A 56,071-nucleotide genomic window follows, 5' to 3' on the forward strand; every position below is an offset into this window, starting at 1 on the left:
ACATCGGATACCTGCCCGAGCACTACGCAGAGTACTGGGTGGACCGGAACCGGCTCCGTCCGATCCTGCCGGCGTCGTTCGGCTATCAGGCGCCGTTCTCGCTGATCTACCGGCGGGGCCGGGCCCGCGAACCGATGGTCCTCACGTTCCGCGAATTCGTCCGGACCAGCATGGGCAGCTGACCGCCGCTCACCGGGTCGGGGAGCCCAGTTCGGTCGACAGCGCACGGCAACGCTCGACGAGAACGAGACCGTGCTGCGCGCAGAGTGCGTCGTCGAGACGGAACGTCGGCCCGATGATGCTGAGCGCGCCCACGATCCGCCCCACCGCGTCGTAGATCGGGGCCGCCACACCCGTCGACTGGTCCTCGATGGTGTCGTGGGCGATCGCGTATCCCTCACTCTGCAGGTCACCCCGCAGCGCGGCGCCGACGGCCGTGCCCTCGAGCGGCACCGTCTGCCCCACCCATCCCATGTGCCGGATCGCGTGGGTGCCCTCGATCTGCGCGAGATACAGGGCGGTGCCCTTCGGGCCGTGGGTCGACAGGTACGTGGATTCGCGGGTTCCCTCCGCGATCGCGACCATCGCGGGCCGGGCCCGGGACAGCAGCTGGTTGTCGCTGATCGCCCGGGCGCCGATCTGGAGAAGTCGCGGCCCGGCCCGGTAGACGTTGTCGTCGCCGCGGACCAGGAACTCACTCTGCTCCATGCTGCGGATCAGGCGCAGCGCGGTACTCGTGGCGAGGCCTGCGGCTTTCGCGGCGTCGCCGAGCGTCAAGCCGCCCTGCTCGGTGATTGCGCCGAGCAGTTCGAAGGTGCGGCTCGCGCTGCGGGTCACATCTCCGGGGGCCATGGGTTCTCTCCTGACGGTCGCGGGTGTCGGCGTGAATCTACCGCGACGCGATCTCGGACAGCAGGGGCTGCCGGTGTTCGTCGAGCAGCGGGCTGCGGCGAACCCCGGGGCGCGCGCTGTCGCCGAACACGACCGGCTGCCGGACGTAGTCGATCGTTCCCGCGACCGGATGATCGAACGACTCCACGAGTCCCCGGTGCCTGCTCTGCTCGGACGACAACGCCTGTTCCACGTTCCAGATCTCGGAGCTCGCCAGTCCGGCCGCGCCGAGGACCGCGACCACCTCGGCGACCGTCTTGTCCTTCGCCCAGATCTCGATCTCCGCGCGCAGCGCCGGTTCGTGATCGGTGCGGGACGTGTCGTCGGCGAAACGGTTGTCGCCGAGAAGGTCTGCGCGATCCATGGTGTGGGCGAGCTTCTCGAATCCGGACTGGCTGGCGACGGCCAGGACGAACAGGCCGTCCGACGCCCGGTACGTGTCGAACGGGGTCGAGACGGGATGGCGATTGCCCACTCCCGCCGGCGCGACCCCCGATGCCTGCAACTGGCTGTGCGCGGTGGGGAGCATGGCCAGCATGCTGTCGAACATGGCGACGTCGAGGTGTTGTCCCACACCCGATTCCCGGGTGCCGACCAGGGCGGAGCTGATGCCCCACGCCGCGAACAGTCCCGCGACGAGGTCGCCGAACGATTCGCCGAGCCGGGTCGGCCCGGATTCGGGGGAACCGGTGATGCTCATGATCCCCGACAGCGCCTGCACGACGAGGTCGTAGGCGGCCGAACCCGCGAGCGGCCCGTCCTGCCCGAAACCGGAGATGGACGCGTAGACGAGCCGGGGATTGCGGGCGTGGACGGTGTCGTAGTCGATGCCGAGGCGGGCGGTCACGCCGGGCCGAAAATTCTCGACGAGAACATCCGCCGTGTCGAGCAGGTCGAACAGCACCTTCCGGTCCGCGTCGTCCTTGAGATTCAGTGCCAGCGAGCGTTTTCCGCGGTTCAGCACGTTGAAATAGATGCTCTCGCCGTCGCGGAACGGGCCCAGGTGCCGCGAATCCTCGCCGGCAGCGGGCTCGATCTTGACGACGTCGGCGCCGGCGTCTGCGAGCAGCGCCGTGCAATACGGTCCGGCCAGGACGCGCGAGAGATCGACGACGCGGATGCCGTCCAGGGGAGGAAGGGTAGGCATGACGGGCCCTCTCAGAATTCGGTCGAGTGCGGGGACGGGGCGTTGGAGGCGATGGTGAGCAGCTGGATCTGCGAGGTGCCCTCGAAGATCCGGAGGATCCGGCAGTCGCGGTAGAGGCGTTCGATCTCGGATTCGCGCATGAAACCGGCGCCGCCGTGAATCTGCACGGTCTGGTCGACGATCGAGAAGCAGGCCTCCGTGGCCACGTACTTCGACACGGACGCGGCGCGGCGCAGGTCGGCCCCGGCATCCTTCACGTCCGCCGCCCAGTCCGCGGTGACGCGGGAGGCGACGAGCTGCGCGTCGCACGCGCCCAGCAGCAGCTGAATCGCCTGGAATTCGGCGATGGGGTGTCCGAACTGTTTGCGCTCGGCCGCGTAGGAGCGTCCCAGTTCCCACGCGCGCAGGGCGATTCCGTTGGCCATCGCCGCCACGTCGACGCGGGCGCGGTTGAGGGCGGTGAGCGCGATGTTGCCGCCGCGGCCCTCCGTTCCCACCACGGCGTCGTGGGGAAGCACCACGTCGTCGAGGTACACGGTGTAGGTGGGCGCGGACCGGATGCCCAGCTTGTCCTGGGGCTCCGAGTAACTCACGCCGGGAGTGCCCTGGGGGAGGACGAACGCGGTGATGCCGCGGAAGCCTGCGGACGGATCGGTCTTGGCGAAGACGACGACCAGGTCGGCCTCCTTGGCATTGGAGATGTACGTCTTCGAACCGGACAGGTGCCACCCGTCGTCCTCGCGCCGCGCCGTCGTGCGCATCGAGGCGATGTCGGAGCCGGCGTCCGGTTCGGTGAGGGCGAACCCGGCGAGCAGTTCACCGGACGCGAGCCGGGGCAGCCACCGGCTCTTCTGCTCCTCGGTTCCGCCGACGAGGATCGGCTCGAGCCCCAGGTAGTGCGCGGTATAGATCGAGGCGAGGGCGGCGTCGGTGCGGGCCACCTCCTCGATCGCGATCAGCTGTGTCCTGGTGGACAGGCCCAGTCCGCCGAACTCCTCGGGCACCGAGATGCCCATCAGGTCCTGTTCGCCCAGTCGCTTCACCAACTCCGCCGGGAACTCCCGCGTCTCGTCACGGAACGCCGCGCCGGGGTGGATCTCACGGTTGGCGAATGCACGCACTGCGCCGCGGAACTCGGCGGCGTCGAGCAGCTGATCGGTCACGGAAACTCCTGTCGAAAGATCGAAATTGCCACCTAGTGAAATGACAATGCCACTTGGTGGCATATCGACTATGAAGGAGACCGGCGAATTTGTCCAGGGGTGCCGGTGTCCACGGACACGGGAGCGGGTACTCGACCACGGACGCACAGCGCACACTCCGTGCGGCATTGCAGAGGGAGGCTTCATGCGCACGATCACACGAGGGATCGTCACCGCGGGAACGATGATCGGCGCGGTTCTCGCCGGCGCGGGGACGGGCGTGGCGGAACCCGCCGTGCCGTCCGGCACCTATCAGGGAACGACCACCGCGCCGGCGGGTGAGTTGATCTGGAAGGGCAAGACGTTCCAGGGCGGCACGGTCGTCAACAACTTCGCGTTCGGTCTGACCGGGCTCGCGGGCACGACCTCGCAGGACGGGAACGGAAACACTGTCATCGACTACAGCCCATCGGGTCTGGGGTTCCTGACCGACAGGATGACCCCCAACGCAGACGGGACCTACACCGGGGCCGTGTACGTGGGCGGCAACCAGGTGGGAAGCTTCGGCCTCGCGAGATAGCTGTCCCGGGGCCTACTACGACGATGACGAGGCCGCACCGCTCGGGTGCGACCTCGTCGTCACAGTGTCATCGGGGCGTCGGTCAGACGGCCCGGACATTCTGGGCCTGCGGGCCCTTCTGGCCCTGTCCGACCTCGAATTCCACCCGCTGGTTCTCCTCCAGCGACTTGTAGCCGCTGCCCGAGATCTCGGAGTAGTGAACGAACACGTCCGCGCTGCCGTCGTCCGGCGCTATGAATCCGAAGCCCTTCTCGCTGTTGAACCACTTCACAACACCCTGCGCCATACCGTTCACTCCCTGCAGTTGCCGCCCGGGACCTCACATCGAGATCCCGTTCGCGTGGATATCATCCTGTCATCAAGGCGCGCGTCCTTCCAGTGGTACGCCCACGATTCCTGCGAATCCTGGGCGCTGTACCAGGTCTGCGGAAGAAATTTCCCCCCTCGACCGATGATTCTGCCCCTCGGGCGCGGTCCTACCTGCGACCGAGAATTACCACCTCGAACGAGGAGAACCGATGAATTCCACATCGACCGCCACCGCCGACGCCCGGATCCTCGACGTTCCCGGTGCCAGGCTGTACTACGAGGTGCAGGGCGCGGGTCCCGTCGTGGTGCTCGTCGGCGCCCCCATGGACGCCGACTCCTTCGCGCCGGCGGCGGATCTGCTCTCGTCCGACTACACCGTGCTCACGACGGACCCGCGGGGCATCCACCGCAGTCCGGTCGACGACCGGGATCGCGATTCGACCCCGGAGATGCGCGCCGACGACCTCGCCCGGCTCCTGATGCACCTCGACGCGGGCCCTGCCGTGGTGTTCGGCTCCAGCGGCGGCGCCGTCAGTGCGCTCGCGCTGGTGCAGGCGCACCCCGAGCTGGTCCACACCGTGATCGCTCACGAGCCGCCGCTGGACGAGTTACTCGACGACCGCGAGCAACTGCGCGTGAAGACCGACGAGATCATCGACACCCACCTGACCGGGGATGTCGTGGGGGCGTGGAGGAAGTTCCTGGCCCTGGCGAACATCCACCTGCCCGAGGAAGCGTTCCAGCAGATGTTCGCGGGCGAACGGGATGCGCAGACCGAGGCGGACGACTACTTCCAGCACGCGCACATGCTGCGCCCGACCACCCGCTGGTGCCCGGACGTCACCGCCCTGCGCTCGGCGCCCAGCCGCGTCGTGGTCGGGATCGGCGAGGAGTCGGGTGGGCAACTCTGCGACCGTACGTCGCGGGCGCTCGCCGCCGAACTGGGCGTCGAGCCCACTATGTTCCCCGGCGACCACATCGGCTTCGCCCACGACCCCGCCGCGTTCGTCACCCGGCTGCGCGCAGTGCTGCGGGAGGTCTGAGCGGACGCTCCCGACTGACCTCACACCGCGATCGGGATGCGTTTCGTGACGATCCGATGGATCAACCGGGCGGCGGTGCGGGCCGTGCGGTTGTCGATGTCGAACGACGGATTGAGCTCGGCCACATCGCACACCGCGAGTTTTCCGCTGGCGGCGACGGCGTCGCACACGAATTGGATCGTCTCCGCCGGAACGCCGTACGCGGCGGGAGCGCTCACTCCCGGCGCGACCGCGGCGGGAAGGACGTCGAGGTCGATGGTGAGGTACACGAGATCGACGTCCGACAGGAACTCGCTGACGAAGACGGCCACCCGGTGCCGGTCGGAGACCGAGCAGTCGTCGTCCAGGAGGTAGCGGACGTCGTATCCGCGTGCGGTGTCGAACAGTGCGGTGGTGTTGCTCGGCTGGCTGATGCCGAGCACGGAGTACTGCAAGGCGGTGCCTGACGCATGCTCCTGTTCGAGGATCTGCCGGAACGGTGTGCCCGAACTCGGGACCGGATCGGACCGCAGGTCGAAGTGGGCGTCCAGGTTCAGGATCCCGATCCGACGCCTGGGTGTGCGGACGGCTGCCTGTGCCAGACCGAGGTACGTCCCGTAGGCCACCTCGTGGCCGCCGCCGAGGACCACCGGGAACTGGCCGGCGTCGAGCGTCGCGGCGACCACGGAGCCGAGCGCCATCTGCCCGGCCTCGAGACGATTGTCGGTGACCGCGACGGTGCCGGCGTCGTAGACGCGGAGCGGCTCGGCGAGCGCCATCGACGACAGCGCGCCCCGCAGCGCGTCCGGGCCGCGCGCCGCCCCGCGGCGTCCCTTGTTCCGCTCCACGCCCTCGTCGCTCGAGAAGCCGATCAGCACGCAGGCGCCGGGCTCGGCGCCGTCGTGCAGAGGCGTCACGGCCTGGTGCCAGCGGAGGTGGTGACTCGACGTGCCGTCCACCCTGCCGACCCAGGGGGGCGGGGGAATCAACAGGTTCTCCATCATCGCAGGGCCCTCGCTTTCTCGTGACCGGTGTGCGCGGACCAGGCGAGTTCGCCGCCCCGCCACACATCGCTGACCAGGGGGACGCCGGGCCGGTAGGCCAAGTGTAGGTACGACGGCGCGTCCAGCGCGAGGGCATCGGCCCGCGCGCCGGGACGCAGGACCCCGACGTCGGCACGTTGCAGCGCGCGGGCACCGCCCGCCGTGGCCGCCCAGATGGCTTCGTCCGGGGTCATGTGCATGTCCCGCACCGCGATCGCGATGCAGAACGGCAGGCTGGTGGTGTAGCTGGTGCCGGGGTTGCAATCCGCACCGAGCGCCACCGTGACACCTGCGTCGAGCAGGGCCCGGGCGTCCGGGTACTTGTTCCGGGTCGAGAAGTCCGCGCCGGGCAGGAGCGTGGCCACCGTCGAACTCTGCGCCAGCGCATCGATGTCGGCCTGCGTGGTGTAGCAGACGTGGTCGACGGACGCGGCCCCCAGTTCGACGGCGAGCTGGACTCCGGGTCCCTCGCGGAGTTGGTTGCCGTGGACGCGGGGGATCAGCCCCTTCGCCATCCCGGCGGTGAGAACGGCATGTGCCTGATCGCGGTCGAACGCGCCGGTCTCACAGAACACGTCGATCCACTTCGCTTGCGGTGCACAGGCGTCGATCATCTCGGAGCACACCATGGCGACGTAGTCGTCGGCCCGCCCCGCGTATTCCGGCGGCGGAACGTGAGCGGCGAGCAGCGTCACCTCGTCGGTGAGGGACGCCGCGATCCTCGTGCTGCGCAGTTCGTGCGCGACCGTCTGCCCGTACCCGGTCTTGCACTCCACGGTGGTGCTGCCCGACCGCAGGGACTCGTCCAGCAGTCGCCGCGTGTTCGCCTGCAGTTGTTCGTCGGTCGCGTTCCGTGTCGCCTCGATCGTGTTGCGGATGCCACCCGCCGCGTACGGCTGTCCCGCCATGCGCGCCGCGAATTCCTCCGCCCGTTCCCCACCGAACACCAGGTGCGAGTGGCTCTCCACGAAGCCCGGCAGCACCGCCCGGCCGTCGAGATCGTGCCCGACGTCCCCGGCCGGCGCCGAGTCGGCGCGGCCGACCCAGGCCACCACGCCGCCGTCGAAGACGACGGCGGCGTCGCGGATCAGCCCGAGCGGACCTTCCCCCACTGTCGGGTCGTTGGTCACCAGGGTGCCGATGCCGGTCAGCACTGTGGAGCGGGAGGTGTTCGCTGTCACTGCTGTTCCTTCCAGTGGTTCGAAAATGCGGTCGCTCGGGCCTGCGGTCATCCTTCGGACATCGGCACGCGGACGCCGCGCTCCTTGGCGACGTCGATCGCGTGGTCGTATCCGGCGTCGACGTGCCGGATGACGCCCATGCCGGGATCGTTGGTCAGGACCCGCTCCAGCTTCTCGGCGGCCAGGTCGGTGCCGTCCGCGATGCACACCTGACCGGCGTGGATGGACCGTCCCATGCCGACGCCGCCGCCCTGGTGGATGGACACCCACGACGCCCCCGACGCGGTGTTGACGAGTGCGTTGAGCAGCGGCCAGTCGGCGATCGCGTCGGAGCCGTCGAGCATCGACTCGGTCTCGCGGTACGGGGAGGCGACGGAGCCGGAATCGAGGTGGTCGCGGCCGATGGCGACGGGCGCGGACAGTTCGCCGGACGCCACCATCTCGTTGAACTTCAGGCCGGCCTTGTGCCGTTCGCCGTAGCCGAGCCAGCAGATCCGGGCGGGGAGACCCTCGAACGCCACCTTCTCGCCGGCCATCGTGATCCAGCGCTTGAGGTGCTCGTTCTCGGGGAACAGTTCGAGGATCGCCTTGTCGGTGGCGGCGATGTCCTTCGGGTCACCCGACAGCGCGGCCCAGCGGAACGGGCCGAGGCCCTCCTCGAACAGCGGACGGATGTAGGCGGGCACGAATCCGGGGAAGTCGAACGCGCGGTAGTAGCCGGCCTTGCGGGCCTCGTCACGGATGGAGTTGCCGTAGTCGAACACCTCGGCGCCCTTGTCGAGGAAGCCGACCATCGCGGCGACGTGCCGTGCCATCGACGCGCGGGAGTCCTCGGTGAACTTCACCGGGTCCTTGTCGGCCATCGCCTTCATGTCGGCGAATTCGATCCCGAGCGGCAGGTACGACAGCGGGTCGTGTGCCGACGTCTGGTCGGTGACGATGTCGATGGGGGCGTTCATGGCGAGCAGTTCGGGGAAGATCTCCGCGGCGTTGCCTTCGAGGCCGATCGACAGCGGGCGCTTCGCGTCGCGGGCCTCGATCGCGAGACGCAGGGCGTCGTGGATGTCGGTGGCCTTGGTGTCGAGGTACTTGTGCGCGATCCGGCGGTCGATGCGGGTGACGTCGCAGTCGACGCAGATCGCGACGCCGTCGTTCATCGTCACGGCGAGGGGCTGGGCGCCGCCCATGCCGCCGAGTCCGGCCGTCAGCGTGATGGTGCCGGCGAGCGAACCGCCGAAGCGCTTCCGGCCCACGGCGCCGAACGTCTCGTACGTGCCCTGCAGGATGCCCTGCGTGCCGATGTAGATCCACGACCCGGCCGTCATCTGCCCGTACATGATCAGGCCGAGGGCGTCGAGCTTGCGGAACTCCTCCCAGTTGGCCCAGTCACCCACCAGGTTCGAGTTCGCGAGGAGGACGCGGGGCGCCCACTCGCTGGTGCGGAACACGCCGACCGGCTTGCCGGACTGCACCAGCATCGTCTCGTCCGACTTCAGGGTCTTCAACGTCCGGACCATCGCGTCGAACGCCTCCCAGCTGCGCGCGGCCTTGCCGGTGCCGCCGTAGACGACGAGGGAGTCGGGATGCTCGGCGACCTCGGGGTCGAGGTTGTTCATCAGCATGCGCAGGGCGCCTTCTTGCTGCCAGCCGAGTGTCGTCAGTTCGGTGCCGCGGGGCGCCGACACGTGGCGGGGTCCGGAAACCGGAGGCGTCGTGGTGGTCATGTCGTGTACTCCTTGATGGTCGAACGAGGAAGAGGGAAAAGTCTGGGTGTCAGCGTGATTCACAGTCGCGAATCCGCCATGGCGGTGTGTGCGGGGTAGATCATGGCCGCGGGTGGGTTGCTGTTGCGCCGCGCGAGCGGGTAGTAGATGGCGCCGGTGAAGACGATGCCGACGATCCACGAGATGTCCGCGCCGCCCAGCATGTCCGTGACCGGTCCCGTGTAGAGCTTCTGGGCGAGGAACGGGATCTGCGCGAGAACGCCGACGGTGTAACAGATCATCGCCGTCTTGTTCCAGCGGCCGTAGCGGGCCTCCGGGTCGTACAGCGCCGGGATGTCCACGCGCTCCTTGGAGATGAGGTAGTAGTCGATCAGGTTGATGGCACTCCACGGGGTGAACACCATCAGCAGGACGAGGACGAAGTTCTTGAAGTTGTTGAGGAAGTCGGCGCTGGCACCGATCGCGATCAGCATCGACACGGCGACGAACCCGATGATGTACAGGGTGCGGGCCCGCGACGAGATGCGGGACTGCCCGTTGAACGCCGTCACCGTGGTGAGGATCGACATGAATCCGCCGTAGGCGTTGAGGCAGTTGATCGTGAGCTTCCCGACCAGGATCACCAGGTAGATCATCAGGGCGATCACAGCCGGTCCGGCGAGGCCTCCGATCCACCCGACCTGGTCGCTGAGGAACGCGTCGCCGGCGACGGCGGCGACGAGTGCACCGAACGTCATCGACCACTGCGAGCCGATCACGCTGCCCGCGAACGTCGACCAGAAGGTCGTCCGCTCGCTCGTCGAGCGCGGCAGATAGCGGGAGTAGTCCGCGACGTACGGGCCGAACGTGAGCTGCCAGCCGGCGCCGAGCGAGATCGCGAGGAGGAACGTGACGATGTCGAAGCCCTTGATCCCGACGAACGAGGCCACGTCGTACTCGGCGAACAACCGGATCGCGAGGTAGGTGAAGCCGAGGATGCCGACAACGGTCGCGATCTTGCCGACGACGTGGATGAGTTTGTATCCGGTCACCGCGACGAATGCGGTCATCGCGCCGAAGATCAGGATTCCGACGGTGGGGTTGTCGATGTGGAGGATCTCGTTCACGGCCTGACCTGCGAGGACGCTGCCGGTCGCGGCGAAACCGAGGTACATCAGGACGACGAGGACCAACGGGAGCACGGCACCCAGAACACCGAACTGCGCTCGGCTCGAGATCATCTGCGGCAGTCCGAGGCGCGGTCCCTGAGCGGAGTGCAGCGCCATCACGGCGCCGCCGAAGAGATTGCCGATCAGCAGGCCCACGATGGCCCACAGCGCGTCGGCGCCGAAGACGACCGCGAGGGCGCCGTCGACGATCGCGGTGATCTGCATGTTGGCGCCGAACCAGAGTGTGAACTGGCTGCGCGGAGATCCGTGGCGCTCGTCGTCCGGGACGACGTCGATGGTGCGACGCTCCGGCGCGAGGCTGATCTCGGGAGGTCCCTCGTGTGTCATAGGCCTTGTCTCTCTGTGACGAGTCCGGCAGCTGGTCGGTCCCGGGTGCTCTGTCCCATGTCCTGAATCCAGTGTGCTCTGACTCACGTTTTTTATCGCCTTAGATGTATAGTCCTGTATAGACAACCCCCTGTCAAGCGTTCTCCAAGGACCCAGCCGAGAGGCGTGCCGGCCCACCACTGCACCAGTCGGGAGTGTCGATGCTTCCGACGGAAGGTACTGACATGAGAGTAATTTCGACGTCCTCACATTCGCTCGACCGCGATGAACAGCAGTTTTCCGCTCCGGAAGCGCCCGAGCGTTTCCGCGACCTCTACCTCCGCACCGCCGGTCATCCCTCCGCCGACGGCGCAGATCCGCAGGCGCGTGATCGCATCGCGAACACGCATCTCGAGACCGGGTGGAACCGGAACCCCGGGACCGCGGTGGTGCGCGGAATCGACGCCGCAGACCCCAGCGGGATCGGGCCCGCGGTGCAGATCGTCACCGACGACATGGCCCTGCTCGTCGAATCGGTACTGCTGACCGCGGCCAGGGTCGGCGCCCCGATCGAGGAGGTTCTGCATCCGGTCCTCGTCGCCCGCCGCTCGGAGTCGGGCACCCTCACCGACCTTCTGCCGATCTCCGACTCCGGGACGGCGGAGTCGTGGATTCACGTGGGTCTGCGCTCCGACACCGCGAACTCCGTCGTCGCCGCACTTGTCGCGGCGCTGCACACCGTTCTCGCCGACGTGCGCCGGGTGGACCGGGATCTGGCGCGCATGCGCGAACTGCAGATCCAGGTCTCCGACCAACTCGACTCGCAGACCGGGCAGGACTCGCTGTCCGAAGAACTCCGCGAGGCCGCCGACTTCCTGCGCTGGTGCGAGGCGGGCAACTTCACCGTCCTCGGATACGCGCGGTACGGCGACGACGGTGCACCCGAGGAGAGTCTCGGCGTGCTCCACGACCGGGAGGGCGATCGGGCGCCGGCCGCGGAACCCGGCCCCGTCCTGGCGATCGGGCAGGCGGCGCTTCCGGTGTCCGTGCACCGGTCGTCGTACCCGTCGGTGGTCGGAGTTAGGGCCGGAGGAGTGGAGCACCGCTTCGTCGGCGCGTTCACCCCCGCGGGCAGGCACGAGAACGTCCTGGACATCCCGGGTGCGGGACGCCGGGTGCGGGCCCTGCTCGACCGTGCCGGTTTCGACATCGACTCCTTCTCCGGGCAGGCCGTCCTGCAGGTCGTGCAGGCGCTGCCGCTGACCGAGTTGTTCGCGGCGAGCCCGGATTCGCTGCATTCGGCCCTCACCGAGGTCGCCGGCATCACCGCGCGCGAGCACATTCACCTCTTCCTGCGCACGGACGTCCCGGGCGAGAGCATGTCGGCGCTGGTGTTCATTCCCCGCGATCGGTACAACACGCGGACGCGCCTGGCGGCCCAGCGCGTCCTGCTGGACGAACTGGACGGCACCGCAGTCGAATACACCACGAACGTGTCCGAGTACCCGCTCGCGATGGTGCACTTCACGATGCGGGTCCCGGCGGACACCGAGGTGACGGACACCCGGCGACTGGAGATTCAGCGTCGAATCTCCCGGTCCTGCCGGACCTGGGACGACCGGTTCCGCGACGAACTCGACACAGCCGAACGCGAACTCCTCGCCCATTATTCGGAGCATTTCCCGGAGGTGTACAAGCACGATTTCGACGCCCGGCGCGCCCACGCCGATCTGGTGGTGTTCGAGAGACTGACGGACGGCGCGATCGATACCCGGCTCGACGCGAACGCGGCGGACTGGCGCTTCACCTTCTTCGTCGGCGGTGCATCCGCCTCCCTCAGCGATGTTCTCCCGATCCTGCAGAGCATGGGCGTCGCGGTCCTCGACGAGCGCCCGTACACGGTCGCGAACAGTCGCGGAACGGTGTGCTGGATGTACGAGTTCGGGATCCGCTACGCGTCACCGGGGCCGGTGGACGACGCGCTGCCGCGCCGCTTCACGGAGACGTTCGCCGCGGCCTGGGCATCTCGCGCCGAGACGGACAGCTTCAACGAACTCGTACTCCGCGCGGGCCTGGACTGGCGTGAAGTGGAGGTGCTGCGGGCATACGCGCGGTACCTCCGTCAGGGTGGATTCCCGTACAGCCAGAACCACATCGCCACGGTCCTCGGTGATCATCCGGAGATCTCCCAGGCACTGATCCGGCTGTTCGCCGCGAGGTTCGATCCGGACGGCACTGATCCGGACGGCGCTGAGGAGTGCGGTGAACTGATCGCGTCGCTGGAAACGGCGATCGGCGACGTCCTCGGCCTGGACGCCGACCGCATCCTGCGCGCCTACCTGAACGTGGTCCTGGCGACGCTGCGCACCAACCGCTACGCCCCCTCGGGCCGGGAACGTCAGGTCCTGTCGTTCAAGTTCGATCCGCAGCGCATCCCGGAACTGCCGCAGCCGCGGCCCCGCTTCGAGATCTACGTCTACTCGCCGTGGGTCGAGGGCGTGCACATGCGGTTCGGCGCCGTGGCACGGGGAGGCCTGCGATGGTCCGACCGCAAGGAGGACTTCCGCACCGAGGTGCTCGGCCTGGTGAAGGCGCAGGCGGTCAAGAACTCGGTGATCGTGCCCGTCGGCGCGAAGGGCGGGTTCGTCGTCGCGCGCCCGCCCGCTCCCACCGGCGACCCGCTGCGCGATCGCGACGCCCAGCGCGCGGAGGGGGTTCGCTGCTACCGCAGCTTCATCAGCGGACTGCTGGACGTCACCGACAACGTGGACCTCGCGACCGGTGCCGTGATCCCGGCGCCGCGGGTGGTGCGGCACGACGGCGACGACACGTACCTTGTCGTCGCCGCGGACAAGGGCACCGCGACGTTCTCCGACATCGCCAACGACGTTGCAGCACAGTACGGGTTCTGGCTGGGTGACGCATTCGCATCGGGCGGATCCGTCGGCTACGACCACAAGGCGCTCGGCATCACCGCCCGGGGTGCGTGGGAGAGCGTGAAGCGGCACTTCCGCGAAATGGGTGTCGACACCCAGTCGCAGGAGTTCACGGCCGTCGGGATCGGCGACATGAGCGGCGACGTGTTCGGCAACGGAATGCTCGCGAGCCCGCACATCCGGCTCGTCGCCGCATTCGACCACCGGCACGTGTTCCTCGACCCGAACCCCGACGCGGACACATCCTTCGCGGAGCGGGAACGACTCTTCGCGCTGCCGAGGTCGTCGTGGGCGGACTATGCGCCCGGTCTGATCAGCGCAGGCGGCGGTGTGTGGGAACGGTCGAGGAAGAGTGTTCCGATCAGCGAGGAGGCGCGGCGCGCACTCGGACTGAGCCCCGGGACCACCGAACTGTCCCCACCCGACCTCGTCCGCGCGATCCTGCGGGCACCGGTGGACCTGCTGTGGAACGGCGGCATCGGAACATACGTGAAGTCGGGCACCGAAACCCATCTCGACGTGGGGGACAAGGGTAACGACGGCGTCCGCGTCGACGGTGCCGACGTCCGGGCCCGGGTGGTCGGTGAGGGCGGCAACCTCGGCTTCACCCAGCTGGGACGCATCGAATTCTCCCGCTCCGGAGGGCGGATCAACACGGACGCTCTCGACAACTCGGCGGGCGTCGACTGCTCCGACCACGAGGTCAACATCAAGGTCCTGCTCGACGCCCTGGTCAGCGGCGGCCGTCTCGCCGCCGACGACCGCGCCGGTCTGCTCGCCGACATGTCCGGGGAGGTGTCGCGTCTCGTGCTCTCCGACAACGTCGCCCAGAACGACGTGCTGGGCACGTGCCGGGCCGACGCCGCCGCGTCCCTCACGGTGCACGGACGGCTCATCGGCCATCTGGAAGGCCGCTACGGCCTGGACCGCGCCATCGAGGTGCTGCCGTCCAGGAAGGAGATCGCCGCCCGGGAGCGCGCGGAGGCGGGACTCACCTCGCCCGAACTCGCGACCCTCATGGCGCACGTGAAGCTGGCGCTGAAGTCGGACCTGCTGGCCGGCGACCTGCCCGACAGCCCGGCATTCGCGGACGCACTCGCCGGGTACTTCCCGCGCAGGCTCCGGGAATCCTTCGGCGACGCCATCGGCGACCATCCGCTGCGCCGGGAGATCGTCGCGACGGTCCTCACCAACGACGTCGTCGACAACGGCGGTATCACCTACGCCTTCCGGCTGGGGGAGGAGGCCGGGGCGAGCAGCGCCGACGCCGTGCGGGCCTTCGCGGTGGTGTCGGCCGTGTTCGACCTGCCGTCCCTCCGGCGCGACATCCGGGACGCCGACCTCGACGCCGCGCTCTCGGACGACCTCACGCTGTTCACCCGGCGGCTGCTCGACCGGGCGTCGCGATGGATGCTCACCCGCAGACCCCAGCCGCTCGCGGTCGGGGCGGAGATCGCCCGATTCCGTGACCGCGTCGCGGACCTGACACCGCACGTCGCGGGCTGGCTCTGCGGTGAGGACGCGGAGAACCTCCGGAGTCGCACGGCCGCGCTGGTGGCCCGCGGTGTCCCCGCGGACCTGGCCGGGCGGGTGCAACTGCTCCTGGACCGGTTCGCGCTGCTGGACATCGTCGAGATCGCCGACATCACCCAACGCGATCCCCGCGAAGTGGCCGAGGTGTACTACCGGCTCGGGGAGTGCCTCGGGTTGGTGCACCTCCTGGTGGGGGTCTCGCAGCTGGGACGGGGAACCCGGTGGAACGCGCTGGCCCGGTTGTCGTTGCGCGACGAGTTGTACGACACGGTCCGGGCACTGTGCCTCGATGTGATCTCGGGCAGTGAAGCCGTGGACACGGCGGAACAGAAGATCGGGGAGTGGGAGGACCGCAACGCCGCCCGGCTGGCGCGCGCCCGCCACACGCTCGATGCCGTCACGGAATCGGGGGAGCACGACCTGGCGGCCCTCTCCGTCGCAACCAGGCAACTGCGCAGCATGGTGAGGTGACACGAGGCGCACCGCGCGATGAGGGTTTACCCGTGCAGTCGGCCGATAGACTGCAACGGCCGACTGCACGGGAAGTTCATCGGTGTTGCAGAGGGATGGGTGTCAGTGGTGGTGGAGATCGCAGTAGTCGACGCGGAGCTTGCTGCGTTGTACAACGGACCGGGGACGGAGTCGGCCCCGGCGTACGAACGCGTCAAGCAGCTGATCGTGTCGCAGATCAATGCCGGCCGCTGGCAGGAGGGCGATCAGCTGCCCTCGGAGAATCAGCTCGTCGGCGCTCTCGGCCTCTCCCGCATGACCATCAACCGCGCGCTGCGCGAACTCAGCGCCGAGGGGCTCGTGGTGCGCCTGATGGGTGTGGGGACGTTCGTGGCGGCCACGAAGACGGCGTCGCCGCTGTTCGAGGTCAAGAACATCGCGGACGAGATCCAGCAACGCGGACACCGCCATCGAACCGAAGTGGTGTACGTGCGTGAGGAAGACGCCGATCCGGCGAACGCCTTCATCCGGGATTCGATCCGCGGCAAGGTGTTCCACTCGCTGATGATCCACTACGAGGACGACACACCGATCCAGCTCGAAGACCGGTTCGTCAATCCCGCCGAGGCTCCCGGGTATCTCGATCAGGACTTCACCCAGCAAACGCCCAATCACTATCTGAGCGTGGAGGCTCCCCTGACGAGGGGCGAGCACGTCGTCGAAGCGATCCTCGCGTCGCCCGAGGAATGCCGGCTCCTCCACATCGAGCGCGCCGAACCGTGCCTGATGATCCGGCGCCGCACGTGGTCCTCGCGGGGGCTCGTCAGCGCCGCGCGTCTCGTCCATCCCGGATCGCGGAACCGGCTCGAAGGGACGTTCGGGACCGGCTGACCGGGGTAGATGCCGAATCGGGGGCTCACGGCCGCGTGTCCTTCGTCTGCGATGCGGGCCAGGTGAGATGGCCCGCGTGGATGTCGGAGATCGTCGACGCGATCCAGGCGAGTTCGCCCCGCGCCGCGTGGAGTGTGTAGTCCGCTTCGACGACGAACAGCGCGGGCACTCCGCCATCGAGCGCTCGGGTGAGCCCTGCCTCGTCGGATTCGATTCTCGCGGTGAGTCGTTCGGCGCGTTCGGTGAGCGCGTCGACGGCGCCCTCGCGTCCCAGCGCGCCGAGGTAGCTGATCGCCGCGAAGAACGGGGAGAACTCTCGTGCGGCACTGCGGATCTGGAGGTCGAGCCGGCTCACGAGTTCCGCGTGCCCGGCCTCGGTGAGGGCGTAGACGGTGCGGGCGGGCCGACCTTCCCGTTGCGCACGTTCGTGTTCCTCGATCCAGCCCGCCGAGGCGAGGGCCGCGACCACATTGTTCAGCGAGCCGCGATTGAGCGGCCACTGGCCCTCCTCGCTGCGCTCGCGCAGCGTGACCTCCAACTGGTACGGGTGCATCGGCGATTCGAGGAGCAGGCCGAGCACCGGCAGGACGAGGGGATTGTCGAGGACGCGCGCAGGCATGGTTGAAATATATCAGTCTAAATAAACTATGACAAGGCGCGCGGTTCGGGCACCGCGACCTCGCCTTTGTCACGATTGGGTCACGGCCCGCTACGGTGGATCGTTGACCACGACGCCGATCATGAAAGAACAAATTCTTGTTACAGAGTGAATCGAAGTTCAGGGCTTATCGTCTCCACGCCGTCACGCTCCTCGTGGGCGTCCTCTCCTTGGGGGCGGTGGCCTACCGAGAGTTCGATGCGGCGACGGGCTACCTGATGGACCTCTCCGTGTTCCGCGACGCCGGCTACGCCTTCGTCAGCGGCCTGCCGCTCTACTCCGCGGACTTCCCGAGCAGCTCCGGGTTCAGGTTCATCTACGCACCCTTCGCGGCGATCCTCTTCGCGCCGATGGCGGAGATCGACCCAGCGGTCCTGCAGGCGCTGTGGTGCGCCCTCAACCTCGGGCTCGTGTGGTGGATGGTCAAGGCGGCGCTGTCGAAGCTCGACGTCGCACGCCCCGAACTTCTCGCTCTGCTGTCGATGGGCCCGGTACTTCTCCTCGAACCGATGCGCTCGAACTTCGACTTCGGTCAGATCAACATCATCCTGATGGCACTGGTGGTCGCCGACTGCACCGGTGCGATCCCGAAGAGGTTCCGCGGAGTCGCGATCGGTCTCGCCGCGGCCGTCAAGATCACTCCGGCGGCCTTTCTCCTGGTCCTGCTCGTCCGCCGCGACTTCCGCGCGATCGGACGATCCCTCGCCACGATCCTGGTCACCGTCGGCCTCGGCTTCTGGCTGCTACCGCAGTCGTCGGTGTGGTTCTGGACCACCGAATTCTTCGCCACCGGCCGTGCGGGCGCGCCCGACTTCTTCCGCAACCAGGCCGTCACCGGCGTCATCGCGCGGCTCGGGGCGGAAGGCCGGCTGGCCAGCATTCTCTGGGTGCTCAGCGCGGCCGTCATCGTGTCCGCCGCGGCGTGGTCGGCGTACCGCTTCACCCGTTCCGGTGAGCACCTGATCGCGCTGGCGATCGTCGCCCTGGCATCGCTGCTCGCCGCGCCGTTCGCCGTCACCCACCACTGGGCGTACAGCATCCTGCTGATCCCGATCCTGATCGCACCGCAGTACCGCAGCTGGCGACCCCTGATCGGCGCCGCGACCCTGATCTTCCTGATCGGCCCGAACTTCGTCCTGCAGTCCTCGTCGTCGGGCTGGGTGGAGGCGGCCGTGCGTGAGGTGATCGGAAGCTCGCAGTGCCTCATCGCGCTGGTCCTGCTCGGCGCGGCCGTCGTGGCCGCACGGTCCCGCACCCCGCTCCCGGACGTCGAGACGGACGTCGTGCCCGCGGACGAAGACGCGCTGGAGCCCGCCCGCAGCTGAGGCAGCGCCACCCCGGCGGGCGAATGTACCTTCCGGCGCCTCAGGTGCGCCCAAAGGTACATTCGCCCAGCGCCGAGGAGCCGCGGAGACGGCCGGGCGGCGCTATCGTCGAGTCATGTGCCGAAACATCACCGAGCTGCGCGGACTCGAACCGGCGGCCACCGCGGAGGAGATCGAGGCGGCGGCGCGGCAGTACGTCCGGAAGGTCAGCGGGATACAGAAGCTGTCGGACGCCAACCGTGAGCCCTTCGAGGAGGCGGTAGCCGTCGTCACCGAGGCCACCACGAAGCTGCTCGCGGCACTGCCGCCGCGGAAGCAGCCGCCGCAGACGGTGCCCCCGCTGCGCCGGCCGGAGGTCCGGGCGCGCATCGCGGCGAAGGCCGCGTCATCCAGCTGAGCGCGGCAAAGGCCGCCGCCTCTTAGCCGGACGACCGGGACGCTCGTTGTGTCAGATCGAACGAGCGTCCCGTTGGTTCAGGCGCGGAGGGCGCCGAGTGTGTCGATGCGTTTGATGGCGTCGGCGATTATGCCGTCGATGAGGTCCTTGCAGGTGGGTAGGTCGTCGAGTAGTCCGACGACCTGTCCGGAGGCGAGGACGCCGGCGTGGGTGTTGCCGTCGACGAGCCCGGCTTTGAGCAGCATCGGGGTGTTGGCGGCCATGATGATCTGCTGCCAGGTGCGGTCGCTGGACTTTTTCATGGCGAGGCCGTCTTTGACGAGCGTCGACCATGTCATGCCGGTCATGGTCTTGAATTTGGATGCGTTGCGGGCGGCGGCGACGAGGCCGCGGATGTTGCCGGAGTGTTCGAGGCTGTTGACGAGGTCGGTGTTGAGGACCCGGTGGGGCATGCCGTCGACCTTGCGGGAGACGGTGGTGTCCTGCAGTCCCCGGGCGAGGTATTGCTGTTTGACGGAGTCGGGGACCGTCGATTCCTGGGTGAGCAGGAAGCGGGTGCCCATCGCGATGCCGGCGGCGCCGTAGGCGAGGGCGGCGGCGAGTCCGCGTCCGTCGTAGAAGCCGCCGGCGGCGACGACGGGGATGTCGACGGCGTCGAGCACCGAGGGCAGCAGCAGGGTGGTGGCCACGGGGCCGGTGTGCCCGCCGCCCTCGCCGCCTTGCACGATCACGGCGTCGGCGCCCCACGAGGCGACTTTCTTGGCGTGTTTGGCGGCGCCGATCGACGGGATGACGACCACCCCGGCGGTTTTGAGCTTCGCGATCAGTTCCTGTTTCGGTGCCAGCGCGAACGACGCGACGCGCACGTTCTCCCGGATGAGCAGGTCGATGCGTTGCGGGGCGTCGGTGGCGTCGGCGCGGATGTTGACCCCGAACGGTTGGTCGGTGAGGGTCTTGGTCTTCGTGATCGCCGATTCGAGTTCGGTGTAGGTCATCGTCGCCGATGCCAGGATGCCGAGGCCGCCGGCGTTGGCGGTGCCGGCGACGAGTCGTGGTCCGGCCACCCAGCCCATCCCGGTCTGGACCACCGGGTGTTGCACGCCGACCAGCTCGGTCAGCGCGGTGCGGAGGGTGCTCATGCCGACACCTCCCGGTCGCGCAGGTTGCGGGGGTCGAGGACCTCGCGGATCAGCTGTAGTTCGTCGTCGGTGGGTGCGCGGGTGGCGCCGGCGTCGGCGAGTCCTGCCACCTCGAACGAGGTGTTCTCGGTGACCTGGTCGGCGGTGACGCCGGGGTGCAGCGACAGCGCCCGGAAGGTGTGGTCGGGTCCGCCGAAGTCGAACACCCCGAGGTTGCTCACCACCCGGTGCAGGTGGTGGAAGCGGTAGGCGGGGTTTTCCGGGTCGATCTGGTCGTAGCCGACGCCCGAGACGATGTCGACCTTGTCGCAGAACACCCGCGGGGTGTGTTTGCCCACCCAGTAGCTGGTGGGGTGGTTGATCGTGTTGCCGGGGGCGCCGCGGACGCCGAACATCTGCCGTGTCGGCTGCTGCAGCGGACCGAACGCCGACAGGTTCTGGTTGCCGTGCCGGTCGATCTGGTTGGCGCCCATCACCACGTGGCGGCGGCCGGAGGCGACGACGTCGAAGACCTTCCGGAACGGCATCCAGCCCTCGATGGGGGCCTTCGCGCCGACGGCGGGGGTGTCGGCGAAGATCAGGGCCTCGCCGTCGGTGATCAGCAGGTCGGGTTCGGTGGTCAGTCGCGCGAGGCGGGCGCCGATCAGGGGCAGGGTCGCCATCGGGCTGGCCATGATCTCGCCTGCCCCGGAGAAGATGTCGGCGCACGCGATCGCGCAGTACTCCGCGCGGGTGACGTCGGTGGTCGTCTCGGTCATGCCTGCTGCTCCTCGGCAAATTTCTTCACGGCGGCCTGGTAGTGGTCCTCGCTGCCGGACAGGTAGGTGTCGACGAACTGCTGCCACGCCTTCGGGGTCTTCGCCGATTCGGCGTAGTGGCGCTGGAATTTCTCGTCGCGGCCGTAGCTGTCGCCGGCGAGGGTGAAGTGGGCGCCGTGCGGGGCCTCGATTACGCCGTCGACCATCATGCGGTTGAGGATGAGGTTTTGCAGTGGAACGGTTTTCACCAGTTCCTCGGTTTCCACCACGCGTTCGACGGAGACGAATCGCTTCTCGGCGGCCGCGCAGTACAGGTCGTCGAAGTAGGGGTCGACTCCGGTGTAGGCGGCGTTGCCGTGCTTGTCGCCGAGGTTCAGGTGGACCAGGGCCGCATCGAGATTGAGGGCGGGCATCGCGATCAGCGTCTCGGGCTTGCCGGACGCGTCGGGGTAGGGGGAGGTGACGGTGCGCAGTTCCTCGCCCCAGAAAGCCCGGACGTCGGAGCCGAGCCCGGCGCGGATCGGCAGGAACGGCAGCCGGGCGGCGGCGGCCTCGAGGCCGCACTTGACCATGCCCTCGTCCATTTCGCGGACCTCGATCGCACCCGCGGTCCGCGCCTTCGCGAACCACGGGTCGTAGAACGGGGCCGAATCGAGGGACACGAAACCGTAGTACGCCTTCCTGACTTTGCCCGCCGAGCACAGCAACCCCAGGTCGGGGCCGCCGTAGGTGACGACGGTGAGGTCGGTGAGATCCGAGCGCAGCAGCGCCCGGATCAGCGCCATCGGTTTGCGGCGCGAACCCCAGCCGCCGATGCCGATGGTCATTCCGCTGCGCAGTTGCCCGACCGCGTCGTCGAGCGAGATCCTCTTGTCGCGTTTGCTCGCCATCGATGTCAGCCTTTCCTGGTGTTCGAGTTCGAGCGGGGCTTGCCGGTTTCGACGAACTCGTCGCGGTGCTCGTCGGAGACGCCGGCCAGGTTGAGTTCGAAGGTGTAGCCCTGCTCGAGGCGGTAACTGGTCTTCACGTCGACGGGGTCGATGCCGTTGATGGCTTCCTTGGCGCAGCGGATGACCCGGGTGTCCTTGGCCGCGATCGTGGCGGCGATGTCGCGGGCGGTGTCGTCGAGTTTTTCGCGCGGCACCACCTCGTACACCGACCCGAAGTGCTGGAGTTGCTGGGCGGTGACGTTCTGCGCCGTGTAGTACAGCGTGCGCATCATGTGCTGGGGGACGAGTCGGGCGAGGTGGGTGGCGGCGCCGAGTGCGCCGCGGTCGACCTCGGGCAGCCCGAAGACGGCATCGTCGGACGCGACGATCACGTCGGCGTTCCCGACCAGGCCGATGCCGCCGCCGACGCAGAATCCGTTGACCGCGACCACGACGGGCACGGCGCAGTCGTAGACGGCGGCGAACGCGGCCGCGCAGCCGCGGTTGGCGTCGACCAGCGCGCCGTAGCCGTCGGTGGCCTGCATTTCCTTGATGTCGACGCCGGCGTTGAACCCGCGTCCCTCCGCTCGCAGGATCACCACGTGGGTGTCCGGATTCCGGCCCGCGTCGAGTACGGCGTCGGCCAACTCGAACCAGCCCCGGGACGGGATCGCGTTCACGGGCGGGTAGTCGACCGTGACCGTGGTGATGCCGTCTCCGTCGGTGGTGGAGGTGATGCCCATGGCATGTTCCTAACGTCTTGTACCGAACCAAGCAATTGCTTGGTAAGTTAGCACATGTGCGGGCCGGACAGCTCTGAGCTGGGCCTGCGAGAACATGCAACAGCGGAGGTATTCGTGGATTCAGGTCTGAACGGGGCGATCGTGCTCGTGACCGGCGGTGTTCGCGGGGTGGGCGCGGGCATCAGCCGCACGTTCCTGCGGGCGGGCGCGACGGTGGTGGCCTGCGCCCGCCGGCCGGGGGAGGCGCCGGTGGAGGTGGACGGCCGGGCGGTCGAATTCCTGCCGTGCGACATCCGTGATCCGGGGCAGGTGCAGGGTCTCGTCGACCGGATCGTCGAGCGGCACGGCCGGCTCGATGTCCTGGTCAACAATGCCGGCGGCGCACCGTTCGCGCTCGCCGCGGAGGCGAGTCCGAAGTTCCACTCCAAGATCGTCGAGCTGAATCTGCTCGCCCCGCTGCTGGTGTCGCAGGTCGCGAATGCGGTGATGCAGAAGCAGGATTCCGGTGGTGCGATCGTGAACATCTCCAGCGTCAGCGGCTCGCGACCGTCGCCCGGGACCGCGGCATACGGTGCGGCGAAGGCGGGGGTCGACAGTCTCACGAGCAGTCTCGCGGTCGAGTGGGCGCCCAAGGTGCGGGTCAACTCGGTGGTCGTCGGCCTGGTCCGCACCGAACTCGCGCATCTGCACTACGGCGACGAGGCGGGGATCGCGGCGGTCGGGGACACGGTCCCGCTGGGCCGGATGGCCTGCCCGGAGGACATCGGCAACTGCGCGGTGTTCCTGGCTTCACCGCTGGCGGCGTACGTCAGCGGTTCGACACTGACCGTCCACGGCGGCGGAGAACGTCCCGCCTTCCTGGCGGCAGCGACAGCATCTACAGCGACAGCATCTACAGAGGAGAAGGCATGAGTGGAGTGGTCGACGGTCGCGTCGTCATCGTGACGGGCGCCGGACGCGGAATCGGACGCGCCCACGCGCTGGCGTTCGCCGCCGAGGGCGCCAAGGTGGTGGTCAACGACATCGGAGCCGGCATCGACGGTTCCGCCACCGGGGAGAGTCCGGCCGAACGGGTGGTCGCGGAGATCGTCGCCGCGGGCGGCGAGGCCGTCGTCAACGGCGACGACGTCGCGGACTGGGCCGGCGCCGAGAACCTGATCACCACCGCCATCGGCACGTACGGGCGCCTGGACGTGCTGGTGAACAATGCCGGGTTCCTGCGCGACCGCATGCTCGTCGGGATGAGCGAGCAGGAGTGGGACGCCGTCGTGCGCGTCCATCTGAAGGGGCATTTCGCGACGCTGCGCCACGCCGCCGCGTACTGGCGGGCCGAGGCGAAGGCGGGCAACCCGGTCGACGCCCGGATCGTCAACACCAGTTCCGGTGCCGGACTGCAGGGTTCGATCGGGCAGGGCAATTACGCCGCCGCGAAGGCGGGGATCGCGGAGATGACCATTCAGGCGGCCGCGGAATTGAAGAACTACGGCGTCACCGTCAACGCGATCGCCCCGGCCGCACGCACCCGGATGACCGTCGGCGCGGGCGGCGCGATGGCGGAGGCGATGGCCGCGCCCGAGGAGGGGTTCGACGCGATGGCGCCGGAGAACATCTCCCCGCTCGTCGTGTGGCTGGGCAGCACGGAGTCGAAGGACGTCACCGGACGCGTGTTCGAGGTGGAGGGAGGCAAGATCACCGTCGCCGAGGGCTGGCGGCACGGCCCCACCCAGGACAAGGGTGCGCGCTGGGAACCGAAGGAGATCGGGCCCGTCGTCGCCGACCTCCTCGCCAAGGCCGAAACCCCGCTCCCGGTCTACGGCGCCTGAGCAGGTGAGTGGCTAAGTGTGCTGGGGCACGCATTGCCACTCACCTGCACCGGACGAACGGGACGCCCGTTGCCTCAGATCGAACGAGCGTCCCGTTCGTCCGGCTGCGCGGAGAACTGGAGAGTTGTTTGGACACATTGATAAACAGGTGTCCAGAAGTTAGTGTGCAAGAAGGAAAAGGGTCACGGCCAAGGAGAATTCGTGAAATTCGGCATTACGTTGTTTACGAGTGACCGCGGGATCGGGCCGGCCTCGGCTGCGAGGGGTGCAGAGGCAAACGGATTCGACTCGTTCTACGTGCCCGAGCACACGCACATTCCGGTGAAACGCGATGCGGCGCATCCTCAGACAGGCGACGCGTCGCTGCCCGACGACCGCTACATGCGCACCCTCGACCCGTGGGTGGCGCTGGCGTCGGCGTCGGCGGTCACGGAGCGGATCGAACTGGGGACGTCGGTGGCGCTGCCGGTCGAGCACGACCCGATCACGCTGGCCAAGACGATCGCCTCCCTCGACCACCTCAGCGGCGGACGGGTCATCCTCGGCGTGGGGTACGGGTGGAATCTCGACGAGCTCACCGATCACAACGTTCCGCCCGGACGACGCCGGACGATGCTGCGCGAGTACCTCGAGGCGATGCGTGCGCTGTGGACGCAGGACGAGGCGTCCTACGACGGCGAGTTCGTGAGCTTCGGTCCGAGCTGGGCGTGGCCCAAGCCGTCCCGGGTGCCTCCGGTGATCGTCGGCGCCGCCGGCAACGACAAGAACTTCCGATGGATCGTGAAATCGGCCGACGGGTGGATGACCACTCCGATCGAGCAGGACATCGACGACCGCGTCGCCACGCTACAGCGGATGTGGCGGGAGGCCGGCCGGGACGGCGAACCGCGGATCGTCGTGCTCGACGGCAAGCCGGACATGGACAAACTGCGGCGGTGGAAGGACCTCGGCGTCACCGAGGTCGTGTACGGACTGCCCGACCGGAGCGAGGAAGACGTCCTGGCGTACTTGGGGCGCCTGGCCGGAAAACTCGAGGGATTGCGCGAGTCGACCGCGGTGGGGTGAGTGAGTGCGGTTGGATGGGATGAGGGCACACCCGAGTAGGAACGTGTTCTAGTATTGCTTGCCAACTGCTCGAGGAGAGGCCGAAGTCCGTGCGCATCGCACTCTTGTCGTATCGAAGCAAGCCCCACTGTGGTGGGCAGGGTGTGTACGTACGCCATCTCAGCCGTGAGCTGGTCGAACTCGGCCATCAGGTCGAGGTGTTCTCGGGGCAGCCGTACCCGGACGTCGACCCGCGGGTGACGCTGACGAAGGTCCCCAGCCTCGACCTGTATCGCGAGCCGGATCCGTTCAGAACGCCGCACCCGCGCGAGTTCCGCGACGCCGTCGACGTGCTCGAGGTCGCGACCATGTGGACGGCCGGGTTCCCGGAGCCGCTCACGTTCAGCCTCCGTGCCGCGCGACTGCTGAAGGAGCGCGCCGACGAGTTCGACGTGGTGCACGACAACCAGTGCCTCGGCTATGGGCTGCTGCAACTCCAGAAGGCCGGACTCCCCGTCGTCGCCACCATCCATCATCCGATCACCCGCGACCGCGAGCTGGACCTGGCGTCGGCGAAGTGGTGGCGCCAGGTGACGGTCCGGCGCTGGTACGGATTTCTGCGGATGCAGAAGCGGGTGGCGCGTGCCATCCCCGCACTGCTGACGGTGTCGCAGTCCTCCGCCGACGACATCAGCGCGGCCTTCGACGTTCCCGCCGACAACCTGCAGACCATCCCGCTGGGTGTGGACACCGAGGTCTTCCGACCCCCGGCCGCCGCCCGGGTTCCGGGCCGCGTCGTGTGCGTCGCCAGCGCCGACATGCCCCTCAAGGGGGTGTCGACGCTCCTCGAGGCGGTCGCGAAGGTGCACACCGAGCGCACCGTCGAACTGGTGCTGGTCACCAAGCTCGCGCCCGGGGGAGTGACGGAGAAGCTCATCGAGGAGCTGGCCATCGGCGACGTCGTCCGGACGGTGTCGGGTATCGACGACGCCGAACTGGCGTCGCTGCTGGCGTCGGCCGACGTCGCGTGCGTCCCGTCGCTGTACGAGGGCTTCTCGCTGCCCGCCGTCGAGGCGATGGCGTGCGGCACCCCGTTGGTGGCGAGCCGCGCCGGCGCCATTCCCGAGGTGGTGGGAACGGACGAGGAGGCGTGTGTGCTCGTGACGCCCGGCGACCCCCAGGAACTCGCGGACGTGCTGGGCGCGTTACTCGATGATCCGCAGCGCCGGGCCCGGCTCGGTGACGGTGGCCGTCGACGCGTGCTCGAGCGCTACAGCTGGGCCGCCGTGGCCGCGAAAACCGCGCAGACCTATGCCGATGCGATAGCGCAGACCCGTCAAGGAGGCCGACCGTGCTGACCGTGGACTTCGACCGGCTGGGTGTGAAGCCCGGCGACAAGGTGATCGACATCGGGGCGGGCGCCGGGCGGCACTCGTTCGAGCTGTATCGACGCGGCGCCGACGTCATCGCCTTCGACCAGAACGCCGACGAACTCGCGGACGTCGAGAAGATGTTCGTGGCGATGGCCGAGGTCGGTGAGGTCCCGGCGGGAGCCGCGGCTCGGGTGGAGGTCGGCGACGCGCTGAACCTGCCGTACGAGGATGCGACGTTCGACGTGGTCCTCATCTCCGAGGTCCTCGAACACGTACCGCGCGACGGCCGGGCCATCGCCGAGCTGAGCCGCATTCTCAAGCCGGGTGGTGTTGCGGCGGTGACGGTTCCGCGGTGGCTGCCGGAGAAGATCTGCTGGGCGCTGTCCGACGCGTACCACGAGGTGGAGGGTGGCCACGTCCGCATCTATCGCGCCGACGAGCTGGCGGAGAAGCTGACGGCCGCCGGCCTGCAGGTCCAGGGACGGGATCACGCCCACGCCCTGCATTCACCGTACTGGTGGCTCAAGTGCGCGGTGGGGGTGGAGAACAACGACAACCCCTTCGCGAAGGCGTACCACCAGGTTCTGGTGTGGGACATGATGAAAGCCCCCTGGCTCACGCGCACCGCGGAGAAGGTCCTCAACCCCGTGGTCGGCAAGAGCGTCGTGTTCTACCTCGAGAAGCCGAGGGTACCGAGCGTGGTGAAGGCGCCGCGGTGAGAGCCGCGGGCGTCCCGTCGGTACCGAACGTGTTGTCGGAGAGCCAGGTCAGGCAGACGGCACGGTCGATCGCGGCAGCGCAGGAGTCGTCGGGGGCGCTGCCGTGGTTTCCCGGTGGGCACACCGACCCGTGGGATCACGTCGAATCCGCCATGGCGCTCACCGTCGCCGGCCTGACCGACGAGGCGGAGGGCGCGTACGAGTGGTCGCGGCGCACGCAACGACCGGACGGTTCGTGGCCGATGAAGTTCCGCGACGGGGCCGTGGAGAATCACGATTCCGACAGCAACTTCTGCGCCTACCTCGCGGTGGGGGTGTGGCACCACTACCTCGTCACCGGTGACCGGAATTTCGTCGACGCCCTGTGGCCGTCCGTGCAGGGCGGTCTCGATTTCGTCGTCGACATGCAGTCGTCGAGCGGCGAAATCTGGTGGGCCCGCGGCGAGAACGGACAGGACTGCCCCGAGGCGCTGCTGACCGGGAACTCCAGCATTCACCACAGCCTGCACTGCGGGCTGCTCCTCGCGCGGCTGGTCGACGACCCGCAGCCGGAATGGGAGTTCGCGAAATACACCCTGGGTCACGCGATCAGGCAGCACCCGGAGTCGTTCGCGATCAAGGACGAATACTCGATGGACTGGTACTACCCGATCCTCGGGGGTGCAGTCCGCGGTGAGGTCGCGTCGGACCGCATCGCGTCGCGGTGGGACGACTTCGTGGTCGAGGGGCTCGGCATCCGCTGCGTGGACCACCGGCCGTGGGTGACCGGCGCCGAAACGTGTGAACTGGTGCTGGCGCTCGACGCGATGGGGGAACACAGCCGCGCGCTCGCGCAGTTCACCGCCATGCAGCACCTGCGGGATCCGGACGGCTCGTACTGGACGGGGCTCGTCTACAGCGACGGCAAGCGGTGGCCGGTCGAGCAGACCACGTGGACGGGCGGGGCGATGATCCTCGCCGCGGACGCGTTGTCCCGCACCACGCCCGGACACGGGATCTTCCGGGACGCGGCGCTGCCCGTGGGACTACCGATCGGCCTCGACCGCTGCGGCGACTACTGTCACGCCAGCGGTTCGCCTGTCTGACCGCCCACCCGCTCGAGAACGCGCAGCGACCCGGTGACCGACGTCTCCTTGAATTGCCCTGTCCCCAGCGCCCGTTCGTAGATCTCGAACGGCGGTCGCCCGCCGTCCGCCGGGTCCGGGAACACGTCGTGGATCACCAGGGCGCCGCCGACGTTCACCCACGGCGCCCACCCCTCGAGATCCGCCGACGCCGCCTCCGACGTGTGGCCGCCGTCGATGAACACGAAGTTCACGGGAGTGCGCCAGAACGTCGCCACCGTCGACGACCGGCCCAGCACACCCACGACGTAGTCCTCGAGCCCGGAATCGGCCATCGTGTGCCGGAACCGGCCGACCGTGTCGAGCAGGCCGGTATGCGGGTCGACGAACGCCGGTTCGTGATATTCCCAGCCGGGCTGATGCTCCTCGGAACCGTGATGGTGATCGATCGTGACGATGCGGGCGGCCCGCGCCTTTGCCGCCGCCCCGAGATAGATCGTCGAACGACCGCAGTACGTGCCGATCTCGACGCCCACCCCGCCGGGAGACAGGTACTGCATCGCGGCCTCGTGCAGGGCCGTCCCCTCGTCCTCCGGCATGAATCCGGGCGTGGAGTCGGCGAGTCGGAGAAGCTCTGGTGTCAGGTGTTCGGTGCTCATATGGCCTCTGCGTCCGGGGCGGCCGCTCTGGCCGCTTTCTTCCGCTTGTGTAGCACCCCGCCGATCATCGAGTCGAGTTTCGTCCCCAACGGCCAGCCCACGTAGTGGCACAGGAACAGTGCGATCTCCCGGAGTTGGTCCTCGTCCAGTTCCTCGTTGTGCAGGGCCGCCCCCACCTGGATCTCGGCGACGTCGACGAGCCCCTGCGCGGTGAGCGCACCGAGGAGGAGAAGCCGGCGGTCGCGGATGCTCAGCCCGGGCCGCGACCAGATGTCGGCGAACAGGTGGTCGGCGGTGACGGCGAAATGCGCGCCGGGCCCGTCCTGCATCTCGAATCCGTAGACCTTCTCCATCATGGCCAGGCCACGGGTGCGGGTGTCGTCGGTCATGGTTGCTCCTTCTTGTCCACGGTGCTGTCGACGCCGAGTCCAGGACCCAGGCCCGTGAGCGCGAGTCGGGCGAGCGGCAGCGCGACGTCGAGTCGTTCGCCGAGCCCGATCGCCAGCGACAGGTCCTTCTCCCCGAGGTCCCGGACGTGGGTCATGATCGGGTACCAGTTGTCGGTCTCGTCGAGGGCGTCGGTGGTGTCGCGGAGCATGATCGCTCCGGCGCCACCGGTGATCGCGTCGGTGTGCCGGACGACCTTCCCGAGTTCGGTGATGTCGAGACCGGCGGCCTCGGCGAGCCGCTGCGCCTCGGCGGCGGCCGTGAACGAGACGAAGTGCAGCAGGTTGCGGGCCAGCTTCATTCGGGTACCCGCGCCCACGTCTCCGGCGTGCACGACGAGTTCGGCCCAGTGCCCGAACGGCTCCCGCACTTTCTCGAACGCGTCGTCGCTCGCCCCGACCATCACTGCGAGCTTCCCCTTGTGGGCGCCGGGTGCGCCGCCACTCACGGGCGCGTCGATCAGGTCGACGCCGTGCGCACGGCAACGGTCGGCGAGTTCGACGGCGGTGACGTCGCTGATGGTGGAATGCACTGCCACGACGGTGCCCGGCCGCGCGGTGTCGAGGAGCTGTGTGACGACCGCGCGCACCTGCTCGTCGTTCAGCACGGTCACGGAGATGACGTCCGCGTTCTCCGCCACCTCCCGCGGACTCGACGTCACCTTCGCGCCCGCCTTGCCGAACGGTTCCAGTGCCTCCGGCCGGGTGTCGCACACGATGAGCCCGCCGGGGCGGTCCAGCAGCCGCTTGGCCATGGGCGCACCCATGTTGCCGAGGCCGATGTAGCCGACGGATACCTGCTCGGTCGTGGTCATGATCGAAAAATCTGTCCGCCGTCGACGTTGAAGATCTGCCCGGTGATCCAGCTCGCCTCGTCGGAGAGCAGGAACAGGCAGGCGCCGACGAGGTCGTCGGGGGTGCCCATCCGCTTCAGCGGCAACGTCTTGACCATGTCTGCCACCATATTTCCCGGCGTGACGGTGCGGGTGGCTTCGGTGTCGATCGGTCCGGGCGCGATGGCGTTGACCCGGATGTTCATGCCACCCACCTCGTGGGCGAGTTGCTGGGTGAGGCCGTTGATCCCGACCTTCGCGAGTCCGTAGAAACCCGAGTACAGCCAAGCAGCCGTGGACGACTGGTTGACGATCGACCCGCCACCGCCGCTGTTCATGTGCGGCCACACCGCGCGGGTCACGTTGAGGGCGCCGTCGAAGTTCACGGCCATGAACTTCTTGTAGTAGTCCCACGGCACGGTGATGAGGAGATCGAGCTTCATGCCGCCGTAGATCGCGGCGTTGTTCACGAGATGGTCGATGCCGCCGAACTTCTCGACCGTGAACTCGGCGAGTTGCTTCGCCGAGTCCTCTTCGGCGACGTCGACGTCCTTGAACACCGCAGTCCCGCCGTCCGCGCTGATCTGCTTGGCCACCGTCTGGCCGAGCTCCGCATTGAGATCGGCCACCACCACGTTCGCGCCCTCGCGGGCGAGGGCGCGCGCGTAGCCCTCGCCGATGCCCTGCGCGGCGCCGGTGACGATGGCGGTCTTCCCGTCGAAACGTCCCATATCGATTGACTCCTGTGTTGTCGGGCCGGCTCGCCGGCGTACTATTGGGCCGGTTCCGCGACCAGCTTGGTTTCCAGGTATTCCTCGAATCCGGCCACACCCATCTCGCGGCCGATTCCGGACTGCTTGTAACCGCCGAACGGGGCGTCGGCGGAATACCAGACGCCGCCGTTGACGCTGAGCGTTCCGGTGCGCACGCCGTCGACCACTCGCTTCACGCGTGCGGGGTCCGTGCCCCACACCGACCCGGACAGCCCGTACGGCGAGTCGTTGGCGATGCTGATCGCGTCCTCGTCGCCGTCGTGGGGAATGATCACCAGCACGGGTCCGAAGATCTCTTCCCGAGCCACCCGGGCGGTGTTGTCGAGGCCGGTGATCAGGGTGGGTTCGACGAAGAATCCACGGTCCTGATCGGCCGGTCGGCCGCCACCGACCACGATCGTGCCGCCTTCCTCCCGCGCGAGCCGCAGGTAGTCCTCGACGCGGGCGCGTTGCCGCGCGGAGATGAGGGGACCGCAGATGGTGCCGGGCTTCCTGGGATCGCCCGCCTGCAATCCGCCCAGGGTCCGGGCCGTGGCCTCGACCGCCTCGTCGTACTTGTCGCGGGGAACGAGCAGCCGGGTGGTGATGGCGCAGCCCTGGCCCGCGTGGGTGGACACTGTGAACGCGGCGACCCCGCACGCACCCGCGAGGTCGGCGTCGTCGAGCACGATGAACGCCGATTTGCCGCCGAGTTCGAGGAAGACCTTCTTCAGCGACTCGGACGCCGCCGCCATGACGGCCTTGCCCGTGGCAGTCGAACCGGTGAACGACACGAGGTCGACGCGGGGGTCGGTGGAGAGCTGAGCGCCGAGGGAATGGTCGCTCGACGTGACGATGTTGACCACGCCGGCCGGGAGGTCGGTCTTCTCGGCGATCAGGTGCCCGACGAGGGCGGCGCACCAGGGAGTGTCGGGCGCGGGCTTGAGGACCACCGTGTTGCCGGCCGCGAGTGCGGGGCCGATCTTGGCGAAGTTGATCTGGTGCGGGAAGTTCCACGGCGTGATGGCCCCGACCACGCCGACGGCCTCCTTGAGGACGCGTCGGCGGGTCTTGATGCCCATCGGCTCGGCGATGCCCAGATCCTGTTCCCAGGAATAGCTTTCGGCGAGGTCTGCAAAATACCCGAGGTCGGCGACCGGGCCTTCGAGTTGCGGTCCGCTGGTGAGGAAGGCGGGGGCGCCGACCTCGGCGATGGTGATGTCGCGCAGTTCCTCGATGTGGGACTGCAGCACGTCGCGCAGCTGTCGCAGGCAGCGGGCGCGGAAGGCGTGGTCGCGGGACCACGTGGTGTCGTCGAAGGCTCGCCGGGTCGCGGCGATCGCGGCGTCCATGTCGGACGCGGTGGCGTCGGAGGCCCTCCCGAGTACCTCCTCGGTGGCCGGGTTGATCACCTCGAACGTGCCGCCGGAACCGGGAATCAGTTTGCCGTCGATCAGGAGAGCAGAGCTGTCGGTGGGGCGCAGAGTCATGGATTTTCGCTTCCGAATCGGGTGAGTGTCACAGCGATCTCCGAAAACTGGACATGTGTCTGGACTATAGTTTGAACAACTGGATGCCGCAATGACGAGTTCGACGGAGGCGCGATGAATTCACGCGAGGAGGGACGGCTGGACGGGCGAGGCGCCGTCGTCACCGGCTCGAGCCGGGGGATCGGCCGGGCCGTCGCGCACGCGCTCGCGGCGGAGGGAGCCGGCGTGGTGGTCAACGGCCGTGATCCGGACGCGGCGGAGAAGGTGGCCGACGAGATCGTGCTCGGCGGTGGCCGGGCGACCGCGGTGGCTGGATCGGCCGCCGCCCACGGCGTCGCGGAGGCGCTGGTCGACGCCGCGGAATGCGCGTTCGGCCAGGTGGACGTGCTGATCAACTGCGCCGGTATCGCGGAGCCTGCCGGGTCGTCCATCCTCACCGTCACCGACGAGCAGTGGCGCGAACTCGTCGATGCGCACCTGACGGCGACGTTCCGCACGTGCCGGGCCGCCGCGCCCCTGATGGCCGAACGGGGGCGCGGAGCGATCGTGAACACGAGTTCGTTCGCGTTCCTCGGCGACTACGGCGGAACCGGATATCCCGCCGGAAAGGGGGCGGTACACAGCCTGACCCTCGCGATCGCGGCCGAACTGGCCGAGTCCGGCGTCCGGGCCAACGTCGTGTGCCCCGGTGCGAAGACCCGGTTGTCCGGGGGAGCGGAGTACGAGCAGCACATCGAGGAACTGCACAGGCGCGGGATGCTCGACGACGCAACCCGCTACGGCTCGCTGCATCCGGCACCCGCCGACTATGTCGCCCAGCTGTACGTGTTCCTGGCCAGCGATCTCGCTTCCGGAATCACCGGCGGAATCTTCGCCGGATCAGGGTGCTTCGTCGGCAGATTCGACCGGCCGGCTCCGACGGTCCTGGCCTACCGCGACCACGAGACCGCGCCGCCGTGGTCGCTCGACGAGCTGGCGGAGTTGGTGGGTTCCGCTCACGGTGAGCGGTGATCTGAATTGTCCGGCATCACATGGGCGACGACTTCGTCGTAGGCGGCCGGCGACGTGTCCCGGAAAGATCAGCCCTACGTCCCGTAGCGATAAGTCTTTCGGACCCCGTGCCGCTACTATGGAATGCATCACGCCGCGGGAACTCGACGCCTACATCGGCAGAACCCGCGTCCCGCACGGGCGAGTGAAATCGTCCCGCCGTACGCGGCGGGCGACACCGCGTACGAATCAAGGTCGAAAATAACACGAGCGCAATGATTTTCGGTAATCACTTCGCCCTGGCGGCGGATAGCGGCTCGTGGAATCGACTTGTGCCTGGGCGAAAGCGGCCCAATGAAGCTGACGCAGAGGCCCGCGGATAACCGAGCACTTTGTGTCGGAATTACGCACGGAGAGAATGTATGTTGTTTTGCACCAAAATTGTTCGACAGTGTCCTCCCGGTGAATGTGCTGGTGACGGACGATCGCGGGCAACAATAATTCGACGATCTGGCCGACGATCGACGTTGCCTCCACTGTTCGGTCTGGCACGGTTCGATGTGTTGGTCCGCTGGGTGAGACGGAGGTGGGCGTCGGCAGGGCAGGGTAGGGACAGGCGGCGGTCGGACCCGAACACCGCGCTGGGCTATTTGGAGCAGCTTCCGGCGCTGAGGTTGCTCGAGCGGCTTCCGGTTCCCGCCCTCGCTGTCGATGAAGAGGGGGTGATTGTGCATGCCAACCCGGCACTCGAGCGGATGCTGGGGTATCCCGAGCACTGGTTCGCCGGGTGCTCGGTCGCGGACGTGGTCGTTCCGGCGTCGTCGCCGGGCGGCCCCGCATCGGTGGCGTTGCTGCGGGACTGTGCGGGAAAGGTAATCGAACTCGCCCATCGTGAAGGCTTCGTTGTGCGTGCAGCGGTGAGCAGGTCGGTGTTGTGCAGGAAGGATGACCCCGTCACGTTCGTGTGCTTCCAGGACCTCACAGAGCAGTTGTGGGGCGGTGGGCGGGCCCCCGAATTCGAGTGATGTCGTCGCCCGGTTTCCTCGCAGTACCGAGGGTGAGCATGCGTGGCCAGTTCAGGTGGGCGGCGACTCCGAGTCGGTGCCGTCCGAGCCGGAATTGGCGAACATCGCCTCGATTCGGTTCGTTTACTTTCGGTGCGCAGTTGTGGACCGAGCGGAGCGGCCGGGGCGCGCGAGGGATTCGCGGCAACCGAACGGTCTCGCCGGCTGTGTCGGGTGGCCTCCTCGGCCGGAGCAATCCGATTCCAGGTGGGTCGGAAACCCCGCGGTTTCGACGCGAACGCACATCGGATCGGCGGACAATGAATGCACCCGGCAGTGGGTTGCGGCGAGGAAGGGGCGTCATGTCCGAAGGTTCGTCGGTCAAACAGGGCGTCGCGGCGGGGACCGCGATGGGTGCAGCGGTCATCATGGTCACCGTCGGACTCCTGCAGTTCTTCCAAGGGCTCGCCGCGGTCTATGAGAACGAGGAGTTCGTGGTGGGGGTGGAGTACCTCTACAAGTTCGACTTCACGGTCTGGGGCTGGATCCATCTCGTGCTGGGTGCGTTGGTCGCGGTGACCGGCCTCGCGTTGTTCACCGGCGCCGCGTGGGCCCGGGTGTCGGCGATCGTGATCGCCGCGATCTCGATCGTGGCCAATTTCCTATGGCTGCCGCACTACCCGTGGTGGTCGGTGCTCATCATCGCGCTCGACGTGGTGGTGATCTGGGCGATCTCGGCGTGGCGGCCGAACCCTTCTGACGCCTGGGCCTGAGAACGGCAACAATAGGGGTGGTGGCCTTTCAGGACGGGGTGTGCGTTCGCTCCGGCCACCCGACGCTGGACAGTGCTCCCCGCAGCACGGATTCGTAGATCGAGTCCAGGTCCAGCTCGTCGCCGAGGAAGTCGGTGTTCACGAGCATGACGAAACCGTGCATGGCGGCGAAGATGCTCACGGCCGCGTCGAGGGTGTCCTCGGGCGGCAGTCCGCACGATGCCAGCATCGTGCGCAGCGCCGTGTTGGCGTCCAGTGCGGCGGAGATGAAAGCGTCCCGGTCCACCGGGCTGGTGGTCAGCGTCTGATACCGATGCGGATGCTCGGTCGCCCAGACGCGGTGCGCGTCGACGAGCGCGCGGAGGCCGTCGGGTCCGCTTCGGCCCATCGCGATCTCGCGCAGGTGAGCACCCAGCTCCGCCATGGTGCGCACCTGAACCGCACCGCGGATGTCTTCGAGGTTGCGGACGTGGTTGTAGAGCGACGCGGTGACGACGTTCAGCCGGGCGGAGAGACTCGTCATCGACAGTGACTCCCAGCCGAGTTCGTCGATGATCTCGATCGCGGCATCCACGACCTTGTCTCGCGTGAGTGTGCGACGTCGGATCGGTCCGTTCTGCCCTTTCACCATGGGCCCAGCATAAGGGCTTCCATTATAAATGAAAGTGTGTAGTTTAAGACGCATCCCATTCGTTTATCGATCGAGGAGCAGTGTATGACCGCGTCTCGGATTGATCTCAAGTCCCCCGACGTCTACGCGGAAGGGGTCCCCTACGCGTTCTTCGACCACCTGCGGGCGAGCGAACCCGTCTATTGGCAGCCCGAGGAGGACGGCACCGGGTTCTGGGCGGTCACCAAGCACGCCGACGTCGTCGCCGTGTCCCGCGACAGCGCGACGTTCTCGTCGGCGGTGGGCACCACTCAGATCGACGATTTCGACGAGCAGACCCGCGCGAAGCAGGCCGCCATGCTCGTCAACCTCGACCCGCCCGATCACACCCGGCTGCGGCAGCTCGTCAGCCGCGGATTCACCCCGCGCACAGTCAAAGTGCTCGAGGGTCACATCCGTGACATCTGTGCCCGGATCGTCGATCGGCTGCTCGACGCACGCGACGTCGACTTCGTTCCCGAGGCGGCGGCGCCGTTGCCGCTCGAGGTCATCGCAGCGCTGCTGGGTGCGCCCGCCGGGGACGTGGACAAGCTCTACGACTGGTCCAACCGGATGATCGGCTTCGACGATCCCGAGTACGGCACCACCCAGGCGGACGGCGAGATGGCCGCGGCCGAGATCTTCCTGTACGCCAACGAGCTTGCGGCGCAACGCCGCATCGAGCCTCGCGACGACATCGTCACCAAGCTCGTGCAGCCGGACGAGAACGGCGACACGCTCACCGAGATGGAATTCAACATGTTCTTCGTCCTGCTCGTGGTGGCGGGGAACGAAACGACGCGCAACGCGACCGCCGGTGGGATGCAGGCCTTCATCGACCATCCCGACCAGTGGCGACGACTGCAGTCCGAACCGGAACTGGCTGCGAGCGCGGTGGAGGAGATCCTGCGGTGGGTGACCCCGGTGATGGACTTCCGCCGCACCGCCACCCGGGACGCCTACATCGGCGATCAGTTGGTCAGGGCCGGCGACAAGGTGGTGATCTACTACCCGAGCGCCAACCGGGACGAGGACGTCTTCGACGAGCCGTATCGGTTCGACATCGGCCGGAGCCCCAACCCGCAGATCGCGTTCGGCGGTAGCGGGGTGCACTTCTGCCTCGGCGCCCACCTGGCGCGGCTCGAATTGAAGATCCTGTTCGAGACCCTCGCCGCGCGGATCGACCGCGTGGAACCCACCGGGCCGGTCGTCCGGCTGCGGTCGAATTTCATCAGCGGCATCAAGACGATGCCCGTGCGAATTCACCCGCGCAGTCCCGTGTGAGAGTCCGATTTTCGTTGCCAGCCGACGGTAACTGTAGTAGCGTCCAGACACGTGTCCAGTAGTATGAATTTCGAGTCCACCCGCCGCCGTCTGACCGAGAAGCAGGCCGACACCGTCGACCGCCTCACCAAAGCGGCAGTCGAAGTACTGCGCGAAGAGGGATTCGCGGGACTCACGGTCCGCTCGGTGGCCGGCATCGCCGGGGTCGCGCCCGCGACGGCCTACACGTACTTCTCGTCCAAGGAGCACCTCGTCGCCGAGGTCTTCTGGCGGCGCCTCGCCGCCTCACCGCAGCCGGTGGACGAGGGACTCGATCGCACCGGACGCGTGGTCGCCGTGCTCCGCCACATTGCTCTCCTGGTGGCGGACGAACCCGAACTCGCCGGAGCCGTCACCAACGCGCTGCTCGGCCGCGACCCCGACGTGGAACACCTCCGCGCCCGCATCGGGCTGGAGATCCGCGACCGCCTCGCCACCGCACTGGGCGAGGGCCACGATCCCGACGTCCTCGAGGCGCTGGAGCTGCTGTACGCCGGCGGCCTGGTCCGCGCCGGAATGGGATACGGGTCCTACGCCCAATTCGCCGATCGACTCGAAACTTCCGCCAAGCTGATTCTGGAGTAGATGCCATGACCGCAGCCTCGATGCCCGGGGTGTCACACAATCCGGTGACGTTCAACCCGTACGACTATGGCTTCCACGAAGATCCGTACGTCACGTATCGAAGACTGCGGGAAGAAGCACCCCTCTACTACAACGAGGAACTCGACTTCTGGGCGTTGTCCCGACACGAGGACGTCGTCGCGGCGTTCCGCGACAACCAGCGCCTGTCGAGCGCGAACGGGGTGTCGCTCGACCCGGCGGCCTACGGCCCGCACGCCCACAAGACGATGTCCTTTCTCGCGCTGGACGATCCGCGGCACATGCGGATGCGGCAGCTGGTGTCGCGCGGCTTCACCCCGAGGCGGGTGAACGAACTCGAGGGGCGGATCCTGGATCTGACCCGGCAATACCTCGACCCGGCGCTCGCGGCGGGTGAGTTCGACTGGATCGGCGAGTTCGCCGGCAAGCTTCCGATGGACGTGATCTCGGAGCTGATGGGGGTTCCGGAGGCCGACCGCGTCGAACTCCGGCGGCTCGCCGACCTGGTGGTGCACCGCGAGGAGGGCGTCCTCGACGTGCCCCACGCCGCGATGGAGGCGTCGCTCTACCTCGTCGGCTACTACGCCGACATGCTGGCCGAGCGCCGCAGGAAGCCGACCGAGGACCTCACGTCTGCCCTGCTCGAAGCGGAGATCGACGGCGACCGGCTCACCGACGACGAGATCATCGCGTTCATGTTCCTGATGGTGGTGGCGGGCAACGAGACCACCACCAAACTTCTCGGCAACGCACTGTACTGGGGTTTTCGCTATCCGGGCGAGGCCAGGCACGTGTTCGAGGATGCGAGCCGGGTGCCGGAGTGGGTGGAGGAGACTCTGCGCTTCGACACGTCCAGCCAGATGGTCGCGCGAACGGCGTCCGTCGACCTGGACTTCCACGACCGGACGATTCCCGCAGGCGACAAGGTGCTGATCCTCATCGGCTCCGCGAACCGCGACTCGGCGGTGTTCGAGGACGCCGACGAATACCGGATCGGCCGGGACACGTCCAACAAGCTCGCGAGCTTCGGCGGCGGCACCCACTTCTGCCTGGGCGCCCACATGGCGCGGCTCGAAGCGCGGATCGCACTCACCGAACTCGTCTCCCGCATCGACGACTACGACATCGACGAGGCGAACAGTGTGCGCGTCCACTCGACCAACGTGCGCGGTTTCGCCACCCTTCCCATGAAAGTGCAGGTCCGCGATGCCTAGGTTCGAGCCCAACCCGCAGCGTCGCCCGTCGATCGTCGCCGGGGCGTCGTCGGGAATCGGCACGGCGACCGCCTATGCGCTGGCCGAGGCCGGTCACCCCGTCGCGCTCGGTGCCCGCCGGGTGGCCGAATGCGAGGAGATCGCGGAGAAGATCCGCAGCAACGGCGGAGAAGCGTTCGCGCACTACCTCGACGTCACCGACACCGCATCCGTCGACGAATTCGTCACGGCGGCGCAGAAGGCGCTCGGCCCCACCGAGATCGCGTTGTCGGGGGCCGGCGACCTGGAGTTCTCCGTCGCCCACGAGATGGACCCCGACCAGTTCCTGGGACAGGTCAACGTCCACCTGGTCGGTGCGCAGCGTCTCGCGCACCGCCTCCTTCCCGGCATGATCGAACGCAGGCGCGGAGACTTCGTCCTGATCGGATCCGATTGCGCCGACAGCCCCCGGCCCCGGATGGGCGCCTACAACGCCGCGAAGGCCGGCGTCGAGATGATGGGCCGGCAGATGCGAATGGAACTGGAAGGCACCGGCGTCCGGGCGTCGGTCGTGCGTCCGGGACCCACGCAGACGTCCATGGGGATGAACACCACCGAGGAGGTCATCGGACCCGTCCTCGAAGACTGGGCGAAGTGGGGATTCGCCCGGCACTCGTACTTCCTGCGCGCCTCCGCGATCGCGGACGCCGTCGTCGCCGCCGTCAGTGCGCCCCGCGGCGCACACATGGTGCTGATCGAGGTGCAGCCCGAGGCGCCCCTACGAAAGGATGGAGAATGAACCCGGCTACCCCGCAACGTGTGTCCGGCGGTGAGCACGAGCACGGACATCTCGAAGAACTGCGCACCGACCCGATCGCGCTGATGCGCCGTGTCCGGGAGGAGTGCGGCAACGTCGGTGTCTTCCAGCTCGCCGACAAGAAGGTGGTGCTGCTGTCCGGCGCCGAGGCCAACGAATTCTTCTTCCGCTCCACCGACGAGGATCTCGACCAGCAGGCCGCCTACCCGTTCATGAAGCCGATCTTCGGCGAGGGAGTCGTGTTCGACGCGAGCCCCGAGCGCCGCAAGGAAATGCTGCACAACCAGGCGTTGCGCGGCGAGCAGATGAAGGGGCACGCCGCGACGATCGCCCACGAGGTCGACCGCATGGTGGCGCAGTGGGGCGACGAGGGGGAGATCGACCTCCTCGAATTCTTCGCGGAGCTGACCATCTACACGTCCTCGGCCTGTCTGATCGGTAAGAAGTTCCGGGAGCAGCTCGACGGCCGGTTCGCGCACCTGTACCACGAGCTCGAGCAGGGCACCGACCCCATCGCGTACGTCGACGCCTACGCCCCGATCGAGAGCTTCCGCCGGCGGGACGAGGCGAGGGTGCAGTTGGTGGCACTCGTCCAGGAGATCATGAACGGGCGCATCGAGAACCCTCCTCAGGGCAAGGAGGATCGGGACATGCTCGACGTGCTCGTCTCGATCAAGGACGAGGACGGCAACGAGCGCTTCACGGCGGACGAGATCACCGGCATGTTCATCTCGATGATGTTCGCCGGGCACCACACCACGTCCGGCACCGCGGCCTGGACCCTGATCGAGCTGCTGCGGCACCCGGACTACGCCAAGCAGGTGGTCGCCGAACTCGACGACCTCTATTCGGACGGCTCCGACATCAGCTTCGGGGCACTCAGGCAGATCCCGAAACTGGAAGCGGTGCTGAAGGAGACGCTCCGGATGCACCCGCCGCTGATCATCCTGTTGCGCGTCGCGCGGGCCGAGTTCGAAGTCGGGGGCTACCAGATCGCCGAGAACGACCTCGTGGCGGCCACACCGGCGATCTCCAACCGCATCGCGGAGGACTTCCCGAACCCGGACACGTTCGATCCCGAACGCTACATCGACCCCAACCAGGAAGACATCGTCAACCGCTGGACGTGGATTCCGTTCGGCGCCGGCAGGCACCGCTGCGTCGGGGCCGCGTTCGCCCTGATGCAGTTGAAGGCGATATTCTCGATTCTCCTGCAGGACTGGGAGTTCGAGATGGCGCAACCCTCCGAGACGTACCGCAACGATCACAGCAAGATGGTGGTGCAGCTGCAGCAGCCGTGCACCGTGAGGTACCGGAAGCGAAGCATGTGATGAAAGTCGAAGCCGATCTCGACCTGTGTCAGGGTCATGCCGTGTGCGAGATGGAGGCACCCGATGTCTTCGTCGTCCCGAAGCACGGCAAGGTCGAGATCCTCGACACCGACCCACCCGAGAACCTGCGCGCCGAAGTCGAGAGCGCCGTGCGTTTCTGCCCGACCCAGGCCCTGCGGATCCTCGCGGACGACGACTCTGAAGGAGATAGCTGATGGTGCAGTTCGATCGTGCGGAGCTCGACGAGATGGTGCAGCGCTGGGTGGACGAGAACAAGCGGTGCGAATCGCTCGGCGACTGGAAGCCGCTGGCCGAGATGTACACCGAGGACGCCACGTACGGATGGAACTACGGGCCGAAGGACGACTTCATGGCCGTCGGCCGGGACGAGATCCGCGACCTGGCGCTCGGCCAGGAAATGGACGGGCTCGAGGGCTGGGAGTACCCGTACCAGCAGTTCGTCATCGACGATCGCAGCGGCGACGTCATCGGATTCTGGAAGCAGGTGTCCGAACGCACCCGCGACGACGGCACGCACTATCAGGTCACCGGAATCGGCGGCAGCTGGTTCCGGTACGGCGGTAACTTCCAATGGTCCTGGCAGCGTGACTTCTTCGACTTCGGCAACGTCTCGAGCCTGTTCCTCGAGATGATCACGAACAACGCGATGTCCGACGGCATGAACGCGCGGATCCAGCGCGCGACGTCCGGTCGGCTGCCGGGGTGGTATCCGGTCGGCAAGGCCCCGGTCCCGCTGTGGTGAGTACGGTGAAGGTTCCGTCGTCGTTCGCCGATCTGTCCCGCGAGGATCTCGCGATTCTCGTTCCGGAACTGCTCCTGTGCGGTCATCTCATCGACCGCTCCGGTATGCCGCACCTGATCGGGGCGTTCGGTCGCGAGGGCATGACGCAGGTCGCGATCGAGGAGTGGATGGCGTCGAGCCCCCTCTACACGCGGCGGATGCAACGCGCGCTGGGATTCGAGGGCGACGGGGTCGTGACGATCTTCAAGGGTCTGCAACTCGACATCGGTGCGCCGCCCCAGTTCATGGACTTCCGGTACCGCGTCACCGATCACGATCACGGCGAATTCTGGCTGGATCACTGCGGGGCGTTGATGGACGTCGAACCGATGGGCGACGAGTACGTCACGGCGATGTGCCACGACATCGAGGACCCGACGTTCGACGCCACCGCATTGGCCACCAACCCGCACGCGCAGGTGCGTCCGGTGCACCGTCCGCCCCGCAGGCCGGCGGACCGGACACCGCACTGCCTCTGGACGGTCACCATTGACGACACAAACGTGCCACCTCCGATTCCGGAAGGGCTGGTGACGGTGGGGGAGTCGCGGGCGGCGACGATCGAGTTGTCGCCGATCGACACCGGCGGGCCGGGACAGCACGACTACGCGGGCGCGCTCCTCGACGATCTGCGGTTCCCGGACTTCTCCCATTCGGCTCTGACCCGGATCGCGGAGGAGGTGTGCCTGCAGCAGCACCTGCTGACCCTCGGTTTCCTGCTCGCGGTGCGGGCCCGCACCGATGCCGAAGCCGCACTCGACATCGCGCGCAAGCAACTCACCGGCATCGCCGGCCTCACGTCGGAACGGATCCGGAACGCGCTCGGGCTGCCCGCTGATCTCGAGGGTCTCGCCGTCGTCCTCGCCGTGCATCCGGCGTTCAATCCCCGTCAGTACGTGGACGTCACGATCACCCTCGGCGACCGCATGCTGCTGACCCTCGGCCGGGACTGCGGAGCCCGGGAGGACGGGGCGTGGCCGTCCATGATCGACGGTGAGCACCTCGGGCCGTTGACTGCGCTCGTGCGCGGGGTGTCGCCGCGGTTCGCGGTGCAGGTGGTCGAGGAGACGGATGCGGCGCTGACCGTGGAGATCGTGATCGGAGAGCCGCCCGCCAAGGAGGCACCCGAGGTGGCGCTCACCCGGTTCAGCACGGGAGCCGACTTCGCGTTCACCGATCGAGGAATACCCCTACCACTCACAGTCGTCTGAGAGAGGACGCCCCCGTGGCCTACAACCTTGCAGACCTCTTCGAGCATTCCGTCGACGCGATGCCGGAACGGGTGGCGCTGATCTGCGGCGCCCGTCGCGTCACCTACCGCGAACTGGAGGACCGCGCCAACAGACTGGCCCACCACTTCCTGGAGGTCGGGCTGATCGCCGGCTCGCACATCGGCGTGCACCTGCACAACTCCATCGAGACCATGGAGACGTTGCTGGCGGCGTACAAGATTCGTGCGGTTCCGGTCAACATCAACTACCGCTACACCAGCGACGAACTCGCCTACGTCTACGGCAACGCGGAACTCGACGCCGTGGTCCATCATCGGATCTACTCGCCGCGCATCGCGGAGGTCCTGCCCTCGCTGCCGAGGATCCGGCACACCGTTGTCGTCGAGGACGATCTCGGCGGCGCCGGCGTGCCCAGCGACTCGGTGCCGTACGAGGAGGCACTGTCCGGCAGCGGCGACCGGGACTTCGGTGAACGCAGCTCCGAAGACCTGTTCATCATGTACACCGGCGGCACCACCGGACGTCCCAAGGGTGTCGTGTGGACGCACGAGGCGATCTGGCGCGTCCTCGCGGGCGGTCTCGACTTCTACACCGGTGACGCGATCGAGGACGAGTACCAGCAGTCGCGGGTGGGATCGCAGGGTGAGCCGACCCTGTGGTTCGCGTTGCCGCCGCTGATCCACGCGGCCGCGATGATGCCGACGTTCACCGCGCTGTTCAGCGGAAACACCGTGCTGCTGGAATCGAAGTTCGACGCCGACCGGACGTGGGAACTCGTCGAGCGGCACAAGGTGCAGATCCTCATCATCACCGGCGACGCGATGGGAAGGCCTCTGATCGAGGCGCATCAGCCGTCGCGCACCGACACGTCGAGCCTGGGTGTCGTGGCATCCGGGGCCGCGCTGTTCTCACCGGTGATCAAGGACGCCTTCCTCGACGCGTTCCCGGGACTGCTGGTGTCCGATTCGATCGGCGCGTCGGAAACAGGCTTCGGCGGAATAGGTTTCGCGACGAAGGGGGAGAAGCAGGTGGGTGGACCCCGGGTGCCCCCTGGCCGGTACGCCCTGGTGATCGACGAGGACGACGTTCCCGTCGAGCCGGGGTCCGGGAAGGACGGCTGGTTCGCGAAGGGCGGATACGTCCCGCTGGGTTACTACAACGACCCGGAGAAGACCCGGGAGATCTTCCGGGAGGTCGACGGGCGACCCGTCGTCGTCACCGGCGACCGCGCGCGGATCGAGGCCGACGGATCGATCACCCTGCTCGGCCGCGGCAACATGGTGATCAACACCGGCGGCGAGAAGGTGTTTGCCGAAGAGGTCGAGAGCGCAGTGAAGGCGTACCGCGACGTCTACGACGCCATCGTGGTCGGCGTCCCCGACGAACGGTGGGGGCACCGGGTCTCCGCGGTCGTGCAGGCGCGCGACGGTCGGGGCGTCGACTTCGCCGGACTCGAGGAACACGTGCGGCGAAGCCTGGCCGGCTACAAAATCCCGCGTCTGGTGTGGGTGGAAGACACCGTCCAGCGCACACCGAGCGGCAAGCCCGACTACCGCTGGGCTCAGGGCGTCACCAAACAGCGCGACCCCGACCACCGCACGTGAGTGGCGAAGTGTGCTCCCGCACGCTTCGCCACTCACGTGCGGGTCAGGCAGGAGCGCGGACGACCAGGACCGTTCCCGGGAACTCCGCGGCAAGCTCCTGACGGCTGTGCTTCACGGCCGCGGTGCCGTAGCCCTTCTTCCGGGCGTCGGGGGCGATCCAGATGGCCACGTCGACCTCGCGTCCCGACAGTTCACCGAACACCATGCCGACGGCCGTGTTCTCCGCGGTGTCCTCACACACGAACCATGCGGCGGACTCGTCGTCGACACGGCTCAGGCCTTCCGTGCGTTCCTTCTCGACCCGCTCCGCGGACCACTGCGCGCCCGCGTCGTCGACCTGCTCGCCGCAGCGGCGCCGGAACAGTTCGGCGTCTTCCTCGGTTTCGGTGAACGGACGGAGGCGGAAGTTCCGCCCCGTGCTCGCCGGCCGGTCCGTCGACGTCCACTCGAGGGTGGCGTCGAGGTCCTTCAGTTCCGTCTGGATGCGAAGCCGTTCGACCTTGGTGAGGCGGCGGAACGTCAGGTTGAGGACGGCTTCCGCGTACGCCTCGGAGGTGTCGAGGAGCCCGGCGACGGTGGTGAGGGCCTCGGCGTGATCCTCGCTGTCGACGATGGCGTCGAGCACCTCGTGACGCTGCTCGAGCGCACGCAGCAGGACCGCGGTGAGCTCTCGACGGTCGTGTATCCGATCTTGAACCTGTGTACTCATGTCTGCAATTCCTCGCCCTCGGCCGTCGTACAAGTCCGTACGCGTCAATACTGCAAGAAGTCCCCCGACATGGCACCCGTTACTCGGCGGTACATACAAACGCTATCGAGGAGTGCAGACCACGACGGGAATCGTGCGGTCGGTCCAGGCCTGGTAGTTGTCGAAATCCGGATACATGGCGACGAGCCGCGGCCACAGGCGCGCACGTTCCTCGGGGTCCGCCACGTGGGCGGACATCGGCCGGACCCGCGACTTCACCTGGACGGTCACCTCGGGGTTCGCCCGCAGGTTGAGATACCACATCGGGTGCTTCGGGAGGCCACCCTGCGAGGCGACGAGGATGATGCGGTCGCCGTCCTCGAGGAACAGCAGCGGGCTGATTCTCGGCTCGCCGCTCTTCCGTCCAGTGGTGGTGAGCAGGCAGACGGGCAACCCGCGGGGGAAGGCGCTACCCACCCGCCACTTGCTGCCCAGTCGCCCGCCCGTCCGCCGGTACAGCACGACGTTGATCTTCGACATCCACTTGATGAAGGAGACCGTCCACTTCGAGTCGAGGCCGGGCGGTCGGGCGGGGGCGGGTGCATTCATCGGCAGATCCTAGATCCGCTCGATGATGGTGCCGGTGGCGAGCGCGCCGCCGGCACACATCGTGATCAGTGCCGTCGACCCGTCGGTGCGCTCGAGTTCGTGCAGCGCGGTGGTGATGAGTCGAGAACCGGTGCTGCCCACTGGGTGTCCGAGTGCGAGCGCGCCGCCGTTGACGTTGACCCTGTCCATGTCGGGCTCGTGCACCGATGCCCACGACAGCAGCACCGACGCGAACGCCTCGTTCACCTCGAACAGGTCGAGGTCGCCGATCTTCATGCCGCTGCGTTCGAGGACGCGCGCCGTGGCCTGGACGGGTCCGTCGAGGTGGAATTCGGGTTCGGAGCCGACGAGCGCCTGGGAGATGATGCGGGCCCGGGGCTTCAGACCGAGGGCGCGCGCCCTGGCCTCGTCCATCAGCATGACGGCGGCGGCGCCGTCGGAGATCTGCGAGGACGTGCCCGCCGTGTGGATGCCGCCCTCGAGTACGGGCTTCAGCTTGGCGAGCGACTCCGCGGTGGTGTCGCGCAGACCCTGATCGCGCGTCACGACCCGGGTCTCACCGGTGAGGTTACCGTCCTTGTCGACGACGGGTGCGGTCACCTGCAGCACTTCCCGGTCGAAACGCCCTTCGTCCCAGGCCTGCTTGGCGCGTGCCTGCGAGCGGACTCCGAGCGCCTCGACGTCGGCGCGGGTGATTCCGCGGCGACGGGCGATGCGCTCGGCGGCCTCGAACTGGTTGGGCATGTCGATGTCCCAGTCGGCGGGCCTGCGTGGTCCGGCGTTGTCGCCGACGTTCGCGCCGAGCGGCACCTGGCTCATCGCTTCGATACCGCAGGCGATTCCGACATCGATCGCGTCGGTGGCGATCAGACCGGCGATGAGGTGGTTGGCCTGCTGGGCGGATCCGCACTGGCAGTCGATCGTGGTGGCGCCGACCTGCCAGGGCAGTCCGGCGTGCAGCCACGCGGTCCGGGTGATGTTGTTCGACTGCGCACCGGCCTGGGTGACGCAACCACCGATGACCTGCTCCACCAGTTCGGGGTCGATGCCGGAGCGGTCGAGGATGCCCCGCTGAGCGGTGCCGAGGATCTCGGCGGCGTGCAATCCGGACAGCCAGCCACCGCGCTTTCCGATCGGGGTGCGTACTGCCTCGACGATTACTGGTGTGCCCACGGTGGGCTCCTTTCCTTGTCCTCAGAAAATAGAACAGGTTCTGCTATCCGGGCAAGGTCTGAATGAGCTTTCCTTTGCTAGTCGCCCGGCTTGTGCTTCAATGCTAGTAGAACGTGTTCCACATCACGGAGTGGTGTATGGCTTAGGGCAGGAGACAGCAGTGGCGCAGCCCAATCTTCCAGAGGGTTTCGACTTCACCGACCCGGACATCTACGCAGAGCGCATCCCCTATCAGGAATTCGCCGAACTGCGGAAGACTGCCCCGATCTGGTGGAACCCGCAGCCGCCGGAGATCGGTGGCTTCCACGACGACGGCTACTGGGTCGTCAGCAAGCTCGAGGACGTCAAGGAGGTGTCGCGGCGCAGCGACGTCTTCTCCACACACGAGAACACCGCGATCGTGCGCTTCGCCGACGACATTCCGCGCGAGAACATCGAGATGCAGCGCTTCATCCTCATCAACAAGGACGCTCCCGAGCACACTAAGCTCCGCAAACTCGTCTCCCGCGGCTTCACGCCCCGCGCGATCAACAGCCTGCGCGAAGAACTCACCGAACGCGCCGAGAAGATCGTGAAGGAGGCCGCCGAATCGGGGGCCGGCGACTTCGTCACCCAGGTGGCGTGTGAACTTCCGCTGCAGGCGATCGCCGAACTGCTCGGTGTGCCGCAGGAGGATCGCCTGAAGGTCTTCGACTGGTCCAACCAGATGACGGGCTACGACGACCCCGAACTGGACATCGACCCGCAGGCCGCGTCGATGGAGATCCTCGGCTACGCGTACCAGATGGCGGACGAGCGCAAGAAGTGCCCCGCCGACGACATCGTCACGACGCTGATCGAAGCGGACATCGATGGAAATGAGCTGTCTCCCGAGGAATTCGGTTTCTTCGTGATCCTGCTGGCGGTCGCCGGCAACGAGACCACCCGCAATGCCATCACACACGGCATGATGGCGTTCCTGGACCATCCCGATCAGTGGGAGCTCTACAAGAAGGAGCGCCCCAAGACGACGGCGGACGAGATCGTCCGGTGGGCGACCCCGGTCAACTCGTTCCAGCGCACCGCACTGGAAGACACCGAACTCGGCGGAGTGCAGATCAAGAAGGGCCAGCGAGTCGTAATGCTGTACGGCTCCGCGAACTTCGACGAGGATGCGTTCGAGAACCCGGAGAAGTTCGACATCATGCGGGAGAACAACCCGCACGTCGGATTCGGCGGGACTGGCGCCCACTTCTGCCTCGGCGCCAACCTGGCGCGACTCGAGATCGATCTGATCTTCAATGCGATTGCGGATCACCTGCCCGATATCAGTAAGCTGGGAGATCCGCGGCGGTTGCGCTCGGGCTGGCTCAACGGTATCAAGGAGTTTCAGGTCGATTACAAGACTGCGTCAGGCGGTTGCCCGGTCAGACACTGACCCCCTGATTCAGCGGCGTCGGAGGGCACCCTCATCCTCTCCGACGCCGCTGTTCTCTTTCGCCGGCGTGGTGTCCGAGGGAAAGCGGGAGCCACCATGACTGTGCGGTCCGTCGTCGAAGAGGCGGGCGCCGCGTTCTCGGAGCCGGGAGACCCGACCGTCACCGCTGCCCTCGGCGCATTCCTCCGTCGCCTGGACCCTGCGCCCCGCCTCCTCGGGTTCGGCGAGCCCATGCACGGGGAGGAGAGTTTTCTGCAGCTCCGCAATCAGATGTTCCGGTTCCTCGTCGAACACGAGGGCTATCGCTCCATCGCGATCGAAAGCAGTTGCTTGAAAGGGATACTCGTCGACTCGTTCGTGCGGGGTGCGGACCACCTGCCGCTCGACGACGTCATGGAGCACGGTTTCAGTCACGGCTTCGGTGAGTCCAGGGCGAACCGCGACCTGGTCGGATGGATGGCCGAATACAACCGTCGGCACGATCCGGGCGAGCAACTAAGGTTCTTCGGATTCGACGGCCCCATCGAGATGACGTCCGCGGACAGCCCGAGGCAGGCCCTGACCTTCCTCGACACCTACCTGCGGACCCACCTCGACGAGCAGGATCTGCCCTGCGCTCCGGACCGGATCTCCGCACTGATCGGCGACGACGACCGCTGGAGCAACCCGGCCGTCGCCATGGACCCGACCCAGGCCGTCGGCGCCACCCCCGAGGCCGCCGAGTTGCGTCTCATCGCCGACGACCTGATGACGCTACTCGCGTCGCAGGCGCCTCACCTCGTCGCCGAAGGCACGCGGGACGAATTGTGGGAGGCCGAGCTTCACGGTCGCGTCGCCACCCGCCTGCTCAGCTATCACGCAGGAATGGCGGAGAACTCTCCACGCCGCATCACAAGGCTCCTGGGAATCCGCGACACCCTCATGGCGGACAACCTGTCCGCGCTGGTGCAGCGGGAGGCCGACCGAGGCCCGACATTCGTCTTCGCTCACAACGGCCATCTGTCGAAAGGGCAAACCCACTGGGATCTCGCCGGACTGCATCTGCACTGGTGGTGCGCCGGTGCCCACCTGGGCCTGCGGCTCGGCGATGCCTACACGGTCATCGGTGGGGCCGTCGGGGAGGCGCCCGGCCACGGCATCGGGACGCCGCCACCCGACACCGTCGAGGGCCGGCTGTTCGCCGTGGGGGAGAGCTGTCTCGTGCCGGCCGCGCCGGTGGCCCGCAGGATCGGAGACGTGGAGAAGCGTGCCGACCCGTCGGGCAACTCCACGTACTTCCCGCTGGACCCCGCGGGCCTCGGCGAACTCGACGCGATCCTCTTCGTCCGGCACATCGACGACGCCGGCACGTGATTGGGGGCGTTCAGGTCTTGCGCAGTGTCTTCATCGCCCGCTCGACCTCCCAGAAGGCCCGCAGGGACGTGATCTTGCCGTCCTCGTTCACGCGGTAGATGAACACGCCCTCGGCGTCGATCTGCGATCCCGCCACCGTGGACCGGATGGTCCCGATGTTCACGTTCTCATTCCCGCACACCAGTGAGTCGGTGATGAGGAACTCGAGCGATTCGGTGGTCGCGATCGTCATGTCGTAGAACCGGGAGATCGCGTCGAGGCCGCGGTGACCCTTGCCTTCCGGGTCGAAACCCGAAGGGCCGACCGGGTCTTCGACAACCGCTTCCTCGGCGAACAGGGCCAGCCACTCGTCCTTGCGCCTGCCGCTGGCCGCCTCGCGGGACGCCTGCCCGGCGAGGCGGGCGGGATGGTCCGTCGTCGTCATGTCCACACCCCTATCCGATGTACTGGTCGGCGAACTTGCGCAACGAGTCCTGCTTGGCCTCGAGCGGTCCGTCGAAGCCGATGCCGTCGAAAACCCACGGGACGACGATCGTGTCGGTCACTCCGGCGTCCGCCAATTCGGCGTAGCCGTCCTTGCCGAATCGGTCGATGCACACGGTCTGGATCTCGTAGGGCAGATCGGCTCGGCCATACTCCTCCCGGAGTTCCCGCAATCGCGCGATGACCTGAACGAGATCGTCGAACTTGATCATCGCGGACGTCCAGCCGTCGCCCACCCGGGCGGCGCGTCGCAGCGCGACGTCGGTGTGTCCGCCGACGTAGAACGGCACCGGCTTCGTCGGCGCCGGGCTCATCTGTAGCCGGTCGAAGTCGAAGAATTCGCCGTGGTACTCGACCATGCCGCCGCCGAGGATCAGCTTGATGACGTCGATCATCTCGTCGACGCGCGCACCGCGCTTCTTGTACGGCACGCCGCACCATTCGAACTCCTCCGGTGCCCAGCCGATCCCGACGCCGAACCCGAAACGGTTGCCGATGAGGTTGGCGACGGAACCCACCTGGCGGGCGAGGAGTACCGGGTTGCGGGATCCCAGTTTGAGGACCTGGGTGTAGAACTCGATCTTCGACGTCACCGCGCCCATGGCGGCCGCCGCGATCAGCGGATCCACCCACGGGGTTTCCTCGTTCCACATCCGCGAGCCGTCCGGTGTGTACGGGTAGTCGGCGCTCTGCTTCTCCATGAAGAACAGTGAGTCAGGGAGGGCGATGGACGAGAACCCGCACTCCTCGGCTGTTTTCGCCAGAGCAGGCAGTTGGTCGAGGGGATTCATGGCGATGCCGACGGTGAACTTCATGGTGATGTCCCGCTCCTAATTGTTCGGCCGGTCGGAACCGACCACCCACATCGAGAAGTACTGCGAACCGCCGCCGTAGGCGTGGCCGAGTGCCTTGCGCGCGTCCTTCACCTGATGGTCGCCGGCGCGGTGCATGACCTGCATCGCCGACTCGGCGAACCGGATCATGCCCGAGGCGCCGATGGGATTGGACGACAGGACGCCGCCGGACGCGTTGAGCGGAAGCCGGCCGCCGATCGCGGTCTCGCCCGCCTCGGTGAGTTTCCAGCCCTCACCCTCGGAGACGAAGCCCAGATTCTCGAGCCACATCGGTTCGAACCAGGAGAAGGGGACGTAGATTTCGGCCACGTCGATCTCGTCGAGCGGGTCCTTGATGCCCGCGGCCTTCCACAGCGCGGCCGCGGCGTCCCGGCCGGCCTGCGGATTCACCTGGTCTCGTCCCGCGAACGTGGTGGGCTCGGTGCGCATCGCGGTGGCGTGGATCCAGGCCACCTCACGACCGTCCGCAATGACCTGCTCGGCCGCCTCCTCGTTGCCGATCACCATCGCGCAGGCGCCGTCCGATGACGGACACGTCTCGTCGTAGCGGATGGGATCCCACAGCATCTGCGAGGCCTGTACGGATTCGAGCGTGATGTCGGGTTGCTTGAGGTGGGCGTACGGGTTGAGGCTGCCGTTCAGCCGGTCCTTCACCGCCACCATCGCGCCGATGTGATCGGGTGCGCCCGACCGCCGGATGTACGAGCGGACGTGCGGGGCGAAGTAGCCGCCCGCGCCAGCGCCGACCGGCATGTGGAACGGAATGGGGGTGGACAGCGCCCACATGGCGTTCGACTCGGACTGCTTCTCCCACGCCACCGTCAGCACCCGCTTGTGCACCCCCGACTTCACGAGGCTCGACGCCACCACCGCGGTCGAACCGCCGACCGAGCCTGCGGTGTGCACACGCAGGAGTGGTTTGCCGTTGGCGCCCAGCGCATCCGACATCGCGAGCTCCGGCATCATCGACCCCTCGAAGAGGTCGGGGGCCTTCCCGATCACGACCGCGTCGATGTCGTCCCAGCCCACTCGGGCGTCGTCCATCGCACGGTCGATCGCCTCGCGAACCAGCCCCGCCATGGACACGTCGTGCCGCTTCGCCACGTAATGCGTCTGACCGGTGCCGAGCACCGCGGCCAATTGATTCGCCATCAGTTGCGTCCCTCCAAGACTGCGACCAGATTCTGTTGCAGCACAGCACCACTCGTAGCATGCGCCAGCGTGCGCCCGGCGTTGCCGTCCATGATGGCCTTGGCTGCGTAACCTATGCGTTCCAGACCCGCCGAGAACATCGGATTCCCGCTCAGCGGGCCGCCCGACGGGTTGATCGCCGTCGCATCGGACAGTCCGATGGCCTCGCGGAGGATCAATTCCTGATGGGTGAACGGCCCGTGCAGTTCGGCCACGTCGATTCCGCCGACATCCCCTCCGGTCGCAGCGCGGGCGGACGCCGTCGTCGACGGCGAGACCGTCAGGTCGCGGGCGCCGAAGTTCGGGGAATCGATCCGATGCTCGATCCCGGTGATCCACGCAGGCCGCTCGCACAGCTCACGGGCACGATCGCCCGCGGCGAGCACGACAGCGGCGGCGCCGTCCGTGATCGGTGCGCAGTCATGGGCACGCAACGGGTCCGCGACGAACGGGCTGGCGAGCAGCGCGTTGATGTCGACGTGCCCCGACAACTGGGTATTCGGATTGCTCTCCGCGGCGGCCCGGCTACGTGCGGCCACGGCCGCCATCTCCTCGGCCGTCCACTTCCCGGCATCGAGTCCGAGGCGGGCCTGCAGTCCGGCCAGCGACACGGAGTCGAGCGCGAGCGGGGTGACCAGGTAGGGGTCGAGTTGCATCGACAGGATCTTGCGGAGGTTGCCCGCCGACGACTTCCCGAAGCCGTAGACGAGGGCGGTGTCGACCTCGCCGGTCATGATCTTGATCCAGGCCTCGTAGAACGCCCACGCCGCATCCATCTCGACGTGCGACTCGTTGATCGGCGGCACCGCACCGATCGAGTCGACAGCGGAGATGAAGGAGAACGAACGGCCGGCCAGGTAGTCCGACGATCCCGAACACCAGAAACCGATGTCGGACTTGGTGATTCCGAGCTCCTCGTACAGCTGCTGGAAGCAGGGAACCAGCATCTCGACGCCGTTGGTGGTGCCGGTGGTCTCGCGCACGTGAGGTGCGTGCGCGAACCCGACGACTGCGATATCTGTCATTGTGCCGCGCCCTTACAGGTGGTGTTTGTAGGTGTCGTACTCGGCGTCGGGCTCACCCGTCGGCCTGAAGTACTCGATGTTCTCGAGGGTGTAACCCCACTCCTCGCGCGGCTTCCACTTGGCCTCCACGCGCATGCCCATCCGCACGTCGGCGGCGTCGCAGTCGAGGATCAGATGCAGGAACGCGATGTCCGCGCCGTCGAGCAGCACGTAGGCGGCGACGTACGGCGGCTTGATCCGCTGTCCGAGGAACGGGACGTTCACGATGCAGAACGTGGTGACGATGCCCCTGTCCGGCAGTTCCACCTGCTCCTTCGTCGGGATGCCGTCGGTGGGGTTGGCGCTGCGCGGCGGGATGTACACCTTGCCGTCCGGCCCGGTGCGACCACCGATCAGCTTGCCCGCCTTCAACCCTCGGAGGTAGTAGCTCTCCTCGGCGGAGGCGGAGTGCATGTAGTCGAGATCGATCGGCGTCGTGACCATCGTGACCGGTTCCGACTCCGCAGACGGTCCGGCTTCGCCGGTCGACTCCCCGGGCTCGAAGCACACGATGTCCTGGATGCGCCCGACCCGCTCCTGCGCCCACCGTGCCCGAACCCGCATACCCGTGCTCATTGCGGCGGGGGAGCCGACGTCCACAGCATGCACCAGTGACGTGTCGGCGCCGTCCAGCGTGATCAGCGCCCACGCGAACGGCGTGGTGAGTGGCTGTCCGGCAATCGGTTCCGGCATCCACGTCCAGCTCACCACGGTCCCGGCGTCGGAGACCCCGACGAAGTCGGTGAGAGGTTCGGCGGTGTTCGGGTCGAATTCGGGCGGTGGCACGTAGACGCGTCCGTCCGAGCCGCGGGCGCCGATGACCTTGCGGTCGCGCAGCGCGGTCACGAAGGCTCCGATGGTCGGACCCACCGATCGGGTGTAGTCGAATTGAAGTTTCAGCGGGGCGCTCAACGGTTCGTTCGAGAATTTTTCGGCCACCGCGCTCTTTCCCATGCTCACAACTTCGAGTAGAACAGGTTCTAGTGTTTGTGGCAAGGGTCACTTCTGACGACGGTCGATGCGGAGGCACACGATGAAGCTCGGGTTGCAACTGGGATACTGGGGCGCACAGCCGCCGGCGAATGTCCCGGAGTTGATCGCCGCGGCCGAAGCCGAGGGATTCGACGCCGTCTTCGCCGCCGAATCGTGGGGATCCGACGCCTTCACCCCCCTCGCCTGGTGGGGTTCGAGCACCGAACGCGTCCGTCTGGGCACGTCCGTCGTGCAGATCTCCGCGCGCACACCCACCAGCACCGCCATGCACGCACTCACCCTCGACCACCTCAGCGGCGGCCGGGCGATCCTCGGGCTCGGCGTGTCCGGGCCGCAGGTCGTCGAAGGGTGGTACGGGCAGCCGTTCACGAAGCCGCTCGCCCGCACCCGCGAATACGTCTCCATCATCCGGAAAGTCCTGTCGCGGGAGGAACCCGTCACCAGCGACGGCCCGCACTTCCCGCTGCCCTACACCGGGCCCGGCAGCACCGGACTCGGGAAACCGCTCAAGCCGATCACCCACCCGTTGCGTGCCGACATCCCCATCTGGCTCGGCGCCGAAGGTCCGAAGAACGTCGCGCTCACCGCCGAGATCGCCGACGGCTGGCTCGCCATCTACTACTCGCCGCGCCTCGCACCCATGTACAACGAATGGCTCGACGAGGGTTTCGCCCGCACCGGCGCCCGTCGCAGCCGCGAAGACTTCGAAGTCGCGGCCACCTGTCAGGTGATCGTCACCGACGACCGCGCCGCCGCCATCGCCGGACTCAAACCGATCACCGCCCTGTACGTCGGCGGCATGGGTGCCCCCGAACTGAACTTCCACGCCCAGGTCTACACCCGCATGGGCTACGGCGAGCAGGTCGAGGAAATCGGGCGTCTCTTCCGCGCCGGCCGCAAAGACGAAGCGGCCGCCGTCGTCCCCGACGAGATGGTCACCGAGACCATGATCATCGGCAACGTCGACGAAGTCCGCGCCGACGTCAAACGCTGGGCCGACGCCGGCGTCACCATGCTCCTCGTCTCCTGCCGCGACGCCGACCACGTCCGCGAACTGTCCGCGGCGGTCCTCGGCTGACCTCCCCCTTCCTCCTCCCGCCGCTCCCTTTCCTCCTCCCGCCGCTCCCTTCCGGACGAACGGGACGCTCGTTGCGTCAGATCGAACGAGCGTCCCGTTCGTTCGAGGGGGGAAGGTGAGTTATCCACAGGCGCGCAGATTCGGCCTGTCGTGACGGGCGGACCGCTGGCAGCATGAGCTGATGCGACGGGGGATTTGGGGACAGCGGCCGGAGTTGCTCGATCAGGTGGGAGTGGCCGGCGTCGTCCGGGCGTCGGACCTGGAACGTCTCGGTCTGGCTCGATCGACGATCTCTGCGCGATGCCGGTCCGGTGGGCCGTGGCAGCGGCTTCTGCCGGGAATCGTTCTACTCCAGAACGGGCAGCCGTCGT

Annotated in this window: 56 protein-coding genes (2 of these 56 only partly in view); 29 read left to right on the top strand and 27 right to left on the bottom strand. The window is 67.5% G+C overall.

From position 1 onward, the window contains the following. Nucleotides 1–182: the 3' end of a LysR family transcriptional regulator gene (locus tag QM841_RS00280; RefSeq protein ID WP_005244617.1), read on the top strand. 709 nt of this gene lie to the left of the window's left edge; only the last 182 of its 891 coding nucleotides appear in the window; its start codon lies beyond the left edge, outside the window; it ends in the stop codon at nt 180–182. A 7-nt stretch (nt 183–189) separates the two neighbouring features. Here QM841_RS00280 and QM841_RS00285 read toward each other — a convergent pair whose 3' ends face one another. Genes QM841_RS00285 through QM841_RS00295 form a run of 3 tightly spaced genes read right to left on the bottom strand, consistent with a single transcriptional unit; the run spans nt 190 to nt 3,201 of the window. Then, on the bottom strand, nt 190–852 hold the full coding sequence (locus tag QM841_RS00285; RefSeq protein ID WP_283330507.1) for an IclR family transcriptional regulator: 663 nt from the start codon (nt 850–852) through the stop codon (nt 190–192). Nucleotides 853–889: 37 nt separating this feature from the next. Further along, on the bottom strand, nt 890–2,038 hold the full coding sequence (locus QM841_RS00290; RefSeq protein ID WP_280778917.1) for a CaiB/BaiF CoA transferase family protein: 1,149 nt from the start codon (nt 2,036–2,038) through the stop codon (nt 890–892). Between the two features lie 11 nt (nt 2,039–2,049). Then, nucleotides 2,050–3,201, bottom strand: a complete 1,152-nt coding sequence (locus QM841_RS00295) for an acyl-CoA dehydrogenase family protein (RefSeq protein ID WP_283330508.1) — start codon at nt 3,199–3,201, stop codon at nt 2,050–2,052. Between the two features lie 184 nt (nt 3,202–3,385). Between QM841_RS00295 and QM841_RS00300 the strand changes: the two genes are divergently transcribed. After that, nucleotides 3,386–3,760: a hypothetical protein gene (locus QM841_RS00300; protein ID WP_283330509.1), complete on the top strand. Its 375-nt coding sequence runs from the start codon at nt 3,386–3,388 to the stop codon at nt 3,758–3,760. A gap of 82 nt (nt 3,761–3,842) precedes the next feature. Here the strand turns inward: QM841_RS00300 and cspE are convergent, their stop codons facing one another. Next, complete coding sequence (gene cspE / locus QM841_RS00305) at nt 3,843–4,046, bottom strand: transcription antiterminator/RNA stability regulator CspE (protein WP_005244612.1); 204 nt, start codon at nt 4,044–4,046, stop codon at nt 3,843–3,845. 232 nt (nt 4,047–4,278) lie between these two features. Here cspE and QM841_RS00310 point away from each other — a divergent pair, with 232 nt between their 5' ends. Beyond that, nucleotides 4,279–5,112 (top strand): alpha/beta fold hydrolase, encoded by an 834-nt coding sequence (locus QM841_RS00310; RefSeq protein ID WP_283330510.1) that lies wholly within the window; start codon nt 4,279–4,281, stop codon nt 5,110–5,112. A 20-nt stretch (nt 5,113–5,132) separates the two neighbouring features. On the opposite strand, the gene hutG is transcribed toward QM841_RS00310, so the two are convergent. The 4 genes from hutG to QM841_RS00330 are packed head-to-tail and all read right to left on the bottom strand — an operon-like array spanning nt 5,133 to nt 10,535. After that, nucleotides 5,133–6,095, bottom strand: coding sequence for a formimidoylglutamase (gene hutG / locus QM841_RS00315; RefSeq protein WP_280778910.1), 963 nt, complete (start codon nt 6,093–6,095; stop codon nt 5,133–5,135). Continuing rightward, entirely contained in the window at nt 6,092–7,315 is a 1,224-nt protein-coding gene (gene hutI, locus QM841_RS00320; protein ID WP_283330511.1) for an imidazolonepropionase, read from the bottom strand. The genes hutG and hutI overlap by 4 nt, the downstream gene beginning before the upstream one ends. Nucleotides 7,316–7,362: 47 nt before the next feature. Beyond that, complete coding sequence (hutU, locus tag QM841_RS00325; RefSeq protein WP_283330512.1) at nt 7,363–9,039, bottom strand: urocanate hydratase; 1,677 nt, start codon at nt 9,037–9,039, stop codon at nt 7,363–7,365. Between the two features lie 59 nt (nt 9,040–9,098). Further along, the gene (locus QM841_RS00330) at nt 9,099–10,535 is read right to left on the bottom strand and encodes a purine-cytosine permease family protein (protein WP_283330513.1); all 1,437 of its coding nucleotides are present in this window, start codon (nt 10,533–10,535) and stop codon (nt 9,099–9,101) included. A gap of 224 nt (nt 10,536–10,759) precedes the next feature. Here QM841_RS00330 and QM841_RS00335 point away from each other — a divergent pair, with 224 nt between their 5' ends. Together QM841_RS00335 and hutC are read left to right on the top strand one after the other, a co-directional pair. Continuing rightward, nucleotides 10,760–15,454 (top strand): NAD-glutamate dehydrogenase, encoded by a 4,695-nt coding sequence (locus QM841_RS00335; RefSeq protein ID WP_283330514.1) that lies wholly within the window; start codon nt 10,760–10,762, stop codon nt 15,452–15,454. Nucleotides 15,455–15,559: 105 nt separating this feature from the next. Continuing rightward, nucleotides 15,560–16,324 carry a histidine utilization transcriptional repressor HutC gene (hutC, locus tag QM841_RS00340; protein ID WP_283330515.1) on the top strand — a complete coding sequence of 255 codons (765 nt, stop codon included), beginning with the start codon at nt 15,560–15,562 and terminating at the stop codon, nt 16,322–16,324. Nucleotides 16,325–16,349: 25 nt separating this feature from the next. On the opposite strand, the gene QM841_RS00345 is transcribed toward hutC, so the two are convergent. Continuing rightward, on the bottom strand, nt 16,350–16,943 hold the full coding sequence (locus QM841_RS00345) for a PadR family transcriptional regulator (protein ID WP_283330516.1): 594 nt from the start codon (nt 16,941–16,943) through the stop codon (nt 16,350–16,352). Nucleotides 16,944–17,080: 137 nt separating this feature from the next. Between QM841_RS00345 and QM841_RS00350 the strand changes: the two genes are divergently transcribed. Then, nucleotides 17,081–18,307, top strand: coding sequence for a glycosyltransferase family 87 protein (locus tag QM841_RS00350; RefSeq protein ID WP_283330517.1), 1,227 nt, complete (start codon nt 17,081–17,083; stop codon nt 18,305–18,307). Nucleotides 18,308–18,422: 115 nt separating this feature from the next. Beyond that, entirely contained in the window at nt 18,423–18,704 is a 282-nt protein-coding gene (locus tag QM841_RS00355) for a DUF2277 domain-containing protein (RefSeq protein WP_005258716.1), read from the top strand. 77 nt (nt 18,705–18,781) lie between these two features. On the opposite strand, the gene ipdC is transcribed toward QM841_RS00355, so the two are convergent. The 4 genes from ipdC to echA20 are packed head-to-tail and all read right to left on the bottom strand — an operon-like array spanning nt 18,782 to nt 22,273. After that, entirely contained in the window at nt 18,782–19,843 is a 1,062-nt protein-coding gene (gene ipdC, locus QM841_RS00360; protein ID WP_283330518.1) for a (3aS,4S,5R,7aS)-5-hydroxy-7a-methyl-1-oxo-octahydro-1H-indene-4-carboxyl-CoA dehydrogenase, read from the bottom strand. Beyond that, the gene (gene ipdB / locus QM841_RS00365) at nt 19,840–20,601 is read right to left on the bottom strand and encodes a cholesterol ring-cleaving hydrolase subunit IpdB (RefSeq protein WP_283330519.1); all 762 of its coding nucleotides are present in this window, start codon (nt 20,599–20,601) and stop codon (nt 19,840–19,842) included. The genes ipdC and ipdB overlap by 4 nt, the downstream gene beginning before the upstream one ends. After that, nucleotides 20,598–21,491: a cholesterol ring-cleaving hydrolase subunit IpdA gene (gene ipdA, locus QM841_RS00370; protein ID WP_283330520.1), complete on the bottom strand. Its 894-nt coding sequence runs from the start codon at nt 21,489–21,491 to the stop codon at nt 20,598–20,600. Before ipdA ends, ipdB begins: the two co-directional genes overlap by 4 nt. Nucleotides 21,492–21,496: 5 nt before the next feature. Further along, the gene (gene echA20 / locus QM841_RS00375) at nt 21,497–22,273 is read right to left on the bottom strand and encodes a (7aS)-7a-methyl-1,5-dioxo-2,3,5,6,7,7a-hexahydro-1H-indene-carboxyl-CoA hydrolase (RefSeq protein ID WP_283330521.1); all 777 of its coding nucleotides are present in this window, start codon (nt 22,271–22,273) and stop codon (nt 21,497–21,499) included. A 114-nt stretch (nt 22,274–22,387) separates the two neighbouring features. Here echA20 and QM841_RS00380 point away from each other — a divergent pair, with 114 nt between their 5' ends. The 6 genes from QM841_RS00380 to QM841_RS00405 all read left to right on the top strand — a co-directional run bounded on the left by QM841_RS00380 (nt 22,388) and on the right by QM841_RS00405 (nt 28,317). Beyond that, a complete protein-coding gene (locus tag QM841_RS00380; protein WP_283330522.1) occupies nt 22,388–23,185 on the top strand; it encodes an SDR family oxidoreductase in 798 nt (265 codons plus the stop codon). After that, nucleotides 23,182–24,096 carry an SDR family oxidoreductase gene (locus QM841_RS00385; protein ID WP_283330523.1) on the top strand — a complete coding sequence of 305 codons (915 nt, stop codon included), beginning with the start codon at nt 23,182–23,184 and terminating at the stop codon, nt 24,094–24,096. The genes QM841_RS00380 and QM841_RS00385 overlap by 4 nt, the downstream gene beginning before the upstream one ends. Nucleotides 24,097–24,297: 201 nt before the next feature. Further along, nucleotides 24,298–25,161: an LLM class F420-dependent oxidoreductase gene (locus tag QM841_RS00390; protein WP_283330524.1), complete on the top strand. Its 864-nt coding sequence runs from the start codon at nt 24,298–24,300 to the stop codon at nt 25,159–25,161. 89 nt (nt 25,162–25,250) lie between these two features. After that, entirely contained in the window at nt 25,251–26,498 is a 1,248-nt protein-coding gene (locus QM841_RS00395) for a glycosyltransferase family 4 protein (RefSeq protein WP_283330525.1), read from the top strand. Continuing rightward, complete coding sequence (locus QM841_RS00400) at nt 26,492–27,232, top strand: class I SAM-dependent methyltransferase (RefSeq protein WP_283330526.1); 741 nt, start codon at nt 26,492–26,494, stop codon at nt 27,230–27,232. The genes QM841_RS00395 and QM841_RS00400 overlap by 7 nt, the downstream gene beginning before the upstream one ends. Then, nucleotides 27,229–28,317 (top strand): prenyltransferase, encoded by a 1,089-nt coding sequence (locus QM841_RS00405; RefSeq protein ID WP_283330527.1) that lies wholly within the window; start codon nt 27,229–27,231, stop codon nt 28,315–28,317. Before QM841_RS00400 ends, QM841_RS00405 begins: the two co-directional genes overlap by 4 nt. Here QM841_RS00405 and QM841_RS00410 read toward each other — a convergent pair. The 5 genes from QM841_RS00410 to QM841_RS00430 are packed head-to-tail and all read right to left on the bottom strand — an operon-like array spanning nt 28,293 to nt 32,476. Beyond that, nucleotides 28,293–28,955 carry a class I SAM-dependent methyltransferase gene (locus QM841_RS00410; protein WP_283330528.1) on the bottom strand — a complete coding sequence of 221 codons (663 nt, stop codon included), beginning with the start codon at nt 28,953–28,955 and terminating at the stop codon, nt 28,293–28,295. The two genes, QM841_RS00405 and QM841_RS00410, sit on opposite strands and share 25 nt — an antisense overlap. Next, nucleotides 28,952–29,344 carry a carboxymuconolactone decarboxylase family protein gene (locus QM841_RS00415; RefSeq protein ID WP_283330529.1) on the bottom strand — a complete coding sequence of 131 codons (393 nt, stop codon included), beginning with the start codon at nt 29,342–29,344 and terminating at the stop codon, nt 28,952–28,954. Before QM841_RS00415 ends, QM841_RS00410 begins: the two co-directional genes overlap by 4 nt. Then, nucleotides 29,341–30,216, bottom strand: coding sequence for an NAD(P)-dependent oxidoreductase (locus QM841_RS00420; protein WP_005563754.1), 876 nt, complete (start codon nt 30,214–30,216; stop codon nt 29,341–29,343). Before QM841_RS00420 ends, QM841_RS00415 begins: the two co-directional genes overlap by 4 nt. After that, complete coding sequence (locus tag QM841_RS00425) at nt 30,213–30,965, bottom strand: SDR family oxidoreductase (RefSeq protein ID WP_283330530.1); 753 nt, start codon at nt 30,963–30,965, stop codon at nt 30,213–30,215. The genes QM841_RS00420 and QM841_RS00425 overlap by 4 nt, the downstream gene beginning before the upstream one ends. Before the next feature lie 41 nt (nt 30,966–31,006). Further along, a complete protein-coding gene (locus QM841_RS00430; protein ID WP_283330531.1) occupies nt 31,007–32,476 on the bottom strand; it encodes an aldehyde dehydrogenase in 1,470 nt (489 codons plus the stop codon). 114 nt (nt 32,477–32,590) lie between these two features. Here QM841_RS00430 and QM841_RS00435 point away from each other — a divergent pair, with 114 nt between their 5' ends. The 3 genes from QM841_RS00435 to QM841_RS00445 all read left to right on the top strand — a co-directional run bounded on the left by QM841_RS00435 (nt 32,591) and on the right by QM841_RS00445 (nt 35,243). Then, the gene (locus tag QM841_RS00435; protein WP_283330532.1) at nt 32,591–33,487 is read left to right on the top strand and encodes an SDR family NAD(P)-dependent oxidoreductase; all 897 of its coding nucleotides are present in this window, start codon (nt 32,591–32,593) and stop codon (nt 33,485–33,487) included. Between the two features lie 539 nt (nt 33,488–34,026). Beyond that, a complete protein-coding gene (locus QM841_RS00440; RefSeq protein WP_283330952.1) occupies nt 34,027–34,491 on the top strand; it encodes a PAS domain-containing protein in 465 nt (154 codons plus the stop codon). A gap of 341 nt (nt 34,492–34,832) precedes the next feature. Beyond that, on the top strand, nt 34,833–35,243 hold the full coding sequence (locus tag QM841_RS00445; protein ID WP_283330533.1) for a DUF7144 family membrane protein: 411 nt from the start codon (nt 34,833–34,835) through the stop codon (nt 35,241–35,243). 28 nt (nt 35,244–35,271) lie between these two features. Here QM841_RS00445 and QM841_RS00450 read toward each other — a convergent pair whose 3' ends face one another. Next, entirely contained in the window at nt 35,272–35,874 is a 603-nt protein-coding gene (locus QM841_RS00450; protein WP_283330534.1) for a TetR/AcrR family transcriptional regulator, read from the bottom strand. 84 nt (nt 35,875–35,958) lie between these two features. On the opposite strand from QM841_RS00450, the gene QM841_RS00455 reads away from it, so the two are divergent. The 9 genes from QM841_RS00455 to QM841_RS00495 all read left to right on the top strand — a co-directional run bounded on the left by QM841_RS00455 (nt 35,959) and on the right by QM841_RS00495 (nt 44,797). Next, nucleotides 35,959–37,176 (top strand): cytochrome P450, encoded by a 1,218-nt coding sequence (locus QM841_RS00455; protein ID WP_283330535.1) that lies wholly within the window; start codon nt 35,959–35,961, stop codon nt 37,174–37,176. A 63-nt stretch (nt 37,177–37,239) separates the two neighbouring features. Further along, on the top strand, nt 37,240–37,800 hold the full coding sequence (locus tag QM841_RS00460) for a TetR/AcrR family transcriptional regulator (RefSeq protein WP_009477736.1): 561 nt from the start codon (nt 37,240–37,242) through the stop codon (nt 37,798–37,800). A gap of 5 nt (nt 37,801–37,805) precedes the next feature. Beyond that, the gene (locus QM841_RS00465; RefSeq protein WP_037241653.1) at nt 37,806–39,032 is read left to right on the top strand and encodes a cytochrome P450; all 1,227 of its coding nucleotides are present in this window, start codon (nt 37,806–37,808) and stop codon (nt 39,030–39,032) included. Further along, nucleotides 39,025–39,810: an SDR family oxidoreductase gene (locus tag QM841_RS00470; RefSeq protein ID WP_283330536.1), complete on the top strand. Its 786-nt coding sequence runs from the start codon at nt 39,025–39,027 to the stop codon at nt 39,808–39,810. Before QM841_RS00465 ends, QM841_RS00470 begins: the two co-directional genes overlap by 8 nt. Next, a complete protein-coding gene (cyp51, locus tag QM841_RS00475; protein ID WP_283330537.1) occupies nt 39,807–41,159 on the top strand; it encodes a lanosterol 14-alpha demethylase in 1,353 nt (450 codons plus the stop codon). Before QM841_RS00470 ends, cyp51 begins: the two co-directional genes overlap by 4 nt. Continuing rightward, nucleotides 41,159–41,374, top strand: a complete 216-nt coding sequence (locus QM841_RS00480) for a ferredoxin (protein ID WP_005244574.1) — start codon at nt 41,159–41,161, stop codon at nt 41,372–41,374. The genes cyp51 and QM841_RS00480 overlap by 1 nt, the downstream gene beginning before the upstream one ends. Then, nucleotides 41,374–41,922, top strand: coding sequence for a hypothetical protein (locus QM841_RS00485; protein ID WP_037241646.1), 549 nt, complete (start codon nt 41,374–41,376; stop codon nt 41,920–41,922). The genes QM841_RS00480 and QM841_RS00485 overlap by 1 nt, the downstream gene beginning before the upstream one ends. Continuing rightward, nucleotides 41,916–43,172: a hypothetical protein gene (locus QM841_RS00490; RefSeq protein WP_283330538.1), complete on the top strand. Its 1,257-nt coding sequence runs from the start codon at nt 41,916–41,918 to the stop codon at nt 43,170–43,172. Before QM841_RS00485 ends, QM841_RS00490 begins: the two co-directional genes overlap by 7 nt. A 14-nt stretch (nt 43,173–43,186) precedes the next feature. Further along, nucleotides 43,187–44,797 (top strand): acyl-CoA synthetase, encoded by a 1,611-nt coding sequence (locus tag QM841_RS00495; protein WP_283330539.1) that lies wholly within the window; start codon nt 43,187–43,189, stop codon nt 44,795–44,797. 43 nt (nt 44,798–44,840) lie between these two features. On the opposite strand, the gene QM841_RS00500 is transcribed toward QM841_RS00495, so the two are convergent. The 3 genes from QM841_RS00500 to QM841_RS00510 form a co-directional block, all read right to left on the bottom strand. After that, a complete protein-coding gene (locus QM841_RS00500; RefSeq protein WP_280778877.1) occupies nt 44,841–45,506 on the bottom strand; it encodes a GNAT family N-acetyltransferase in 666 nt (221 codons plus the stop codon). Nucleotides 45,507–45,608: 102 nt separating this feature from the next. Beyond that, nucleotides 45,609–46,094: a nitroreductase family deazaflavin-dependent oxidoreductase gene (locus QM841_RS00505; protein WP_283330540.1), complete on the bottom strand. Its 486-nt coding sequence runs from the start codon at nt 46,092–46,094 to the stop codon at nt 45,609–45,611. Between the two features lie 9 nt (nt 46,095–46,103). Further along, nucleotides 46,104–47,267, bottom strand: coding sequence for a steroid 3-ketoacyl-CoA thiolase (locus QM841_RS00510; RefSeq protein ID WP_283330541.1), 1,164 nt, complete (start codon nt 47,265–47,267; stop codon nt 46,104–46,106). Between the two features lie 160 nt (nt 47,268–47,427). Here QM841_RS00510 and QM841_RS00515 point away from each other — a divergent pair, with 160 nt between their 5' ends. Then, a complete protein-coding gene (locus QM841_RS00515) occupies nt 47,428–48,684 on the top strand; it encodes a cytochrome P450 (protein WP_105412819.1) in 1,257 nt (418 codons plus the stop codon). Nucleotides 48,685–48,780: 96 nt separating this feature from the next. After that, nucleotides 48,781–50,037 carry an erythromycin esterase family protein gene (locus QM841_RS00520; RefSeq protein ID WP_283330542.1) on the top strand — a complete coding sequence of 419 codons (1,257 nt, stop codon included), beginning with the start codon at nt 48,781–48,783 and terminating at the stop codon, nt 50,035–50,037. A 10-nt stretch (nt 50,038–50,047) separates the two neighbouring features. On the opposite strand, the gene QM841_RS00525 is transcribed toward QM841_RS00520, so the two are convergent. Genes QM841_RS00525 through QM841_RS00545 form a run of 5 tightly spaced genes read right to left on the bottom strand, consistent with a single transcriptional unit; the run spans nt 50,048 to nt 54,583 of the window. After that, the gene (locus QM841_RS00525; protein ID WP_283330543.1) at nt 50,048–50,461 is read right to left on the bottom strand and encodes a nuclear transport factor 2 family protein; all 414 of its coding nucleotides are present in this window, start codon (nt 50,459–50,461) and stop codon (nt 50,048–50,050) included. Between the two features lie 10 nt (nt 50,462–50,471). Further along, nucleotides 50,472–51,335: a TIGR03619 family F420-dependent LLM class oxidoreductase gene (locus QM841_RS00530; protein ID WP_283330544.1), complete on the bottom strand. Its 864-nt coding sequence runs from the start codon at nt 51,333–51,335 to the stop codon at nt 50,472–50,474. 15 nt (nt 51,336–51,350) lie between these two features. Continuing rightward, nucleotides 51,351–52,526, bottom strand: coding sequence for a thiolase family protein (locus tag QM841_RS00535; protein WP_283330545.1), 1,176 nt, complete (start codon nt 52,524–52,526; stop codon nt 51,351–51,353). After that, nucleotides 52,526–53,590 (bottom strand): thiolase family protein, encoded by a 1,065-nt coding sequence (locus QM841_RS00540; RefSeq protein WP_005563778.1) that lies wholly within the window; start codon nt 53,588–53,590, stop codon nt 52,526–52,528. The genes QM841_RS00535 and QM841_RS00540 overlap by 1 nt, the downstream gene beginning before the upstream one ends. Nucleotides 53,591–53,602: 12 nt before the next feature. After that, nucleotides 53,603–54,583 (bottom strand): Zn-ribbon domain-containing OB-fold protein, encoded by a 981-nt coding sequence (locus tag QM841_RS00545; protein WP_283330953.1) that lies wholly within the window; start codon nt 54,581–54,583, stop codon nt 53,603–53,605. Between the two features lie 79 nt (nt 54,584–54,662). On the opposite strand from QM841_RS00545, the gene QM841_RS00550 reads away from it, so the two are divergent. Together QM841_RS00550 and QM841_RS00555 are read left to right on the top strand one after the other, a co-directional pair. Then, nucleotides 54,663–55,700 carry an LLM class F420-dependent oxidoreductase gene (locus tag QM841_RS00550; protein WP_283330546.1) on the top strand — a complete coding sequence of 346 codons (1,038 nt, stop codon included), beginning with the start codon at nt 54,663–54,665 and terminating at the stop codon, nt 55,698–55,700. Between the two features lie 181 nt (nt 55,701–55,881). Continuing rightward, a protein-coding gene (locus tag QM841_RS00555) for a hypothetical protein (protein WP_283330547.1) crosses the window boundary here: on the top strand, nt 55,882–56,071 show its beginning. It continues 758 nt past the right edge of the window; 190 of the gene's 948 nt are visible here — the first part of the coding sequence; its start codon is at nt 55,882–55,884; the stop codon falls past the right edge of the window.

Source organism: Rhodococcus sp. IEGM 1307, assembly GCF_030056915.1.
In the GTDB taxonomy this organism is placed as follows: Bacteria; Actinomycetota; Actinomycetes; order Mycobacteriales; family Mycobacteriaceae; genus Rhodococcus_F; species Rhodococcus_F opacus_D.

Excerpts from the sequence above, each read along its gene's own strand:
- QM841_RS00435 (WP_283330532.1), top strand. The coding sequence starts at position 32,591 with ATGAATTCACGCGAGGAGGGACGGCTGGACGGGCGAGGCGCCGTCGTC.
- QM841_RS00455 (WP_283330535.1), top strand. The coding sequence starts at position 35,959 with ATGACCGCGTCTCGGATTGATCTCAAGTCCCCCGACGTCTACGCGGAA.
- hutG (WP_280778910.1), bottom strand. The coding sequence starts at position 6,095 with ATGATGGAGAACCTGTTGATTCCCCCGCCCCCCTGGGTCGGCAGGGTG.
- QM841_RS00445 (WP_283330533.1), top strand. The coding sequence starts at position 34,833 with ATGTCCGAAGGTTCGTCGGTCAAACAGGGCGTCGCGGCGGGGACCGCG.
- hutU (WP_283330512.1), bottom strand. The coding sequence starts at position 9,039 with ATGACCACCACGACGCCTCCGGTTTCCGGACCCCGCCACGTGTCGGCG.
- QM841_RS00545 (WP_283330953.1), bottom strand. The coding sequence starts at position 54,583 with ATGGGAAAGAGCGCGGTGGCCGAAAAATTCTCGAACGAACCGTTGAGC.
- cspE (WP_005244612.1), bottom strand. The coding sequence starts at position 4,046 with ATGGCGCAGGGTGTTGTGAAGTGGTTCAACAGCGAGAAGGGCTTCGGA.
- QM841_RS00385 (WP_283330523.1), top strand. The coding sequence starts at position 23,182 with ATGAGTGGAGTGGTCGACGGTCGCGTCGTCATCGTGACGGGCGCCGGA.
- QM841_RS00485 (WP_037241646.1), top strand. The coding sequence starts at position 41,374 with ATGGTGCAGTTCGATCGTGCGGAGCTCGACGAGATGGTGCAGCGCTGG.
- ipdA (WP_283330520.1), bottom strand. The coding sequence starts at position 21,491 with ATGGCGAGCAAACGCGACAAGAGGATCTCGCTCGACGACGCGGTCGGG.
- ipdC (WP_283330518.1), bottom strand. The coding sequence starts at position 19,843 with ATGAGCACCCTCCGCACCGCGCTGACCGAGCTGGTCGGCGTGCAACAC.
- QM841_RS00410 (WP_283330528.1), bottom strand. The coding sequence starts at position 28,955 with ATGAGCACCGAACACCTGACACCAGAGCTTCTCCGACTCGCCGACTCC.
- QM841_RS00500 (WP_280778877.1), bottom strand. The coding sequence starts at position 45,506 with ATGAGTACACAGGTTCAAGATCGGATACACGACCGTCGAGAGCTCACC.
- QM841_RS00465 (WP_037241653.1), top strand. The coding sequence starts at position 37,806 with ATGACCGCAGCCTCGATGCCCGGGGTGTCACACAATCCGGTGACGTTC.
- cyp51 (WP_283330537.1), top strand. The coding sequence starts at position 39,807 with ATGAACCCGGCTACCCCGCAACGTGTGTCCGGCGGTGAGCACGAGCAC.
- QM841_RS00450 (WP_283330534.1), bottom strand. The coding sequence starts at position 35,874 with ATGGTGAAAGGGCAGAACGGACCGATCCGACGTCGCACACTCACGCGA.
- QM841_RS00550 (WP_283330546.1), top strand. The coding sequence starts at position 54,663 with ATGAAGCTCGGGTTGCAACTGGGATACTGGGGCGCACAGCCGCCGGCG.
- QM841_RS00430 (WP_283330531.1), bottom strand. The coding sequence starts at position 32,476 with ATGACTCTGCGCCCCACCGACAGCTCTGCTCTCCTGATCGACGGCAAA.
- QM841_RS00470 (WP_283330536.1), top strand. The coding sequence starts at position 39,025 with ATGCCTAGGTTCGAGCCCAACCCGCAGCGTCGCCCGTCGATCGTCGCC.
- QM841_RS00420 (WP_005563754.1), bottom strand. The coding sequence starts at position 30,216 with ATGACCACGACCGAGCAGGTATCCGTCGGCTACATCGGCCTCGGCAAC.
- QM841_RS00285 (WP_283330507.1), bottom strand. The coding sequence starts at position 852 with ATGGCCCCCGGAGATGTGACCCGCAGCGCGAGCCGCACCTTCGAACTG.
- QM841_RS00540 (WP_005563778.1), bottom strand. The coding sequence starts at position 53,590 with ATGACAGATATCGCAGTCGTCGGGTTCGCGCACGCACCTCACGTGCGC.
- ipdB (WP_283330519.1), bottom strand. The coding sequence starts at position 20,601 with ATGACCGAGACGACCACCGACGTCACCCGCGCGGAGTACTGCGCGATC.
- QM841_RS00290 (WP_280778917.1), bottom strand. The coding sequence starts at position 2,038 with ATGCCTACCCTTCCTCCCCTGGACGGCATCCGCGTCGTCGATCTCTCG.
- QM841_RS00415 (WP_283330529.1), bottom strand. The coding sequence starts at position 29,344 with ATGACCGACGACACCCGCACCCGTGGCCTGGCCATGATGGAGAAGGTC.
- QM841_RS00330 (WP_283330513.1), bottom strand. The coding sequence starts at position 10,535 with ATGACACACGAGGGACCTCCCGAGATCAGCCTCGCGCCGGAGCGTCGC.
- echA20 (WP_283330521.1), bottom strand. The coding sequence starts at position 22,273 with ATGGGCATCACCTCCACCACCGACGGAGACGGCATCACCACGGTCACG.
- QM841_RS00480 (WP_005244574.1), top strand. The coding sequence starts at position 41,159 with ATGAAAGTCGAAGCCGATCTCGACCTGTGTCAGGGTCATGCCGTGTGC.
- QM841_RS00335 (WP_283330514.1), top strand. The coding sequence starts at position 10,760 with ATGAGAGTAATTTCGACGTCCTCACATTCGCTCGACCGCGATGAACAG.
- QM841_RS00505 (WP_283330540.1), bottom strand. The coding sequence starts at position 46,094 with ATGAATGCACCCGCCCCCGCCCGACCGCCCGGCCTCGACTCGAAGTGG.
- QM841_RS00535 (WP_283330545.1), bottom strand. The coding sequence starts at position 52,526 with ATGGCGAATCAATTGGCCGCGGTGCTCGGCACCGGTCAGACGCATTAC.
- QM841_RS00460 (WP_009477736.1), top strand. The coding sequence starts at position 37,240 with ATGAATTTCGAGTCCACCCGCCGCCGTCTGACCGAGAAGCAGGCCGAC.
- QM841_RS00525 (WP_283330543.1), bottom strand. The coding sequence starts at position 50,461 with ATGACGACGACGGACCATCCCGCCCGCCTCGCCGGGCAGGCGTCCCGC.
- QM841_RS00355 (WP_005258716.1), top strand. The coding sequence starts at position 18,423 with ATGTGCCGAAACATCACCGAGCTGCGCGGACTCGAACCGGCGGCCACC.
- QM841_RS00425 (WP_283330530.1), bottom strand. The coding sequence starts at position 30,965 with ATGGGACGTTTCGACGGGAAGACCGCCATCGTCACCGGCGCCGCGCAG.
- QM841_RS00300 (WP_283330509.1), top strand. The coding sequence starts at position 3,386 with ATGCGCACGATCACACGAGGGATCGTCACCGCGGGAACGATGATCGGC.
- QM841_RS00530 (WP_283330544.1), bottom strand. The coding sequence starts at position 51,335 with ATGAAGTTCACCGTCGGCATCGCCATGAATCCCCTCGACCAACTGCCT.
- QM841_RS00345 (WP_283330516.1), bottom strand. The coding sequence starts at position 16,943 with ATGCCTGCGCGCGTCCTCGACAATCCCCTCGTCCTGCCGGTGCTCGGC.
- QM841_RS00310 (WP_283330510.1), top strand. The coding sequence starts at position 4,279 with ATGAATTCCACATCGACCGCCACCGCCGACGCCCGGATCCTCGACGTT.
- QM841_RS00520 (WP_283330542.1), top strand. The coding sequence starts at position 48,781 with ATGACTGTGCGGTCCGTCGTCGAAGAGGCGGGCGCCGCGTTCTCGGAG.